General features: G+C 48.6%; 54 protein-coding genes, 2 tRNA genes and 1 riboswitch (2 of these 57 cut by a window edge). Of the genes, 46 read left to right on the forward strand and 10 right to left on the reverse strand.

Translation table 11 applies throughout. From position 1 onward, the window contains the following. The 17 genes from J0X21_RS03515 to J0X21_RS03595 all read left to right on the forward strand — a co-directional run. Positions 1 to 244, forward strand: partial view of a response regulator gene (locus J0X21_RS03515; protein WP_206810784.1) — the 3' portion only. The gene continues 1,001 nt to the left of window position 1, outside the view; 244 of the gene's 1,245 nt are visible here — the last part of the coding sequence; its start codon lies off the left edge, out of view; it ends in the stop codon at positions 242 to 244. A gap of 13 nt (positions 245 to 257) precedes the next feature. Further along, the gene (locus J0X21_RS03520; protein ID WP_206810785.1) at positions 258 to 1,622 is read left to right on the forward strand and encodes a CpaF family protein; all 1,365 of its coding nucleotides are present in this window, start codon (positions 258 to 260) and stop codon (positions 1,620 to 1,622) included. A 14-nt stretch (positions 1,623 to 1,636) separates the two neighbouring features. Continuing rightward, positions 1,637 to 2,596 (forward strand): type II secretion system F family protein, encoded by a 960-nt coding sequence (locus J0X21_RS03525; RefSeq protein ID WP_206810792.1) that lies wholly within the window; start codon positions 1,637 to 1,639, stop codon positions 2,594 to 2,596. 28 nt (positions 2,597 to 2,624) lie between these two features. Beyond that, entirely contained in the window at positions 2,625 to 3,539 is a 915-nt protein-coding gene (locus J0X21_RS03530; RefSeq protein ID WP_236006054.1) for a type II secretion system F family protein, read from the forward strand. Between the two features lie 23 nt (positions 3,540 to 3,562). Next, the gene (locus J0X21_RS03535) at positions 3,563 to 3,934 is read left to right on the forward strand and encodes a DUF192 domain-containing protein (RefSeq protein ID WP_206810794.1); all 372 of its coding nucleotides are present in this window, start codon (positions 3,563 to 3,565) and stop codon (positions 3,932 to 3,934) included. A 182-nt stretch (positions 3,935 to 4,116) separates the two neighbouring features. Further along, positions 4,117 to 4,353: a D-alanine--poly(phosphoribitol) ligase subunit DltC gene (gene dltC, locus J0X21_RS03540; protein WP_206810799.1), complete on the forward strand. Its 237-nt coding sequence runs from the start codon at positions 4,117 to 4,119 to the stop codon at positions 4,351 to 4,353. After that, entirely contained in the window at positions 4,354 to 5,571 is a 1,218-nt protein-coding gene (dltD, locus tag J0X21_RS03545) for a D-alanyl-lipoteichoic acid biosynthesis protein DltD (RefSeq protein WP_206810809.1), read from the forward strand. Next, positions 5,549 to 5,698 carry a teichoic acid D-Ala incorporation-associated protein DltX gene (gene dltX, locus J0X21_RS16165; protein ID WP_407947624.1) on the forward strand — a complete coding sequence of 50 codons (150 nt, stop codon included), beginning with the start codon at positions 5,549 to 5,551 and terminating at the stop codon, positions 5,696 to 5,698. Before dltD ends, dltX begins: the two co-directional genes overlap by 23 nt. A gap of 21 nt (positions 5,699 to 5,719) precedes the next feature. Further along, positions 5,720 to 7,309, forward strand: coding sequence for a D-alanine--poly(phosphoribitol) ligase subunit DltA (gene dltA, locus J0X21_RS03555; protein ID WP_206810812.1), 1,590 nt, complete (start codon positions 5,720 to 5,722; stop codon positions 7,307 to 7,309). Further along, a complete protein-coding gene (gene dltB / locus J0X21_RS03560; RefSeq protein WP_206810815.1) occupies positions 7,309 to 8,481 on the forward strand; it encodes a D-alanyl-lipoteichoic acid biosynthesis protein DltB in 1,173 nt (390 codons plus the stop codon). Before dltA ends, dltB begins: the two co-directional genes overlap by 1 nt. A 15-nt stretch (positions 8,482 to 8,496) precedes the next feature. Continuing rightward, positions 8,497 to 9,300, forward strand: coding sequence for a GNAT family N-acetyltransferase (locus J0X21_RS03565; RefSeq protein WP_206810817.1), 804 nt, complete (start codon positions 8,497 to 8,499; stop codon positions 9,298 to 9,300). Positions 9,301 to 9,361: 61 nt separating this feature from the next. Next, positions 9,362 to 9,943, forward strand: coding sequence for a flavodoxin family protein (locus tag J0X21_RS03570; RefSeq protein ID WP_206810818.1), 582 nt, complete (start codon positions 9,362 to 9,364; stop codon positions 9,941 to 9,943). Between the two features lie 77 nt (positions 9,944 to 10,020). Then, positions 10,021 to 11,751 carry a phospho-sugar mutase gene (locus J0X21_RS03575; RefSeq protein WP_206810820.1) on the forward strand — a complete coding sequence of 577 codons (1,731 nt, stop codon included), beginning with the start codon at positions 10,021 to 10,023 and terminating at the stop codon, positions 11,749 to 11,751. A 34-nt stretch (positions 11,752 to 11,785) separates the two neighbouring features. Continuing rightward, entirely contained in the window at positions 11,786 to 12,763 is a 978-nt protein-coding gene (locus J0X21_RS03580; protein ID WP_328812191.1) for a diacylglycerol/lipid kinase family protein, read from the forward strand. A 101-nt stretch (positions 12,764 to 12,864) separates the two neighbouring features. After that, positions 12,865 to 15,456, forward strand: a complete 2,592-nt coding sequence (gene clpB / locus J0X21_RS03585; protein WP_206810821.1) for an ATP-dependent chaperone ClpB — start codon at positions 12,865 to 12,867, stop codon at positions 15,454 to 15,456. A gap of 249 nt (positions 15,457 to 15,705) precedes the next feature. Next, positions 15,706 to 17,478 carry a UbiD family decarboxylase gene (locus tag J0X21_RS03590; RefSeq protein ID WP_206810825.1) on the forward strand — a complete coding sequence of 591 codons (1,773 nt, stop codon included), beginning with the start codon at positions 15,706 to 15,708 and terminating at the stop codon, positions 17,476 to 17,478. A 54-nt stretch (positions 17,479 to 17,532) separates the two neighbouring features. Next, a complete protein-coding gene (locus tag J0X21_RS03595) occupies positions 17,533 to 17,922 on the forward strand; it encodes a putative signal transducing protein (RefSeq protein WP_206810827.1) in 390 nt (129 codons plus the stop codon). On the opposite strand, the gene J0X21_RS03600 is transcribed toward J0X21_RS03595, so the two are convergent. Further along, on the reverse strand, positions 17,869 to 18,408 hold the full coding sequence (locus J0X21_RS03600; protein WP_206810830.1) for a DivIVA domain-containing protein: 540 nt from the start codon (positions 18,406 to 18,408) through the stop codon (positions 17,869 to 17,871). The genes J0X21_RS03595 and J0X21_RS03600 overlap by 54 nt on opposite strands. A gap of 153 nt (positions 18,409 to 18,561) precedes the next feature. Here J0X21_RS03600 and J0X21_RS03605 point away from each other — a divergent pair, with 153 nt between their 5' ends. Both J0X21_RS03605 and J0X21_RS03610 read left to right on the forward strand, forming a co-directional pair. Then, complete coding sequence (locus tag J0X21_RS03605) at positions 18,562 to 18,771, forward strand: hypothetical protein (RefSeq protein WP_206810832.1); 210 nt, start codon at positions 18,562 to 18,564, stop codon at positions 18,769 to 18,771. An 18-nt stretch (positions 18,772 to 18,789) separates the two neighbouring features. After that, a complete protein-coding gene (locus J0X21_RS03610; RefSeq protein WP_206810837.1) occupies positions 18,790 to 18,987 on the forward strand; it encodes a spore coat protein in 198 nt (65 codons plus the stop codon). A gap of 75 nt (positions 18,988 to 19,062) precedes the next feature. Here J0X21_RS03610 and J0X21_RS03615 read toward each other — a convergent pair whose 3' ends face one another. The 5 genes from J0X21_RS03615 to ribD form a co-directional block, all read right to left on the reverse strand. After that, entirely contained in the window at positions 19,063 to 19,680 is a 618-nt protein-coding gene (locus tag J0X21_RS03615) for a sigma-70 family RNA polymerase sigma factor (protein WP_206810838.1), read from the reverse strand. A gap of 108 nt (positions 19,681 to 19,788) precedes the next feature. Next, positions 19,789 to 20,256: a 6,7-dimethyl-8-ribityllumazine synthase gene (gene ribH, locus J0X21_RS03620; RefSeq protein WP_206810840.1), complete on the reverse strand. Its 468-nt coding sequence runs from the start codon at positions 20,254 to 20,256 to the stop codon at positions 19,789 to 19,791. Positions 20,257 to 20,314: 58 nt separating this feature from the next. Then, positions 20,315 to 21,517, reverse strand: a complete 1,203-nt coding sequence (locus tag J0X21_RS03625) for a bifunctional 3,4-dihydroxy-2-butanone-4-phosphate synthase/GTP cyclohydrolase II (protein ID WP_206810842.1) — start codon at positions 21,515 to 21,517, stop codon at positions 20,315 to 20,317. Between the two features lie 83 nt (positions 21,518 to 21,600). After that, positions 21,601 to 22,257 carry a riboflavin synthase gene (locus tag J0X21_RS03630; RefSeq protein ID WP_206810843.1) on the reverse strand — a complete coding sequence of 219 codons (657 nt, stop codon included), beginning with the start codon at positions 22,255 to 22,257 and terminating at the stop codon, positions 21,601 to 21,603. 86 nt (positions 22,258 to 22,343) lie between these two features. Continuing rightward, on the reverse strand, positions 22,344 to 23,459 hold the full coding sequence (ribD, locus tag J0X21_RS03635) for a bifunctional diaminohydroxyphosphoribosylaminopyrimidine deaminase/5-amino-6-(5-phosphoribosylamino)uracil reductase RibD (RefSeq protein ID WP_206810844.1): 1,116 nt from the start codon (positions 23,457 to 23,459) through the stop codon (positions 22,344 to 22,346). Positions 23,460 to 23,686: 227 nt separating this feature from the next. Next, a riboswitch (FMN riboswitch) is annotated at positions 23,687 to 23,801 on the reverse strand. Positions 23,802 to 24,017: 216 nt separating this feature from the next. Between ribD and glpK the strand changes: the two genes are divergently transcribed. Beyond that, complete coding sequence (glpK, locus tag J0X21_RS03640) at positions 24,018 to 25,517, forward strand: glycerol kinase GlpK (RefSeq protein ID WP_206810849.1); 1,500 nt, start codon at positions 24,018 to 24,020, stop codon at positions 25,515 to 25,517. Positions 25,518 to 25,519: 2 nt separating this feature from the next. Here glpK and J0X21_RS03645 read toward each other — a convergent pair whose 3' ends face one another. From J0X21_RS03645 to J0X21_RS03655, 3 genes are all read right to left on the reverse strand, one after another. Further along, positions 25,520 to 26,044, reverse strand: coding sequence for a GNAT family N-acetyltransferase (locus J0X21_RS03645; RefSeq protein WP_206810851.1), 525 nt, complete (start codon positions 26,042 to 26,044; stop codon positions 25,520 to 25,522). A gap of 247 nt (positions 26,045 to 26,291) precedes the next feature. Continuing rightward, positions 26,292 to 26,367: transfer RNA gene (locus J0X21_RS03650), tRNA-Thr, on the reverse strand. A 14-nt stretch (positions 26,368 to 26,381) separates the two neighbouring features. Beyond that, positions 26,382 to 26,458 (reverse strand) — tRNA-Pro (locus J0X21_RS03655). A gap of 169 nt (positions 26,459 to 26,627) precedes the next feature. Here J0X21_RS03655 and J0X21_RS03660 point away from each other — a divergent pair. The 17 genes from J0X21_RS03660 to J0X21_RS03740 all read left to right on the forward strand — a co-directional run bounded on the left by J0X21_RS03660 (position 26,628) and on the right by J0X21_RS03740 (position 47,856). Then, the gene (locus tag J0X21_RS03660; protein ID WP_206810853.1) at positions 26,628 to 27,479 is read left to right on the forward strand and encodes a DegV family protein; all 852 of its coding nucleotides are present in this window, start codon (positions 26,628 to 26,630) and stop codon (positions 27,477 to 27,479) included. After that, a complete protein-coding gene (gluQRS, locus tag J0X21_RS03665) occupies positions 27,476 to 28,432 on the forward strand; it encodes a tRNA glutamyl-Q(34) synthetase GluQRS (RefSeq protein WP_206810855.1) in 957 nt (318 codons plus the stop codon). The genes J0X21_RS03660 and gluQRS overlap by 4 nt, the downstream gene beginning before the upstream one ends. 85 nt (positions 28,433 to 28,517) lie before the next feature. Then, positions 28,518 to 28,724 (forward strand): hypothetical protein, encoded by a 207-nt coding sequence (locus J0X21_RS03670; protein ID WP_206810856.1) that lies wholly within the window; start codon positions 28,518 to 28,520, stop codon positions 28,722 to 28,724. 603 nt (positions 28,725 to 29,327) lie between these two features. Further along, on the forward strand, positions 29,328 to 30,092 hold the full coding sequence (locus J0X21_RS03675; RefSeq protein WP_206810858.1) for an ATP-binding protein: 765 nt from the start codon (positions 29,328 to 29,330) through the stop codon (positions 30,090 to 30,092). A gap of 72 nt (positions 30,093 to 30,164) precedes the next feature. Next, the gene (gene cooS / locus J0X21_RS03680; RefSeq protein WP_206810859.1) at positions 30,165 to 32,183 is read left to right on the forward strand and encodes an anaerobic carbon-monoxide dehydrogenase catalytic subunit; all 2,019 of its coding nucleotides are present in this window, start codon (positions 30,165 to 30,167) and stop codon (positions 32,181 to 32,183) included. Positions 32,184 to 32,203: 20 nt separating this feature from the next. Further along, positions 32,204 to 34,384: an acetyl-CoA decarbonylase/synthase complex subunit alpha/beta gene (gene acsB, locus J0X21_RS03685; protein ID WP_206810861.1), complete on the forward strand. Its 2,181-nt coding sequence runs from the start codon at positions 32,204 to 32,206 to the stop codon at positions 34,382 to 34,384. Positions 34,385 to 34,471: 87 nt separating this feature from the next. After that, entirely contained in the window at positions 34,472 to 35,794 is a 1,323-nt protein-coding gene (gene acsC, locus J0X21_RS03690; RefSeq protein ID WP_206810863.1) for an acetyl-CoA decarbonylase/synthase complex subunit gamma, read from the forward strand. A gap of 177 nt (positions 35,795 to 35,971) precedes the next feature. Then, positions 35,972 to 37,885, forward strand: a complete 1,914-nt coding sequence (locus tag J0X21_RS03695; protein WP_206810864.1) for an ASKHA domain-containing protein — start codon at positions 35,972 to 35,974, stop codon at positions 37,883 to 37,885. 29 nt (positions 37,886 to 37,914) lie between these two features. Then, complete coding sequence (locus J0X21_RS03700; RefSeq protein ID WP_206810866.1) at positions 37,915 to 38,676, forward strand: ATP-binding protein; 762 nt, start codon at positions 37,915 to 37,917, stop codon at positions 38,674 to 38,676. A gap of 15 nt (positions 38,677 to 38,691) precedes the next feature. Then, positions 38,692 to 39,660 (forward strand): acetyl-CoA decarbonylase/synthase complex subunit delta, encoded by a 969-nt coding sequence (locus J0X21_RS03705; protein ID WP_206810868.1) that lies wholly within the window; start codon positions 38,692 to 38,694, stop codon positions 39,658 to 39,660. Between the two features lie 111 nt (positions 39,661 to 39,771). Further along, positions 39,772 to 40,566 (forward strand): methyltetrahydrofolate cobalamin methyltransferase, encoded by a 795-nt coding sequence (locus J0X21_RS03710; protein WP_206810870.1) that lies wholly within the window; start codon positions 39,772 to 39,774, stop codon positions 40,564 to 40,566. A 133-nt stretch (positions 40,567 to 40,699) separates the two neighbouring features. Beyond that, positions 40,700 to 42,112, forward strand: a complete 1,413-nt coding sequence (locus J0X21_RS03715) for a hydrogenase iron-sulfur subunit (RefSeq protein WP_206810872.1) — start codon at positions 40,700 to 40,702, stop codon at positions 42,110 to 42,112. An 11-nt stretch (positions 42,113 to 42,123) separates the two neighbouring features. After that, complete coding sequence (locus J0X21_RS03720; RefSeq protein WP_206810873.1) at positions 42,124 to 43,158, forward strand: NAD(P)-binding protein; 1,035 nt, start codon at positions 42,124 to 42,126, stop codon at positions 43,156 to 43,158. A gap of 89 nt (positions 43,159 to 43,247) precedes the next feature. After that, complete coding sequence (locus J0X21_RS03725; RefSeq protein ID WP_206810875.1) at positions 43,248 to 44,198, forward strand: hypothetical protein; 951 nt, start codon at positions 43,248 to 43,250, stop codon at positions 44,196 to 44,198. 149 nt (positions 44,199 to 44,347) lie between these two features. Next, complete coding sequence (locus J0X21_RS03730; RefSeq protein ID WP_206810876.1) at positions 44,348 to 45,490, forward strand: sensor histidine kinase; 1,143 nt, start codon at positions 44,348 to 44,350, stop codon at positions 45,488 to 45,490. Further along, entirely contained in the window at positions 45,487 to 46,125 is a 639-nt protein-coding gene (locus J0X21_RS03735; protein WP_206810877.1) for a response regulator, read from the forward strand. Before J0X21_RS03730 ends, J0X21_RS03735 begins: the two co-directional genes overlap by 4 nt. Positions 46,126 to 46,152: 27 nt before the next feature. Continuing rightward, positions 46,153 to 47,856 carry an MBL fold metallo-hydrolase RNA specificity domain-containing protein gene (locus J0X21_RS03740; RefSeq protein ID WP_206810878.1) on the forward strand — a complete coding sequence of 568 codons (1,704 nt, stop codon included), beginning with the start codon at positions 46,153 to 46,155 and terminating at the stop codon, positions 47,854 to 47,856. A 1-nt stretch (position 47,857) separates the two neighbouring features. Here J0X21_RS03740 and J0X21_RS03745 read toward each other — a convergent pair whose 3' ends face one another. Then, entirely contained in the window at positions 47,858 to 48,448 is a 591-nt protein-coding gene (locus J0X21_RS03745; protein ID WP_206810879.1) for an HD domain-containing protein, read from the reverse strand. 280 nt (positions 48,449 to 48,728) lie between these two features. On the opposite strand from J0X21_RS03745, the gene J0X21_RS03750 reads away from it, so the two are divergent. The 9 genes from J0X21_RS03750 to sdhB form a co-directional block, all read left to right on the forward strand. Next, positions 48,729 to 49,469 (forward strand): DnaD domain-containing protein, encoded by a 741-nt coding sequence (locus J0X21_RS03750; RefSeq protein ID WP_206810880.1) that lies wholly within the window; start codon positions 48,729 to 48,731, stop codon positions 49,467 to 49,469. A 17-nt stretch (positions 49,470 to 49,486) separates the two neighbouring features. Next, positions 49,487 to 50,305 (forward strand): ATP-binding protein, encoded by an 819-nt coding sequence (locus J0X21_RS03755; protein ID WP_206810881.1) that lies wholly within the window; start codon positions 49,487 to 49,489, stop codon positions 50,303 to 50,305. An 83-nt stretch (positions 50,306 to 50,388) separates the two neighbouring features. After that, positions 50,389 to 50,961 carry a hypothetical protein gene (locus J0X21_RS03760; protein WP_206810882.1) on the forward strand — a complete coding sequence of 191 codons (573 nt, stop codon included), beginning with the start codon at positions 50,389 to 50,391 and terminating at the stop codon, positions 50,959 to 50,961. A 164-nt stretch (positions 50,962 to 51,125) separates the two neighbouring features. Continuing rightward, positions 51,126 to 51,854, forward strand: a complete 729-nt coding sequence (locus tag J0X21_RS03765) for a phosphatase (protein ID WP_206810883.1) — start codon at positions 51,126 to 51,128, stop codon at positions 51,852 to 51,854. 73 nt (positions 51,855 to 51,927) lie between these two features. Next, the gene (locus J0X21_RS03770; RefSeq protein ID WP_206810884.1) at positions 51,928 to 52,593 is read left to right on the forward strand and encodes a hypothetical protein; all 666 of its coding nucleotides are present in this window, start codon (positions 51,928 to 51,930) and stop codon (positions 52,591 to 52,593) included. A 128-nt stretch (positions 52,594 to 52,721) separates the two neighbouring features. Further along, positions 52,722 to 54,416, forward strand: coding sequence for a sigma-54 interaction domain-containing protein (locus J0X21_RS03775; RefSeq protein WP_206810885.1), 1,695 nt, complete (start codon positions 52,722 to 52,724; stop codon positions 54,414 to 54,416). Between the two features lie 277 nt (positions 54,417 to 54,693). Further along, on the forward strand, positions 54,694 to 55,299 hold the full coding sequence (locus J0X21_RS03780; RefSeq protein WP_206810886.1) for a succinate dehydrogenase cytochrome b558 subunit: 606 nt from the start codon (positions 54,694 to 54,696) through the stop codon (positions 55,297 to 55,299). A 19-nt stretch (positions 55,300 to 55,318) separates the two neighbouring features. Further along, positions 55,319 to 57,055, forward strand: coding sequence for a succinate dehydrogenase flavoprotein subunit (sdhA, locus tag J0X21_RS03785; RefSeq protein WP_206810887.1), 1,737 nt, complete (start codon positions 55,319 to 55,321; stop codon positions 57,053 to 57,055). Positions 57,056 to 57,082: 27 nt separating this feature from the next. Continuing rightward, positions 57,083 to 57,671: the 5' portion of a succinate dehydrogenase iron-sulfur subunit gene (gene sdhB, locus J0X21_RS03790; protein WP_206810888.1), read on the forward strand. 164 nt of this gene lie beyond the right edge of the window; 589 of the gene's 753 nt are visible here — the first part of the coding sequence; it begins with the start codon at positions 57,083 to 57,085; the stop codon falls past the right edge of the window.

The following is a 57,671-nucleotide window of genomic DNA, read 5'->3' on the forward strand; positions in this document are numbered from 1 at the left end:
AAAGGCGCTTAGCTCCCGGATTCGTTATGAAATACCCAGTGACGGCCGCAATCTGGTTGCGGCGGTGAATCAGGGAATGCCGTTTGTTCTCGGTCACCCCGGTTCCAAAGCGGCTGAGGGGATCCGCACTATGGTTGAAGATTTAACCCGGCCTCAGGCTGCAGTGGATACGGCCAAGTTTTCCCCTAAACAATCGAATGGCTGGCAATATTTCCGTGGGATTAAGAAAGTCTTCGGTTTCTAAGGGGGAATAAGTGATGTCCTTGCTTAAGCGTTTGGAGAAAGGGAAAATTCAGGAAGAGAAATCGGTAGAGACGCGGAGCCCCCGCCCCGAGGTGCGGGGCGCAAGGCAGGCCGGGGTGAATGACCCCTGGCGCGATTTTAAAAGCAATATTCATCATGAAGTGATTAAAGCGTTGGAAGCAGCTCCGTTGCCCGCTTTGACAGAAGATAATCTGAGGCCGGTCATCGAGGAAACCTTGGACGCTGAGGCTGAAAGCAAAGGGCTTACCCCTCCCCGAATGGAGCGGCAGCGCTTAGTTCAAGAATTAATTGACGAGATTCTAGGGTTGGGCCCGATTACCCCTCTGCTCAATGATCCCGAAGTCAATGAAGTGATGGTGAACGGACCGCGCCAGGTGTATGTTGAACGCCAGGGCCGGCTGGAAAGAACGGATATTTCATTTTACGATGACGCCCATGTCCTCCATATCATAGAAAAAATTGTAGCTCCGCTGGGCCGGAGAATTGATGAGAGCCAGCCGATGGTTGACGCCCGTCTCCCGGACGGTTCGCGGGTCAATGCCATTATTCCGCCTTTGGCCCTTAATGGCCCTACCCTTACCATCCGGAAGTTTGCCAAAGACCCGTTCAAAGTGGAGGATCTCATTCATTTCGGCACCTTAACCCGGGAGATGGCTCGTTTTTTAGAAGCATGTGTCAAAGCCCGCCTGAATATCATCGTCTCCGGAGGTACCGGCTCAGGCAAGACCACCACCCTGGGGGTGCTCTCGGCCTATATTCCGGAGGATGAGCGAATTATAACCATAGAAGACGCGGCTGAGCTCCAGCTGCGCCAGACTCATGTCGTGACCCTGGAGACCAGACCGGCAAATATTGAAGGGAAAGGTGCCATCACCATCCGGGATTTGGTCCGGAACGCCCTGCGCATGCGCCCGGAGCGGATTATTGTGGGTGAGGTGCGCAGCGGGGAAGCATTGGATATGCTGCAGGCGATGAACACCGGACATGACGGCTCGCTTACCACCGGACACGCCAATGCCCCGCGCGACATGCTGGCCCGCCTGGAAACCATGGTCATGATGGCAGGGATGGAGCTGCCGATGCGGGCTATCCGCGAGCAAATCGCGAGTGCCATCGACCTGATTGTGCAGCAAAGCCGGCTGCGTGACGGAAGCCGCAGAATTACCCATATCACGGAAGTGTTAGGGATGGAAGGGGATGTCATTGTCTTACAGGATATTTTCCGCTTTGAACAGACCGGTCTGGATAAACAGGGAAATGTTCTGGGGTATTACAGGGCTACCGGGATTCGACCGCAATTTATTGACCGCCTGGAGGCGGCGGGGCAAGAACTGCCGGGGGATATATTCATGAATTAAAGGGGGCAGGCCCGATGCCGGAAGAATTTTTGCGTTTAACTTTGTTTTTAACCACGGTATCAATTTTTATCTCCGTTTATGTCGGAGTCAGTTTAATCTTGCGCCGGGAGCCGTCCCTGGATGATAAACTGCGTAAGTTTACCGCTTGGAGAGCTCCGTTGAACCCCGGCCGCACTAACAGAAGCTTGAAGGAGATCTTAAGTGCTTTAGGGCGCTGGGCACCGCGCAGTTGGACGGAACGCCTTGATCATGAACTGGTGCGCGCGGGGATTCCTCTCAAAGGGGGAGAATTGCTTGTCCTGGAAGGGTTTCTGGTATTTGTGGGGGCAGGACTCGGCCTCGCTCTGACATCTAAAGTGTATGCCGGGGTTGTCGCCGGGTCGCTTGGCTTAATCCTGCCCAGGGTTTGGCTCCGCAGTGCCCAGAAACGAAAACGCAAGAGTTTCAGCAATCAATTGGCTGACGCGCTGCTAATATTGGCCAATTCTTTGAAAGCAGGTTTTAGCCTGCTGCAGGCGATGGAGATGGTGAGCCGGGAAATGCCCGACCCGATTGCAGCCGAGTTTCAAGTCACTCTAAGAGAAATGACTTACGGTACCCCGACTGAAGAAGCGTTGCTTCGTTTATCTGAGCGGGTTGGGAGCGATGACCTGGATTTACTGGTAACAGCCATCTTAATCCAGCGTCAGGTGGGGGGCAACCTGGCAGAGGTTTTGCTTAATATTCATGCCACTATTCAAGACCGGATTCGGATTCAGCAAGAAGTTAAAACGCTGACGGCCCAGGGGAGAACGTCAGGATATATCATTGCAGGCCTGCCGTTTGCCATTGCCGGAATTTTGATGGTCATCAATCCCAGTTATCTAAAGCTTCTGGTTACGGAACCCTTGGGCCTGGCCATGCTCGGCGGAGGCCTGGTGTCCCAGATTATCGGTTTCATTGTTATCCGGCGGATCATATCGATCGAGGTGTAACCTTTCAGTGGAGAGGAGCGGATAAGGAATGCTGGAGTGGATGGCGGCTGCTGGGGTATTTGGGAGTGTTACCTTTACTCTTTTGGCCCTGCGTGAAGGGAAAAACGAACAAAACCTCTTCCAGGAAAGGATACTGCGGGCACTCGGGCAGATTGAAAGCCAGCCGGAGGAGATAAAATCTTTAAGGGAGAGAATAGTGCGTCCGCTTTTGCACAAATTAGCCGCGAATTTGGCCCGGGTTGCACCCCGGGGACAAAGAGTGAAAACGGAAGCCAATCTTAGTGCGGCCGGGCTTTCCGGACAATGGGGAAGTGTAGAATGGCAAGGACTGCGTTATGCCTTAGGGGTGGCCTTAGCCTTGATCTTGGTCCTTATCGTCGGCCTGGAGCACAAATCGTTGTTCTGGCGGATAGAAATGGGAGCGGCCGGCTTCTTGCTCGGTTATTTATTTCCGGAATCGTGGTTAAAGGCCAAAGCGAATGAGCGTCAAAAAGCGATAATTAACTGCCTGCCTGATGTGCTTGACCTCTTGACCGTTAGCGTGGAAGCCGGCCTCGGCTTTGATGCCGCGCTCCTTAAAGTGGTGGAAAAGCAAAGGGGAGTGCTGGCGGAGGAATTTTTACGCGTCCTGCAAGAGATAAAAATGGGCAGGCCGCGCCGCGAAGCGTTGCGCGATTTAAGCCGCCGCAACCAGGTGGAGGATTTAAGCAATGTGGTGGCTTCCCTGGTCCAGGCCGACCAGCTGGGAATCTCTATTGGCGGGGTTTTGCGCAACCAGGCTGCGCAAATTAGGCAGAAGCACCGGCAGCGGGCAGAGGAAAAGGCTCAAAAAGCCCCGGTTAAAATGATGATTCCTTTGGTGTTCTTTGTTTTCCCGGGGATTTTTATTATTATTCTCGGGCCGGCTGTGATTCAAATCCTGCAGATGTTTAGGAGCCAGTGAATTCAAGGATGGGTGGGATCAAAGTGCCGAGTAAAAAACAGTTTGTTCAAGTCCGAAATGAACGGACCGGGAAGTGGGTCGGTACGAAAGTCATTAAGGCGGATACGTTCTGGCTCAGACTGAAAGGGCTTTTAGGCAAGTCCGGACTCGAAGAGGGAGAAGGACTATGGTTGTTCCCCTGTCATCAGGTGCATATGCTGGGGATGAGGTTTCCGCTTTCCGTTTGGTTTTTGGACCAAAAAGGGTTTGTATGCGCGATTGCGGATGAACTTGAACCGATGCGTATATCTCCGAATGTTAAGGGTGCATCTTCAGCGATTGAATTCCCGGCGGGTTGGGCCGAGTTAAGCGGAACAATTGTCGGAGACAAATTGATCATGGAGCAGGGGCTTTGAATCAAAGCCTTTTTTCTTTTGGAATATAGTTTGGTTGAAAATGTACAAGAATTTGGATACAATACATGAGTAATAGGCAGGTTTGGTGTAAATTAATGTAAGGATTAAATTCCGGATTTTTAATTTAAGGTTACTCCATGCGTTTAGATAATATTTAAGAGAAAAGGGGTTATTAATTAACCATGATACGGGAAAAAATTCTAGACATCCTGGCAGAAATCACCGGGTCAGATGAGGTCATTCGAAATCCGGAGGTCGAGCTCTTCGACAGCGGACTATTAGACTCTTTTGGAGTTATACAGCTTTTTATGGAAATCAATGAGCAATTGCAGATCGATATTGCACCGACAGAGGTTGAACGGGAAATGTGGGCCACGCCCAATAAAATCATCAGTTACCTGGAGGGGCGAGTCGGTTAAATGGGACTTTTCAGACGCTTAAGCCCCGCTTTGGCTGCCCTTCTGTTATTGGTGCTGACAATCCTTTATGGCGGACCGCTCAGCCGGTGGGCAGTACAGAGGTATTTGTTTGATGAACGGATGGTCCAAGGAATTGCCGCTGCTCAAAACACGGATGTTTTTAAAGGAACTGTTATTCGGGATCTCATCGCCGCGCGGGATGATACCTTCACCGTGTATGGTTCATCGGAATTCTCCGCCTGGTCCGAGTTCCATCCTTCGAGCCTGTTTGCCGGAGAACCGACAGGATTCTACCCGTTTCTGATTGGGAGAGGTGGATGCCAGGATCTTATTCATACAATAAATATTGCTTCCCAAGCCAAGTCCTTACAGGGGAAAAAGGTAGCCATCGTCCTTTCGCTCCAATGGTTTTCGCCTGAAGGGCTTTCCTCTGATTATTTTGCAAGCAATTTTTCTGCTCTTCAAACTTATGACTTACTATTTAACCGAAACCTGCCGGCTGCAACCAAAAAGCAAATCGCCAAGCGCCTGCTGGATTTTCACGATTCTTTGGCAAGTTACCCTTTCCTGACCGGTTTACTTACATCCGTTGGGGCTGATGATGACGCCAATACCCGGTTTACTTATCCAGTGTACCGCTCTCTGGGTCAAATCGAATATGCAGGCTTGCAAATAAAAGACAGTATCAAAAGTGCTATTTATCTATGGAAAGTTAAGCAATCCCTAAAAAACAATCTAACATCCTCCCCCCCTCCAAAGCTGCAGCCATGGAGTACCTATCTTAACGCGGCTTCAGCCAAAGGACAGGCCTCCGTCAGCAATAACCCGTTCGGGGTCAAGGATGATTACTATTTAACTTATGTTAAACCGAATTTAGCTTCCGCAAAGAATGCCTCCAAGAATGCGAGAACCTACCCCTCTCCAGAATATCAGGATTTAAGCCTCCTGCTTACAGTGTTAAAAGAACAAGGGGCCCAAGCCTTATTTGTCATTGTCCCGGTCAACGGGTTTTGGTATGATTATACCGGATTCCCGGCTAAGGAAAGAAATGGGTATTATACCCGGGTCAAGAATATGATCAGCGAGCAAGGGTTTCGGGTGGCAGACTTTTCCAATAAAGAGTATGAGTCCTACTTTTTGCAGGATATCATGCATGTCGGCTGGAAAGGATGGGTTTATATTGATCAGGCACTGGATGAATTCTTTCATTCACAGTAAATGGGGCTCCGTCACTTTCTGGACGGTGAAAGCGGGGTATTACTATCTCATTCTCCTGGCTCTTTTCTTTCTGTACTTTGTACTTAAGCAGCATAATACGGCTCCTTTTATTTACAACAATTTCTAAAAACATAAGGATTGTGATTACATGCTAATCGAAACTATTGATTCATGGTCACGGAAAGGCATGAATCATGTTGCGCATCAATACCGGGATCACATAATCACCTACGGGGCTCTGAAAGAGCATTCGGATGCCCTGGCAGCCTGGATTAGCCAATATTATCGTGAACATGACATTTTACGCCAGACGCCGGTTATTGTATATGGACACAAGGAAAATGAAATGCTGGTTTCTTTTTTGGCTGCGGTAAAATCCGGTAACCCGTATATTCCGGTTGACACTTCAGTACCGGGTGACCGTCTGCAGCAAATCATCCGTTCCTCACAAGCTAAGTTAATCCTCTCTCCCCAGACCGTTCCCGGGGAAATTTTTAACTTTGACCTAAAAATCATTGAGAACATGGAGCTGAACTCTCCTGAAGTTTACGCGGACTTTCTCGGGCAAACGGTTCCTTCAGAGATTTTTGTGCAGTCAGAGGAAGTTTACTATATTATTTATACTTCCGGTAGTACCGGCATCCCTAAAGGAGTGCAAATACCTCTCAAAGCCTTAGAAAGCTTCCTTAAGTGGGTGAATTCAGCCTATGCGCCTCAGGAGCAACAAGAAGTGTTTTTGAATCAGGCCCCTTTCTCGTTTGACCTCTCGGTCATGGATTTGTACATGGCCTTGAGTACGGGCGGAACACTCTGGAGTATAGATAAAACCCAGATCGCCAGCCACAGGGAATTATTTGAGTCCCTCGCAAACTCACGAGTCAGTTTCTGGGTATCCACTCCTTCGTTTGCGGATTTCTGTCTGCTTGACCGCAAATTTGAGCAAAGCCTTCTACCTAACCTCAAACGCTTCCTTTTCTGTGGAGAAGTGTTAACTCATGATTGCGCCTCCAAGCTTAAAAGCCGCTTTCCTCAAGCGGTCGTAGAAAATCTTTACGGTCCGACCGAAGCAACGGTTGCCGCGACTACAATTTCAATTACGTCAGATATCCTGGAGCAGTTCAATCCCCTGCCGGTAGGTGCATGCAAGCCGGATAGCAGACTAATCATCTGCGACTCAGATCGTCTGTCGGAACATATACAAGCGTGCTGCGGGATGCTGACTGCCGCTCCCGATATGCTTGAAGATGGAGAACGGGGAGAAATTGTGATCGCTGGCCCTAATGTAAGCATTGGCTACCTGAATAATCCGGAACAAACAAAAAGAGCCTTTTTCAGTTGGGAAGAAGAGGGTGTATTCTGGCAAGCCTATCGTACCGGAGATGCCGGCGCTTGGAAAGATGGCCTTTTGTTTTTCTATGGGCGTCTCGATTTTCAGGTGAAGCTTCACGGGTACCGCATTGAACTGGGGGATATAGAGGAAAATCTGCGCAAAATTGAATGGGTGGAAAATGCGGTGGTCCTCCCGGTGGTAAAACGGGAGAAAATCGAGTATTTACAGGCCTTTGTGACCACGAAAAAGGCAATTATGGATGAATTTGACGCCGGCCAGGAGATGAGGCAGCAGCTTAAGCAATACCTGCCGGAGTATATGATCCCGCGGCGGCTGCGCTTTCTTGAAAAAATGCCGATGACTGCCAACGGTAAAGTAGACCGGCGCGCCCTGGCGGAGGGTAACTAATGGTCCCATACGAGAGTTTCCAGTTCTTTCTGTACCTTTTAGTGCCGCTGTTTCCCGCCATACTGCTTGGGCTCGGGGGAGCCCCAGCCAGAATTCGTTCAGCTTGGATATTCCTGTCCACCCTAGGCATGCTTCTGCTGATTGCCCGTCCGCTCAGTGTTCTCATGCAAATCGCTGCCTTCTTTGTGGGGGAATGGTTCCTCGTTCGGGTTTACCTTTATTATCGCACGAGGAAAACATGTCACAACCAAAGCTGGGTCTTTTATCTGGCCGTTTGCTTAACCATTTTACCCTTAGCTTTGGTAAAATTAAGCCCGAGCCTGGTCAAGGCTGGCTTCTTGCATACCGGAATCGGTTTTTTGGGTATTTCCTACCTGACCTTCCGGGTCGTCGGCACCATTATAGAGGTTAGGGATGGCCTGATTCAAGAGATTAAGCTCCTGGACTTTATGAGTTTTGTTTTATTCTTTCCGACGGTGGCTTCCGGGCCGATTGACCGGTATCGCCACTTCCTGACTGATTTAAGAAAACCGCTCTCCAGGCAAGAGTATGGAGGCTTTTTAACCCTTGGCATTGATTTTATCTTTAGAGGTTTTCTCTATAAATTTGTGATTGCCTATTTGATCAACCTCAAATGGATGGGGCCGCTGGCCCAAGCCTCCGGCTTCCAAGCTGATCTTAATTATATGTACGCCTATGGTTTGTACCTCTTTTTTGATTTTGCCGGCTATAGTGCGTTTGCGGTTGGGGTCAGCTACATTCTTGGGATTAACACACCGGAAAACTTTAAGTATCCTTTTATCTCCAAGAGTATTAAAGATTTTTGGAATCGCTGGCATATGTCTCTTTCCTATTGGTTTCGGGACTATATCTACATGCGTTTTGTCTTTTGGGCGACCAAACGCAAATTGTTCAAAAACCGCTATACCATTTCCTATCTCGGATATCTATTGTTATTCGGGATCATGGGCATCTGGCACGGAACTCAGCTTCAATACATTGCCTATGGTTTTTATCACGCCTTGCTCATGATTGGGTTTGATTACCTGGAGCGTAAGAACAAAACCCTTAAGTTTTGGGGTACGGGCCGCATCTGGGATGCTTTGGCCTGGCTGGTCACGATGCAGGCGGTGTTCCTGGGTTTTTTAATTTTCTCGGGAAGATTGTTTTAGGAGAAAAAAGGATTCATGAATTACACATTTGAAAGTATAAATAGCACTTCTTTATCCGAGTTGACCCATATCTGGAACCGGTGCTGGCAGGGGTATACTTTCAATTTTAAGTATACACCCGACCAGATGCGCGTATGGTTGGAGTTAGTGGGGGTGTCTTTGCCGGCTTCCTTGCTGCTCAAAGTCGGTGGCAGGGCCGTGGGGTTGGCACTGTTGGCGCTTGAGGGCAGGCAAGGATGGCTGGCCGGCGCGGCGATCGCCCCAGAATATCGCGGGCATGGTCTGTTCGCACCTCTGATCAAAGCAGAGATGGCGGTGGCGCAGCGTTTGGGGCTAAAGCGCATTCAGCTAGAAGTACTCACGGATAATTTTGCACAGCGCGTGTATGCTGCAACTGGGTTTCGCTATCAAAGGCCTCTTCATATCTACCGATTCGAACGCACCAATTCTATAGTAAATCAGAAGTTGGTTCCGGGTTCTTTAAGAAAAGTTCCCCTTGATGATTATTTTGGCGTCCGGATCCAGAGCGGATTCTCCCCTTCGTGGCAGCGCCGGGAAAGCTGTCTCAGGCGGTATCCGGATCTTACTGCTTACCTTGAAGACGCGGGGCGGATGGGAGTGCTGGTTTCAGGTGCGGGCAAAGTTTTGCTCGACACCTGGAGCGTGGATGTCAAGAGCGCGGCCAACCTGAGACAGTTTTTTCCGAGTATCGAAGGACAGATTTTACGCAACCAGCCTGTGGATGCTTTAGCTAATTTCCTAAGTTCTATAAGCCTGGAACCCTTTGCAGCTCAATATGAAATGGCCCTGGACTTCTAATTGCCGTTTGTATAAATACCCTGGAAGCTGGGGATGTTCCTAGCAGAAGGGAGAGATTAAGATGGAATTATCGGTTTTGGGGCTCGCCTGCAGCCCGCGCCGACACGGCAATACAACTATTCTGCTGCATCATGCCATGGAACAGGTGCGAGCGCTTGGACATAGAGGGGAAACAGTTTATGTCACTGAGCTTGATTTTTCCCAGTGCCAAGGGTGCAATGCTTGTTCAGTCAAAGGAATATGCAAGTTCAAAGATGATATCCAGGTGCTGTCGGAACGCCTGGTTGCGGCCGACCGCATCATTCTCGCAGCTCCCATATTTTTTATGGGGGTGAATGCTCAGACTAAGGCGATGGTCGACCGGATGCAGCCCTTCTGGGCCAAGAAATATCTGCTTAAACAGCCAATCATTGAAGATCCGTCCCGCCTGCCGCGGCGGGGACTGTTTTTTTCCGCCGCCGGAACGAATCGGGAAGAAGTTTTTGATTGCGCCAAGAAAACGGTTCAAACATTTTTCAATATGTTTGACATAAAATATGCCGGGGACTGCCTGTATAAGGGAGTGGATGACGCAGGGGAGATTAGGCGCCATGCTACGGCTTTTGCAGAAGTGAAACAGGCAGTTACTGAACTGTTAACTTAATTGTGGTATAATACCTTTATGCCCCTCAGCTGAGAGCTGAGGGTTTTTCCTAATCTTAATCAGAAAGGAGAAATTACATGATCCAAGAAAGGTATAAGCTTTGGGCGGAGAATCCCTATTTTGACGAGGAAACAAGGGCTGAGCTTTCCCGGTTGCAAGACCCGAAAGAAATCGAAGACCGGTTTTATACTGATCTGGAGTTCGGTACAGGAGGATTAAGAGGAATTCTGGCTGCCGGCAGAAACCGCATGAATAAATATGTAGTGCGCAAAGTGACACAGGGGTTGGCTGATCTGATCGCGGAATATGGACAGCGGGGCAGGGAAAGAGGAGTTGTAATTGCTTATGATTCACGCCGCTTCTCCCCGGAATTTGCGCGGGAGGCCGCCCTGGTACTGGCCCGCAACGGAATTAAAGCCTATCTATTTGAATCCCTGCGCCCAACCCCGGAGTTGTCTTTTGCCGTCCGGCATTTACATACCTTGGCAGGAATTGTGATCACGGCCAGCCATAACCCCAAAGAATATAACGGGTATAAAGTATACTGGGAAGACGGGGGGCAAGTCCCGCCCGAGCAGGCTAACCGCATCCTGGCTAAGATTCAGGAACGGGAAGATTGGTTGGGGATTGAACCCCTGGCGGAAGACGAGGCTCGCCGGCAGAAGCTTCTGGTCATGATCGGAGAGGAAATAGACCGGGCTTACTTAAAGAAAGTACAGACGTTATCCATTCATCCGGAACTGAATCTAAAATCCGGGAATAAACTTAAAATCATTTACACCCCTCTGCACGGTGCAGGAACGATGCTGGTGCGCAAGGCTTTGGCCCAGGCCGGTTTTCATTCTGTTTTTGTAGTACCTGAGCAAGAGAAGCCTGACTCGGAATTTACCACAGTTCCTTTTCCTAATCCAGAGATCCCTTCTACTTTTGATTTAGCCCGTTCCTATGCCCTGGAGCAAGGGGCGGATCTTATCTTAGCCACGGACCCGGATGCGGACAGGCTGGGAGTTGCGGTCCGGGCCGGAGACGGTTCCTATGTTCAGCTGACCGGGAATCAGGCCGGAGTCATTCTTATGCATTATATTCTTGGGCAGAAGCAAGCGTTGGGAACGCTCCCTGCGAAGGCCGCCGTGATTAAAACCATTGCTTCAACCGACTTAGCGGATGAGGTGGCCCGTTCGTTCAAGGTCAAAGTGGAAAATGTGCTGACCGGTTTTAAGTTTATCGCCGAAAAAGTCCATGAAATGGAAGAAGAGGGCTGGGGACAGTTCCAGTTCGGCTTTGAAGAAAGCTACGGCTACTTGGCGGGGACGTTTGTACGGGATAAAGACGGAATTATCGCAGCGGTTCTCTTGGCTGAAGCAGCGCTTTATTACAAAATAAACGGGGGACGCACCCTCCTGGACGTAATTGAAGACATCTACACCCGGTTCGGGTATTATATCGAAGATCAGAAGTCCTTTACCCTGGAGGGAATCGAAGGAAAAGAGCAAATGGCTAAGATTATGCACCACTTGCGTTCGCTCGAGTTTAGGGAGATCGGTGGGATTCCGGTTGAACGGATTGATGACTATGAGCAGCGCTTCGGCAAAAGATGGGAGACCGGAGAAGTATCCATTCTTACCCTGCCGCGCTCGGATGTCCTGCGCTTTTCCTTTCGCGGCGGCGGTTTTGTGATGGCGCGCCCTTCCGGAACGGAACCAAAGATCAAATTTTACTTTTCAATCAAAGAGGAAAAGCGGGAAGGTTTAGAGGAAACCCTGCAGCGGGTAAAAGAGGACATCCTGGCCCGTGTGCAAGAAGTTTAGCAGATAGTAAAATTAAAGAGAAGAGATAGTTCAAGTGAAAGAAAATGACTATGATAGAAAACAAAATCCTGATCAAGCTAGAATAATGGAAAAAAAGAGATGGTTCGCCGTTGTGAATCCCGCCTCGGCCAGCGGACGTACAGGGAAGTTGTGGTTAACTTTTCGGGAAAAGCTTGAGGCTGCCGGTTGGGTTGTGGAATATGTCCTGACTTCGGGTCCGTGGGAGGCGGTGTCCATAACCCAAGCGGCCTTAGAGCGCGGGGAACGCAGAATCATGGCTGTGGGCGGGGATGGGACGCTCAATGAGGTCGTGAACGGGTTCTTTTCTGTAGATGAAGCTCTGAGACAGGAGGCTGAACTGGCCGTTCTGACTTATGGTACCGGAAGTGATTTCATCCGGACCTTGCGGATTGAACGGGGACTTGATTCTTTTCTGAAGGTATTAAACAGGGCCGAAATCATGCCGGTTGATGTAGGCCGAGTCGAATACGAAAATATACAAGGGGAAGTTCTCACCCGCTATTTCCTGAACGTAGCGGATGTGGGCCTGGGTGCCGCCATCGCCGGTAAGGTAAATCAGACCGGTAAGGTACTGGGCGGAAAGATTTCTTTCTTATACGCCAGCATAAAAGTGATTCTCTCTTATCGCAATAAGATCTTCAAATGCCTGATTGATGGGGAAACAGTCATCGAGGGCAGGCTAAACAGCGTCATGGTTGCGAATGGCCGCTATTTTGGCGGGGGGATGATGATCGCGCCCGAGGCTGACCTGGCAGACGGCCAATTCGATGTCATAATCTTAGGGGATTTCTCTACCCTGCAATTGTTAAGGCACTTGCCTAAAATCTACCGCGGCAGCCACCTTAAGGTTCCGGGGGTTCTCGTTTATCGCGGGCGCACGGTTGCTGTCCAGAGCCGGGATAAACTAATGCTCGAACTTGACGGAGAGCAGCCCGGTTTCGCTCCGGTAAAATTTTCAATTATCCCTCAGGCTTTAAAGCTTTGGAGGTAATTTTTTTAACTTCAAAGGTCAGTCTTGGTCAAAAACTGTCTGACCAATATTGACCTTCATACTTAAAAGGAATATAATTACAGCAGAAGGAGGGCTGAATTATGTCATTTGATACCAATCGGTTTACGCAAAAATCTCAAGAAGCGATTATCAATGCCCAAGGTCTGACGGAGCGCAACGGGAATTCCCAAGTAGAGCCTGAACACCTTTTGCTTGCATTATTGGAACAAGGGGAAGGGGTAGTTCCCCAGGTTTTAAATAAGATGAACATTCCGCCAGGGTCCTTGATCCAAAAGGTTAGGCAGGAAATCCAGCGCCTGCCCCGAATCAGCGGCTCAGGTGTACAGCTCGGTATTTCTTCCCGCCTGCGCACGGTTTTAGTCGCTGCCCATGATGAGATGGATACCTTTGGGGATGAATATGTCAGTACAGAGCATCTCTTGCTGGCGCTTTTAGAAAAAGCCGGAGGTGCGGCCGCCCAGATTCTTAAGCAAGCAGGCATTACCCGGGAGCGGCTTTTGCAGGCCTTGCGCGAAGTCCGCGGAACCCAGCGCGTAACCGGGCAGAATCCGGAAAACACCTACAATGCCTTGGAACACTTCGGGCGTAACTTGGTCGAGCACGCCCGCCGCGGTAAATTAGACCCGGTGATCGGCAGGGATGAGGAGATCAGGCGGGTGATTCAGATTCTCTCGCGCCGCACCAAGAATAATCCGGTCCTGATCGGGGAACCGGGTGTTGGGAAAACGGCGATTGTTGAAGGTTTGGCCCAGCGGATTGTGCGGGGAGATGTGCCGCAGGCCCTCGAAAATAAGGAAGTGTTTTCCCTCGATATGGGTGCTTTGATTGCAGGGGCCAAATACCGGGGGGAATTTGAGGAGCGCTTAAAGGCCGTGCTCAAAGAGGTTCAAGAGCGCGAAGATGTCATTTTATTTATCGATGAGCTCCATAACGTCGTCGGAGCCGGGGCGGCCGAAGGGGCGATGGATGCAGGAAATATTATGAAGCCCATGCTGGCGCGCGGGGAACTGCATATGGTGGGGGCCACCACCCTGGATGAATACCGCAAGCACATTGAAAAAGATGCAGCTCTGGAACGGCGTTTTCAGCCGGTGGTTGTGGGAGCGCCCACGGTGGAAGACACGATTTCGATTCTTAGGGGTCTAAAAGAACGCTATGAATCGCATCACGGGGTGCGGATCACAGACGCGGCGATTATTGCAGCGGCTGTGCTCTCTGACCGCTATATCAGCGACCGATTTCTCCCGGATAAAGCGATTGACCTTATTGATGAGGCAGCGGCGCGCATGCGCATGGAGATTACGAGCGACCCCTTTGAGTTGGACCAGATCAAGCGCCGCAGCATGCAGCTGGAAATCGAGCGGGAGGCTTTAAAGAAAGAAAAGGATGAATCGAGCAAGGAACGCCTGGAAAGGATTGAACAAGAGCTGGCACAGCTCAAGCAAGAACGGGAGATACTGGAAACCCAGCTTAAGAGAGAGCGTGAGATCTTGGCCAACATTCAGGCCCTTAAGGAAAAGATTGAACGCGCACGGGTCCAGATGGAGCAAGCCCAGCAGCAGCTGGATTATAATAAGGCTGCTGAATTGCAGTATGGGATATTGCCAAGTTTGGAAAAAGAATTAGCCCAGGCGGAAGAGCAGCTGCAGAGTAAGAACAATTCTCTCTTAAAGCAGGAAGTGGATGAGCAGGATGTCGCTGAAGTTGTGGCCAAGTGGACCAATGTTCCGGTCACCAAGCTGATGGAAAGTGAAATGGATAAGCTTGTGCACATGGAAGAGCGCATCCACGGGCGTGTGGTAGGGCAGGAAGAAGCAGTACGGGCAGTTGCCGATGCCGTCCGGCGGGCGCGGGCCGGCTTGCAGGATCCGAACCGGCCGCTGGGTTCGTTTCTTTTCCTTGGCCCTACCGGAGTCGGGAAAACGGAACTGGCCAGAGCCTTGGCCGAATTTCTCTTTGATGATGAGCAAGCCTTAGTGCGCATCGATATGTCCGAATATATGGAGAAGCACACCGTAGCCCGCTTGCTGGGAGCCCCCCCGGGCTATGTCGGATATGAGGAAGGCGGCCAGTTGACTGAGGCCGTGCGCCGCCGCCCGTATTCGGTTATACTGTTCGATGAGGTGGAAAAAGCCCATGGGGATGTGTTTAATGTCCTCCTGCAGCTGTTGGATGATGGGCGCTTGACCGATGGACAGGGGCGGATGGTTAACTTTAAGAATACAGTCGTTATTCTCACCAGTAATATCGCCAGCCCCGTGATTCAAGAACTGACGCACCGGGGAACTGACCAGGAAGAGCTACGTTCCCGGGTGCAGGAAGAACTGCGCCATTTTTTCCGGCCGGAATTTCTGAACCGTCTCGATGAAATAATTGTTTTCCATCCGCTTGCCAAAGAACACATCGGGCGCATTGTGGATATTCAGCTTGCGCTTTTGCGCCGGCGCTTGGCGGAGCGCAAGCTCACGCTTGAACTGACGGAAGCTGCCAAAATGCGCTTAGCTGAAGAAGGATATGATCCGGTCTACGGAGCCCGTCCTCTGAAGCGGGTAATCCAGCAGCGCCTGCAAAACCCACTCGCTTTCAAACTTTTGCAGGGTGAATTTAAAGAAGGAGAGCATATCCTGGTAGACATTGGGTCAAGCGGGGAATATTCGTTCGGTAGGCAGTAATAAGTTGAAGGAGTCAGAATTCAGTAGTCAGTAGTCAGTAGTCAGTAGTTAAAAGGAACAGATGTTAAAGGGAACTGTTAATTTAGTCCGGCTCCAGATATAATAAGTAGGAGCCGGACGTTTCTGTAGCTTATAGATTATTACTAATAGGTTCTCACATGTTTTCTCCGTCTTTTATTCTGACTCCTGTCTTCTGAATCCTGTCTACTCACTAGTCATTGTTTACTTATAAGTGATCGAGGTGGCCGTATGTATCAAAACTTGCGCCAGTTTCTGGCTTATCTGCGCCAGGAGAAGATGCTGGCAGAAATAGAGGCTGAAGTTGACCCTTATCTCGAATTGCCGGAAATTCACCGGCGGGTGATTGATGCCGAAGGGCCGGCGCTCTTATTCACCAAGGTGAAGGGGAGCAGTTTTCCGGTAGTAACGAATATGTTCGGGACCAGCCGGCGCGTTGATTTGGCAGTCGGCCCCAAGCCGGAACGGATTGTCCAACAGGCGGTCAAGGCTTTGCCAAGCCTTGTACCTCCTCGTCTTAAGACCCTGTGGCAGGAAAGAGAATGGCTGACATCCTTAACTAAAATCGGACTGCGCACGGTGAAAGAGGGACAAGCTCCGGTACTGGAAGTACGGGAGCAAACCGTTGATTTGAGGAAACTACCGGCGCTTACGAGCTGGCCGGAAGACGGAGGGCCTTTCATCACCCTGCCTTTGGTCTATACCGAGCACCCTGCCACCGGGGAGCATAATTTAGGGATGTACCGGATTCACATTCAAGAGGCCGCGCAAACCGGAATTCACTGGCAGATACATAAAGGCGGGGGTTTCCACCATTATGAGGCGGAGCGCCTGGGTCAAGATCTCCCGGTCACTCTTTTCATGGGGGGTCCGCCTGCTCTTATCCTTGCAGCCATTGCCCCTCTGCCGGAGATGCTTCCGGAGCTGATATTCACCTCCTTTTTAATGGGGGAAAAGCTCTCCCGGGTCCAGACAGAAGCGCACCCGCATCCGCTCATTGCCGAGGCGGAATTTGCGTTCTGCGGTATGGTCCCGGCTAAAGTCCGGCGGCCGGAAGGCCCGTTTGGGGATCATTACGGGTACTATTCCTTAGAACACGATTTTCCGGTCTTCAAAATACATACTGTTTTTCGGCGGCGGGATGCCATTTACCCGGCGACCGTAGTGGGCAAACCCCGCCAGGAAGATTATTTTATTGGGGAGTATTTGCAGGCCTTGCTGGCTCCGCTGTTCCCGGTAGTAATGCCGGGAGTTAAGTCTTTGTGGACGTATGCGGAAACCGGGTTTCATGCGTTGGCTGCCGCAGTGGTTAGGGAAAGCTATCACCGGGAAGCGGTTGCCCATGCCTGGCGCATTCTCGGGGAAGGGCAGCTTACCCTGACCAAGTTCCTTTTAATAACGGATATACCGACTGATTTCAGCCATTTCAAAGGGTTGCTGGAAACGGTTCTCGAGCGTTTTGAACCGGAAGCGGATCTTATCATTATTCCGGAAACCTCGATGGATACCCTGGACTATACCGGGCGCCGCCTGAATCATGGCAGTAAAGCGGTAATGCTCGGTCTAGGTTCACCTAAGAAAAAGCTTCCTGAAGAGTATACCGGCGGCAAGCTGCCGCAGATTCCGGAAGCCAGGCCGTTCTGTCCCGGGTGTTTGGTCCTTCAGGCTCCGGCCTTCAGCGGACAGGAGCATCTGGCCCAAGATTTGCTTGACTTGGTGCAGGAAGAGGGCAGAAAGGAGTGGCCGCTTTATATCCTAGTGGATGATCTGGAGCATGCTTTAGACCAAACCGGCTTTTTATGGCAGGTATTTACCCGCTTTGATCCGGCCCATGATATTTACGTTAAGACTGAGGTAAAGCACAACCGCTTGGTTTACCAGGGACCCATGATTATTGATGCGCGCATGAAGCCCGGGTATCCCAAGGAACTGGTTCCTGATCCGGAAACGGTGAAGCTTGTGGACCGGCGCTGGCAGGAGTACGGGCTTAAGCTGCCAAACTAGCTGCGGCACATCAGGGAATCGTCTGTTTTAGTAGGTGGGGGGAGATGGGTACCGATGGAAGAATGGTCCTTCTTATGCGCAACCAAAGGGGATTTGGAAGCGGATATCATTCAAGGCTTTCTGGAAGAACAGGGAATTCCGACCGTGAGACGCTATCCGGATTTTGCTCAGGTGATGAAAGTTTACAGCGGCAGCGGGGCGGTGGATCTATATGTGCGTTCAGCGGATAAAGAGGTTGCTGCGCAGCTTTTAAGTGCCCAAAATACAGAACCCGCCGTAAAAGATTATTCTCATGCGGCAGGTCTTTCGGCAGACAATCATTCAGATGTAGGATACCCTCGTATAGACAATGCGGGATTTTTAGCCGTCGCTGTCATTGGTGTTGTAGTTTTAGTCTTGGTTCTCAGTATCTTCTTTAAGAATGACTTCTTCTTTGGTAAGTAATGCCGCGGCAACTTCCAGGTGAGCCATTGCTTGCTCCAACATTTGTTCAAGGGAATCTTTTGCGCTTTGAAGCGCATCTTTTTCTTGTTCCAAACTCGCAAGTTCAGCGCGCTGACCGGCAATTAAAGATTCCAGTTCAGCGGCTTTTCTTTCGGCTTCGGATATAGCTTCTTCAATCGTCATTTCCGCTTCGGCGCGGGCGGATTCCAAGAGCTTTTCGGCCTTAGACTCTGCTTCTTCCCGAACCTGATTGGCTATTTTTTGGGCGTTAAGCAAGGCATCACGCAGTTCTTTTTCCATTTCTACATAGGACTTTAAGCGGTGTTCGAACTCCTGAGTCTGTTCGCGCAGGCTATTGACCTGTAAACGCAATTCTTTGTTCGCGGCATTGAGATCGGCCAGTTGTTGCTGCATTTCGGCCCAAGCCTGATCCACGCTTTCCGGCTCGTACCCGCGCATGACCCGCTTAAAATTCGGAAGTTTCATAGACATCCCCCTCAGTTTGCATACGATTAATTGTAGTCTAACATGCTATCCGTTTTTAGGGAAGATTACCTTAGCTGAATGAATAATTTATGCCTAAACTGCGCAACCTGAGAATGTATTTTTTAACAGAACGTTCCAAAAGGGGGTCAGTTAATGCAGTACAATGATACGGAGAAAAAGAAGATTTTTGATGAAGGCATGTTAACCCGGAGTATGGTCGAGACTGAAGTGGCTTTGAAGAAGTGCCAGCTTTATGCCGACATGGCCAGTGATCCTTCTGTCAAATCCTTTTTTAAGGATCAAGCCAAAGGGCTGGAGGATGCGCTTGATTTTATCCGCAAAGGGTTAAGTGATCTTGTCTAAAGGAAGGGGAGTATAATCTTGAGCAATTTTACAGATCTCGACATGTTATATGACTATGAAAAAGATGTGGCCGGAGCAGCCATGGGCTACATGACCTTGGCAACGCGTGCTCACCACAATATCTTAAGAGACCGTTACATCCGGTTGGCGAATGAAGCAACCGATGCCCACTCTAAAGTAAGCAAGCTGATCAGTAAAATGGGTGGTATCGCCTAAGTTTAATTAAACTATGTAAAGCAGAAGGCTGTCCTAAGCGTAATCATTAAGGACAGCCTTAATTATTTAGGAAAATTAGCCCGCCTGACGGGAACGGTATTGCATGGTCTTTCGGCGAATCCGCTGGATGGCATTATCCAATGATTTAGGAGTGAGGCCGAAACGCTCAGTCACTTCGCGCTGCCGGTATCCGGCAATAAAATGATAATGAAATACTAAACGTTCCAGCTGTGACAGTTCCTGAGTCAGCTCTTGAACTAAGTTGCGTGCTTCATCGAGGGCAATGATAGTCGTTTCAGGGTCATCCATATTGGACATGGCATTAAGGAAAGTCTCATCTTGGTCCTCGGACAGAGAATTGTTCAAAGAAAAGGCTGCATTAAAGTAAAGGTGTTTTTGCCTGTTATGAGCGCGCAGACTGTCAATCAGCTTGCGTTTAATCACCATCCGCAGGAAATGCCGGAAAGGGATATTGGAATCTAATTTATAAGATTGTACTGCTTTGTAAATGGCAATCCGCCCGTCTTGAACCAGATCGTCATAGTCTGCCCTTTGTAAAAAGTATTTACAGGCAATTTTCCGGATCTCCGGCTCATAATAAGAAATAAGGCGGTTAAAAGCTTCATCATCTCCTGAGTGAGCGGCATAGAGCATGTCTTTTTCTTCTTCTGAGGATAAAGTTGGTGTGGTCATTGCGCTCAGCTCCTTGTCAAAAGTTAGACTTGTTCTACCATATGAGTCTAATGGAGAATGAATGCTTTGACAAGGAAAATTTTGTGGACATATAACCATAATCTGGTATTACATTGATATTTGTTTGAGTAAATTGGCTGTCTCCATTGCGGTGACCGCCGCATCAAAGCCTTTATTCCCGGCTTTCGTTCCGGCCCGCTCAATGGCTTGTTCAATATTATCCGTGGTGAGCACACCGAAAATGATGGGTAAACCGGTCTGTAAGGAGGCATTGGCGACTCCTTTACTGACTTCAGCGCTGACGTAGTCAAAGTGGGGCGTGGCTCCCCGAATTACAGCACCCAGGCAAATCACGGCATCATAGCGGTTGGATTCAGCCAGTTTTTTGGCCAGGAGGGGAATCTCAAAGGCTCCCGGGACCCAGGCGATCTCTATGTCTTCTTCCTCAACCCCGTGGCGTTTTAAGGCATCCAGTGCGCCGGCTAGGAGCTTGCTAGTGATAAATTCATTAAAACGGGCTGCAACAATTCCAAATTTAAGCCCGTTACCCATTAATTTTCCTTCATAAGTTTTCAATGTGTTCATCCTCCTAAAACTTCATGTGTCTAAAGACTTTACCCGGATTTTTATAAAATTAACGGACACCGGTAAGAAAATGTCCCATTCTGATTTTTTTGGTGTTGAGATAGCGGGCATTTTCCGGTTTGGGGGAGACTTCCAGCGGAACCCTTTCAACCACTTCGAGTCCGTAACCTTCCAAGCCAACGATTTTGCGGGGATTATTCGTCATTAGCCGAACTTTGGTGATGCCGAGGTCTGCCAGAATCTGGGCCCCGACACCATAGTCACGGAGGTCGGGCGGGAAACCTAAGGCGATATTGGCTTCTACTGTGTCTTTGCCTTCCTCCTGGAGCTTATAAGCTTTAAGCTTGTTCAGAAGCCCGATCCCGCGGCCTTCCTGGCGCATATAGAGCAAAACTCCCCGGCCTTCACGTTCGATCTGGGCCAGGGCTGCGCTTAACTGCTCGCCGCAGTCACAGCGTCTCGAGTGAAAGACATCTCCTGTAAGGCATTCGGAATGCACTCGGACTAGGACCGGTTTCCCATCATCCACCGTTCCTTTCACCAAGGCCAAATGATCCTGGTCATCCAAAAGGGAACGGTAGCCAACGGCCCGGAACTCCCCAAAATCTGTGGGCAAGTGGATGCTTTCTACCATCTCGACTAATTTCTCCGTTTGGCGGCGGTAGCGGATAAGATCCTTAATGGTAATCAGTTTCAGCCCGTGTTTTTCCACAAACTTCAAAAGATCAGGTACCCGGGCCATGCTTCCGTCTTCATTCATGATCTCGCAAATCACGCCGGCGGGTTGAAGCCCGGCCAGACGGGCCAAGTCAACGGCTCCCTCGGTATGTCCGGCGCGCACCAAGACTCCCCCTTCGCGGGCCCGCAGTGGGAAGATGTGTCCGGGACGGCGCAAGTCTTCCGGTTTACTGTCCGGATCCATTAAAATTTTAACGGTAGCAGCCCTTTCAAAAGCAGATATTCCGGTCGTGCTGTCCGCACCGTCCACACTAACCGTGAAAGCAGTCCCATGCGGGTCGGTATTGTGCTGGACCATGGGATCTAACTTGAGAGCTTCGATTCGCTCTCCGGTGAGGGGGACACAGATAAGCCCTCGGGCATGAGTAGCCATGAAATTAATCGCTTCAGGGGTAGCCTTTTCAGCAGCCATCAAAAGGTCTCCCTCATTTTCGCGGTCCTCATCATCTACCACTACAATCATGCGGCCTTCCCGAATATCTTCGAGAGCCTGTTCAATGGTATTAAACGGCATTTGGATTCACTCCTTGTCTTTAGAAATTTTGGATATATTCTATAAGGCATCTTACCTAGTTTTTTAGCGATGATGGGGCATGGTTATAAGAATCCGTTCTGGGCCAGGAAATCTAGGGTCAGGTCACTTTTCTTGGACTCATTTCGTTCGTGAGAATGGGTAAGAAAACGGGCGACATATTTACCGATGAGGTCAGTTTCTAGATTCACTTTGTCTCCGATTCCTTTGCCGCCTAAGGTTGTTTCCTTTGACGTATGGGGGATGAGGGAGACTGAAAACAATTCCTCCGTGACTTCGACCACGGTTAAAGAGATCCCATCAATTGCCACCGAGCCTTTAGGGAGGATATACGGGAGCAAAAGGGGTGGGGCACTGATTTCATATACGCGGGCAATCCCTACGGGCTCAATCCGGGAGATGCATCCGACTCCGTCCACATGCCCGCTCACTAAATGCCCGCCTAGCCTGGTCTGGAGTTGCAAAGCCCGTTCCAAGTTGACCGGGCTTCCGCGTTTGAGTTCAGCGAGATTGGTTTTATGCAGGGTTTCAGCCATCACATCGACTGTGAATTCGCGGGAACCGAGTCGGACCACAGTGAGGCAGACACCATTAACCGCAATGCTGTCCCCAATGACTGTGCCCTCTAAAACTTTATTGGCCCTGACAGTTAGTTCAGCAGAATCCAGCAGCAGCCGGATATTGTCAACTGTCCCCAGTTCTTCGATAATGCCGGTAAACAAGAAACCACCTCTATCCAGTATTCAGGGCAGGTATTCAGTATTAAGAAGTAAGGTAAGAAGCACTACATAATGATAATAATCTGATCTCATTTAGAAGTATCCCGCTTAAGATAACCGGAGACGTGCACATCCCCTGTTTCCGTCCTGACTTCCAGCTGTGTAATTTCCGGAGCATCAGCCAGTTGTGCGAGCTGAAGCCCAGTGAGAGGAGAGGGGCCGTTCCCGATTAATTTCGGAGCCAAAAAAAACTCTATCTTATCAACGAGCCCGGCTTGAATGAGATTCCCGGCTAACCCCCCTCCGCCTTCCAGGAGGACACTGTTCCAGCCTCTCTTAGTGAGGTCGCGTAAAACGGTGGATAATGGAACGTAGCGCTTCTCTGGGTATTGCCAGACCTCCACTCCCGGTTGGCTTTGCAAGCCGGCGATTTTTGTAGCGGGGGCCGCCAAGGTAGTCGCAATAATACAGGGAGCTGAGCCGGAGCTGGAGAGAACTTGAGCAGTGTCCGGCAGGCGCAGGGTTCCGTCTACGATCAGGCGAACGGGGTCGCGCCCGCCTTCGATTCGGCAAGTGAGCGCGGGGTTGTCCTTGAGGACAGTTTCGCTTCCTACCATAATCACATCATAGGAGTTGCGCAAATAATGGACGTAGGCCCGGGACTGCTCATTGCTGATCCAGCGTGATTCCCCGCCGGCCGTGGCTATTTTCCCATCGAGGGAAAAGGCGGCTTTATACAGGACGAATGGAAGCCCTGAAGTCATAGCCTTGATAAAGGCTTCGTTAAGTTTTTGGGCCTCTGTCTGCAGGAGGCCTACCTCAACTTTAATCCCGGCTTCCTGCAGGCGTCTGATCCCATTTCCGGCAACTAAAGGATTTGGATCAACCATAGCCACCACGACCCGGTCGACCTTGGCCCGTACCAAGGCATCGGCGCAGGGAGGGGTACGTCCGAAATGGGAACAGGGTTCGAGCGAGACGTAAACGGTGGCGTGCTCAGCCAGGTTCCCGGCAGCCGCCAGGGCATGAACCTCGGCATGAGGTGTTCCGGCCCGGTGATGGTAACCTTCCCCTACAACATCTCCGTCCCGGACGATCACGCAGCCGACCATGGGATTGGGGCTTGTTCTCCCTTTGGCCAACGCAGCCAGCTCCAAGGCTCTTATCATATAAAATTCATCTTGAGGGGTAAATTTATGATTCATGCTTATTTCGTCACTCTCTGATCATTTGCTTTTAGTTTTAGCAGCTAAACACAGAAAAACACCTGGATTCCTCCAGGTGTCCTTTTTTAGCACGGGTTTATGTTGGGAAGGATACTTACTAAGAAATAGGCATACAAAAAATTTGCTCATGTCAAGCTTTTTTTAGAAAAGCTTTTATTTATTAGAAAAGCTTTTTATAGAAAAGCAATTTCTTAGAGATCCTTTACAACATCCTCTTCCCATCCAGACTATACTGTCGGCCCCGGAATCACACCGGGTCAACCAAGAAGGTTCGCGGGCTTTACCGCCGGTAAGGATTTTCACCTATCCCCAGAGGAATATTATTCGATTGTGAATTTATCTTAACCCATTTAACCGGATTTGACAAGATGCAAGAGCACATTTTTTCAACGGCTGAGTATTCTTCTTCGGCAGGATTAGTCTTCGCTTTAACGAATATTTTTTAGTATGGTCTAAAATTTGTTCTCAAGGGTAAAAAGATTTTCCCGCAGGTACATATGAAGGGGGGCGAAAAGCCCGGTTTTACCGGGTGGTGCTATGGCCAAATCCTATATCTTGGCTTTGGATCAGGGAACCACGAGTTCGCGCGCTATTCTTTTTGACCGGCAGAGCAGAATGGTAGCAGTGGCGCAAAAAGAAATCACGCAATACTATCCTCACCCCGGCTGGGTCGAGCATGATGCGGCGGAAATATGGCAGACCCAGTATCAAGTGATTGAACAGGTATTGGAGCAAAGCGGGGTAAAAGCGGCAGAGCTTGCCGCCATCGGAATAACCAATCAGCGGGAGACGGCTGTGCTTTGGGATAAAAATACCGGGGAGCCGGTCCACCGGGCGCTGGTGTGGCAATGCCGCCGCACCACCGAGATGGTGGAAGCGTTAAAGGCGGAAGGCTGGTCCGACAAAATCCGGGCCAAGACCGGGCTTATCCCTGATGCTTATTTTTCCGCAACCAAAATCAAATGGCTGCTTGAGCAGGTTGAGGGGGCAAGAGCCAAAGCGGCACGCGGAGAATTGCTCTTTGGCACAGTCGATACCTGGCTTCTGTGGCGGCTAACCGGAGGCAAGGTGCATGCCACAGATTATTCCAATGCTTCCCGCACTATGCTCTTTAATATTCATACGCTCAACTGGGATGAAGACATTCTGCAGGCCTTGGATATTCCCCTTTCCATCCTGCCGCTAGTAAAGCCCTCAAGCATCGTCTTCGGGGAAGCGGAATCCGGACTGTTCAAAGGATGGTCCGTTCCGGTGGCCGGGATTGCCGGAGACCAGCAGGCGGCTTTGTTCGGACAGATGTGCTTTACTCCGGGTATGGCCAAAAACACGTATGGCACCGGCTGTTTTATGCTCATGAACACCGGAACCAAGGCGGTTCAGTCCGGGAACGGCCTGCTCACGACCATTGCCTGGGGCCTGAACGGGCAGGTGGAATACGCGCTTGAGGGCAGTGTGTTTATTGCGGGTGCAGCGGTGCAGTGGCTGCGTGACGGCTTGAAAATCCTCGAAACTTCCGCCGATTCCGAGAAGCTGGCGCTTGAGGCTGCTGATTCCGCCGGGGTCTACGTGATTCCTGCCTTTACGGGGCTGGGAGCTCCTCACTGGAACATGAGAGCACGCGGCAGCATTTTTGGCTTAACCAGGGGAGTTGGCCGGGCCCACCTGGTGCGCGCGACCCTGGAAGCTCTTGCCTACCAGACCAAGGACGTGCTGGGGGCGATGCAGGCTGATGCCGCACTTGAGCTTCAGGCATTAAAGGTGGACGGCGGAGCGGCGGCCAACAACTTCTTAATGCAGTTTCAGGCGGATATTTTAGGGGTACCGGTGGAGCGCCCGCAGGTTTTGGAAACGACCGCCCTGGGAGCCGCTTACTTGGCGGGGCTTGCTGTCGGTTTCTGGCGGGATCTGGCCGAAGTGGCCCGGGCCTGGCAGTTAGATCAAAAATTCCTGCCGCAAATGACTGATCCGCATAGGGAAAAACTTTACCGGGGCTGGCAAAAGGCGGTGGCCCGCAGTTTGGATTGGGATGAGGATTAAGACTATTCAAAATCCTTTTTAAGTAAGCCCATCAGAATAGCATCATGGTACTTGCCGAGGATATAGCGCGCCTCTCTTTGCCTCCCTTCCACTTGAAAGCCCGCTTTTTCATAAGCTTTGATGGCCCTGGTATTGCCATCCCATGTATCCAGGGAAAGACGGTGCAGGTTCCATTGGCTGAAGAGAAAGCGGACGAAGGTGATGAGAGCGTCCGTGCCATAGCCTTTACCCCAGAAGTTTTTATCCCCGATGCTGATAAAGAGAGAAGCGGAGCGGGCGGGAATGTTAAAATCCCTAAAACCGATGGTACCGATCAAGACATTTTTTTCATTTAAGACGGCAAAGCGCTGCCCATCCGCAGACTCCTGTAAATACCTGTCCCTAAGCAGCTCACGGTTTAACAAAGTACTCAAAGGCCAAGAGCCGCTTGCCCATAAATTCACTTCTTGGTCATTTACCCATTCATAAAGGCGATCGATATCTTCCTCTTCCAAGGGACGGATTAAGGTCTTTTTACCTTTAAGCATGCTTATCTTTCCTTCCAGGAGACTATTTGTGCTACTCAGTTCATCCAAAGATAAATAATGTCTGACTATAATTATAGGAAAAAAGTTCGCATTGTAAAATCTTAGGATAGAAAATGCTCACCCCCTGAAATAATTAAGGGTGAGCGTATTTGCTAGTACAGGATAAAAATTATAGAGAAAGAATATGACAATGCGCAATGTTATGACAAAATCCCCGGACGCGGGGATTTTTCTTTTCAAAATAAAATGGAGCCGACGATGGGACTCGAACCCGCAACCTGCTGATTACAAATCAGCTGCTCTGCCAATTGAGCTACGTCGGCATATGAATTATCAGTGGTCGGGGCGACAGGATTCGAACCTGCGGCCTCTTGGTCCCGAACCAAGCGCGCTACCAAACTGCGCTACGCCCCGTTTCTTTCAGAACGTGTATTATCATAGCAAACTCAATCTGGCCTGTCAAGTCAATTATTCTTAATTCATTGCTCGGACCTTAAAGATAGGATATACTAAAATTAATTTAAAATATATTAGATGCTCAAAAAAGATTAGATCCCTAAAAAACGATTGGAGGATATTGATCGTGAGCAAGACTGCGATCGTTATGGATTCTACCGGATACCTGACATCCGATATCCTTAACCAATTTCCAATTAAAATCGTTCCGCTTACCGTAACTATCGGAACTGAAACTTTTGCCGAAACGGAATTAAGCAATGAACTGCTGTTGTTAAAAATTAAGGAAACCGGGAACTTTCCGACGACCTCTCAACCTCCAGTCGGAGCCTTTTTAGACACTTATGAACAATTATTGGCCGAAGGGTATGAGGAGATTGTGAGCATTCACATTTCTCAAGAAATTAGCGGTACATATCGCTCCGCCCAAATGGCCCGGGAAATGATGTCAAGTCCAAGAATACATGTGCTTGATTCCGGTTCGGCCGCTTTAAGCTTTGGCCTCTTAGGCTGGGCTGCCGGGGAAATGGCCCAAGCCGGAGCCGGTGCTGAAGAAATTGTACATAAAATAACCCAGTTAAAACAGCAAACTGAATTATACTTTATTGTCGATAGTTTGGAAAATCTCAAACGCGGGGGCAGAATCGGGGGGGCTTCCGCACTTCTGGGTACTTTGCTCCAGATTAAACCCATTCTCTATATCAATCCGCAGGGGGAGATTGATGTTTTTGACAAGGTGCGTTCGCGCGCCCGGGCTTGGCAGAGGGCTTTACAGGAATTAGTGAGAGCTGTGGCGGATGGCCGGCCTTACCGTATCTGTCTCCAGCATGTGGCTATACCAGATGAAGCGTTAACCCTTCTGGATGAGCTGAAACAGAAATTCCCCGGTCATGACATCCGGTTGTTCGAAGCGGGAGCCGTGATTGCATCTCATGTTGGCCGGGGAGCCTTCGGGATTTCATTTCAACCGGTTCTATGAAGGTAAGAGGACGATTTGCTCCCAGTCCCAGCGGAGAAATGCATCTAGGGAATGCGTTTACCGCATTGCTGGCTTGGCTTCAAGTGCGCTCAAGCAATGGAACCATGGTTCTGCGTATTGAAGACCTTGACCCGCAGCGCAGCCGCTCCGAGTATGTGAGTTTACTGATGCAAGATCTCCGTTGGCTCGGCTTAGATTGGGATGAAGGCCCGGATATCAGCGGACCATTCGGGCCGTATGAGCAAAGCCAGCGCTGGGATTTATATGAAGATACTCTGAACTGGCTTAAGATAAAAGGGCTGGTTTACCCCTGCTTCTGTTCGCGCTCCGAGGTGCAGAATGTAGTGTCCGCTCCCCATGATACCGGGAGCGGACGGGAGTACCCGGGCACCTGCCGGCATCTGCCTCCTGCTCTCAGAGAACGATATTTAGAAGAAGGCAGGAGATATTGCCTGCGTTTCCGGGTTCCGGACCGAGAACTGCGCTTCACGGATCTTAATTTTGGCTCTCAAATCATAAATCTCGAGCAGGAGCAGGGAGATTTCATTGTCCGCCGCAGTGATGGAGTCCACGCTTATCAATTGGCTGTCGTAGTGGACGATGCTTTAATGGATATCACCCATGTGGTGCGGGGTGCGGACCTTCTTTGGTCTACTCCCAAACAAATTGCACTCTATGAGGCATTGAAGCGACCGGTGCCGGCTTTTGTTCATATCCCGCTTGTCTATGGCGAGGATGGCCGGCGCTTGTCCAAACGCCACCAAGTACCCGGGATCAAAACCCTGCGCGAGCAGGGGATTAAGCCTGAACAAGTGGTCGGACTGCTCGGGTATTGGGCCGGATTGCTCCCCAAACCGCTGGCAATCCTTGCCCGGGATTTAATTCAAGAGTTTGACTTAAACAAATTAGCTGTTCAACCTGTTAGACTGGACAGTTCGATGAAAATTGGGTAGGGTATAGTGCGGTCGTTTATCAGGTATGCTAAAAAAGTAAACTCGTTGGTACTAATAATACCTCAAAAGACGGGAGTGAAGCATAATGTCTGAGATGCCGCCGCGAAAATACCTCTGGCAGTTAGCCGACTTCAATAATATCGATTCCAGCTTGTTGTGGGAAGACACGGATGAAATCACGGATGATCAAGGGAAAGACACGCCTCCAATCAATTCTTCTTTAATCGAAGAAGCGGCATTAACAAACGGATTTGAACAAAGCGGTCCCTCGGAAACGGAATACGAGATTTAAGTTAGAAATTAACTTTTATGGCTTTCTAAAAACTAAAATAAATTTAATTCATGACGGATATGGATTTGATTTTTATCATTAAACCGCAAGGAGAGTTGCCTAGTATTAGCAAGCTTGATTGCGGTTTTTTATTATTAACGAGGATTCAGAAGCTTGTAAACAGGCTTTTTTATGATATAAATGAAAAGAAATCCAAACAAGTTGAAAGAAATTATTAAATTTTTTCAATTGTTGTTTATTTGTTCTAATAATAGACATTTTGTGGCTGAATTAAAAGATTCAAGTAGTAGATCGGCACGTCTTTTTAAAAATAAAAGTAGATAATAAAATTAAATTATTTTAAGAAATAACTTAAAAAATAGAATCTTTTTTCACAAAGAAGGAATGATAGACTTTGATCGCGAACATTCAATCAAGAAAAAATACTATTCACCCCTAAAAAAATGCCGCTCAACCGGATTAAGAAATTTTCTGAATGTTTGATTGATTTATTGTATTAATTTAGAAATGTGGTAAAATAGGCTTTGTGAAGCCTGCAAAATTATTCGAACTTAAATAAGTGATTTATTAGAACTAAACTACGTACTAAAGGGGTTAATGACAATGAAAATTGCTGTCTCAGGCAAGGGAGGAGTGGGTAAGACCACATTTGCCGCAAATCTGGCGCATTGGTTAGCGGCCAAAGGCACCAATGTCCTGGCTGTAGACGCTGATCCTGATGCCAGCCTTGGAACCGTGCTCGGGATTGAGGAAGATGTTTTAGCTGACTTAAAACCGATTGTGGATATGAAAGAATTAATTGAAGAGAGAATGGGCGGAAGCGGGGCTTTTTATCCGCTGAATCCGCAAGTAGACGATATTCTTGATGATTATTCCATCCCTCTGGGGCCTATCCGTTTCTTCCGGATGGGTAATATCAAAGGGGGCGGTTCGTCATGTTATTGTAAGGAAAACAGTTTCCTGCATGCCTTAGTTAATTCCCTGATTTTGGGTGAAGAGGACACGGTCATTCTCGATATGGGGGCAGGGATTGAACAATTGACCCGGGGCACGGCCCAAGGGGTTGATGTCTTGGTTATCGTGACAGAGCCCAGTAAAGTCAGTTTCCAGACTGTGGTAATCATTCAAAAGCTGGCCCGGGAACTTGGAATACCTAGAGTTGTAGTCGTAGGAAATAAAGTTCGAACCGCTCAAGAAGAGAGTTTTCTTAGAGACCGCTTTTCCGAAGCTGAGCTGGTGGGAATTGTACCTTACAGCGAAGAATTATTGGAAATGTCCATCAACACAGGAAACAGTCAGTTGCCTGCGGGGTCTCTAGGTTTACATCTAGATAAAATTTACCAGAAAATTGTGAGGGAAGGGAGATGAAGCGTTAGGATATCGTTCTCTGTCTGCATCGATCGTGATGTAATTCATCTTTAGAAAGAGGAGGTTTGTATTATGCCAAGATATCGGGATTTGACACATAGTGCCCGTCCTTCCGATGCACCGCGCGTTGTTGAACCTAAAAATCCAATGCGCACAACGGATCCTGGTGCCGCAGAAATGCTCAAATTAGCGCAAGAACAAAAGATCGAAACGGTGTTTGACCGCGTTGTTGCGCAACAACCCCAATGTCAATTTGGTTACAAAGGTGTTTGCTGCCGTATCTGTATCGCCGGCCCCTGCCGGGTTAAAGCGGATGACGGCCCGGCCAGCAAAGGAATATGCGGGGCTACCGCCTACACGATTGTGTCACGGAATCTGGTGCGCTTAATAGCCGGTGGGGCCGCATCCCACTCGGAACACTCCCGTCATGTTTTGCATACGGCACATGCAATGACCGAGGGTCACGCTCCGGATTATAAAATTAAATCTCCGGAGAAACTCCGTAAATTAGCTGAAAAACTCGGTATTTCGGCCCTTGACCGGGGTGATATGGAAATCCTTTCGGATGTTGTTGAATTAGGTTATGCTGATTTTGGCCGTTATCAAGAACGTCCATTGGCATTTTTAGATAGTTTCCTGACTGAAGGACGGCGCAGGAAGTTTAATCATACTAACATTATGCCGAAAGCCATTGATGGCACGGTTACGGAATTGATCGCGCAAACCGCAATGGGCGTTGACGCCGATCCTGTTAACATTATCTTTGGTGGCTTAAAAGCATCGCTTGCAGATTTAGCCGGTGAATATATCGGTACCACTTTAAGTGATGTGCTTTTTGGCGTGCCGGAACCGATTGTTTCTGAATCCAATTTGGGTGTGATCAATCCCAAGATGGTCAACATTGCGGTCCACGGCCATAACCCGGTGTTAAGCGAAATGGTTGTGGCTGCGGCCAGAATGATGACGGACGAAGCCAAAAAGGTTGGAGCTGAAGGCGTCAATATTGTGGGTATCTGTTGTACTGGTAATGAATTATTAATGCGTCAAGGAGTGTATTTGGCTACATCATCGGCTTCCCAGGAAATGGCGATTATGACCGGTGCCCTGGATGCCATGGTGGTTGACATCCAATGTATTTATCCTGCGGTCCAGCAAGTTGCCGAATGCTTCCATACAAAGATCGTCACAACGGAAAGCATTATGAAAATTCCCGGATCACAGTTTTTAGCCTTTAATGCGTCCACAGCGCTGGAAGACGCGAAGAAACTCGTTAAGATCGCGATTGAATCGTATAAGAACAGGGATCCTAAGAAAGTCTCAATTCCCAGCGAAAGGCACAAACTGGTAGCCGGGTTTAGTATTGAGGCTTTGACGGATATTTTCTCCAAGGTTAACCCCGAAAGACCGATTTCTGTTCTCACCGATGCCATTTTGAACGGACAAATAAAAGGGGTTGCTCTCATGGCCGGGTGCAACAACCTGAAACGTCCGCAGGACGAAGGACACGTTGCGGTGTTGAAGGAATTGGTTAAAAACGATGTGTTTGTGATCGCAACCGGGTGTTCGGCGGGTGCGTATGCCAAATTCGGACTCATGTCGCCGTTGGCGGTGGATGCTTACGCCGGGCCCGGACTCAAGAGCTTCCTGAAGATGCTCGAAGATGCGAATCCCCAACTCACCACGGGACTGCCCTTGGTATTCCACGTGGGTGCCTGCGTGGACAACAGCCGAGGTATGGATTTAGCGATTGCCATGGCCAATGAGCTGGGAGTTGATGTGCCCAAGGTTCCCTTTGTGGCCTCTGCGCCGGAAGCGATGCATGAAAAAGCCGTGGCGATTGGTACTTGGTGTGTGACGATGGGCTTACCGACGCATGTCGGTTCGATGCCGCCAGTTGAAGGTAGCGACCTTATCTATGGAATTACCACTCAAATTGCCCATGATGTATTCGGAGGTAGCTTTATCTTCGAGATGGATCCTGTGATCGGGGCGCGGAAGCTGCTCGATGCCTTGGAATATCGAACCTGGAAGCTGGGCATTCATAAACAGGCAGCTGAGAAATTCAATACTTCACTCGCTCAAGGGTGGTAAGAAAGGAGGAGGAATGGTTTATGTCCATGGAACAAATATATGAAGGAGCAATCACTGACCCGAGTAAGCAAGGAACTAAACTGATTAGGCGAGCTTATGACGGCACCTTGATTGCCTTAACTTATGCGGAAATCCTGCTTAACCGGGCCATTAAAACGTATGGTGCGGAACAAGAGATCGGTTATCCGGACACGGCCTACCACCTTCCGGTTGTCACATGTCTCTCTGGTGAAAAAGTTACCAAATTAGGGGAATTGGTTCCCATTCTGAACCGGCTGCGCAACCAAGTCAGATCAGAGCGCACTTTTGAGAATGCCCGGCTGTGGGGGGAATCCGTCCTCTATGCTGCGGAAATCATCGAAGCCATTCACTACTTGGAGAACGATGAGCCGAAAGTTGAGCCTTGGACCGGTTTCCTCGGCGACCCGGTTGTCCGGAAATTCGGGATTAAGATGGTTGACTGGACGATTCCTGGCGTGGCGGTTATTTTGGGTCGCGCCAAAGATTCCAAAGCAGCGAAAAAATTGCTGGATGACCTCATGGGCAAGGGCTTTATGATCTTCCTTTGCGACGAAATCATTGAACAACTACTGGAAGAGAATGCCAAGATCGGGATTGACTATGCGGTTTTTGCTTTGGGCAACTTTACACAAATCATCCATGCAGTTAACTACGCTTTCCGTGCAGGTCTGGCCTTCGGGGGTATTCCTGCAGGCAGGCGCGAAGAACACCGTGATTATCAGAGACGCCGTGTCCGGGCATTCGTTTTGAATCTCGGCGAATTGGATGATGTTAAGTTGGCTGCCAGCATGGGTGCAATCTTCATGGGCTTCCCGGTCTTAACCGACCAAGAGCTGGGCGAAGATATGCAGATTCCCGACTGGTATATCTCTGAACCAGACTATGATAAGATTGTTCCGCTGGCTCTTGAAGTGCGTGGCATTAAAATCACCAGCATGGATCTTCCTATTCCGGTCAACTTCGGCCCCGCTTTCGAAGGTGAGACGGTACGTAAAGGCGACACCTATGTGGAGTGTGGCGGCGGTCGTACAACAGCCTTTGAGTTGGTGCGTATGGTCGGACAGGACGAGGTAACAGACGGTCAAGTGACCGTGATTGGTCCGGAGTTGGACCAAGTGCCGGAAGGGACAAAGTTGCCTCTGGGTATCATGGTTGATATCTATGGCCGTAAAATGCAGGCCGACTTTGAAGGGGTTTTGGAGCGCCGCATTCACTACTTCGCTAACTATGGTGAAGGGGTATGGCACACCGCGCAGCGCGACCTGGCCTGGGTGCGGATTTCCAAGGATGCGCGCAGCAAAGGTTTCCTGTGGAAGCACCTTGGAGAAATTCTCATGTATAAGTTCCGGACAGAGTTCCCGGCGATCGTGGACCGGATCCAGGTCACGATCGTTACGGACCAGGCCTTGGTCGAAGAAAATATCGTCAAAGCCCGCGAACGTTACCGGTCCCGCGATGCCCGCATGAAGGCCTTAACGGACGAGTCGGTTGAGGAGTTTTACTCTTGTCTGCTGTGTCAATCCTTTGCGCCGAACCACGTTTGTATCGTCACTCCGGAACGGGTGGGACTCTGTGGTGCGGTGAGCTGGCTCGATGCCAAAGCAGCTTTTGAAATTACCCCAACCGGACCGAACCAGCCGATTCCCAAAGGACCAGCCATTGATGAGGTCAAAGGAATGTGGCAAAGCTGCAATGACTACCTGAGGCCGGCTTCCAACAATACTTTGGAAGAAGTGAACCTGTACACCCTGATGGACAGGCCAATGACTTCCTGCGGCTGCTTCGAGGCTATTATGGCAATTGTACCTGAAGCGAACGGGCTAATGATCACGACCCGTGAGCACAGCGGCATGACTCCTTGCGGCATGACCTTCTCGACTTTGGCCGGAACGGTCGGCGGCGGTCTCCAAACCCCTGGCTTCATGGGAATTGGACGGACCTATATTGTAAGTAAGAAGTTCATTCCTGCAGACGGCGGCATTGCCCGTATTGTCTGGATGCCAAAAGAGTTAAAAGAATTCTTGCGCGAAGATTTCGTGCAGCGTGCGATTGATGAAGGACTCGGAGAAGACTTCATCGACAAAATTGCGGATGAAACCATCGGCACCACGGTCGAAGAAATTCTGCCCTTCCTCGAAGAGAAAGGACATCCCTGCTTCAATCTTGATCCACTGATGTAATTACATTGTTTTTGCGGTCCGTCAGAGACATAAATGGTCTCTGGCGGACCCATGCCGATATCATTTCAATAAGAAAGGGGTCAGAGTATGGGTTTAACAGGTTTAGAAATCTACAAACAGCTGCCGAAGAAAAACTGCGGAGAATGCGGAACACCGACATGTCTGGCTTTTGCAATGGCTTTGGCTGCCGGGAAAGGTTCTTTGGACGCTTGCCCGCATGTTACAGACGCTGCGCGTGAAGCCTTGGATTCAGCATCGGCGCCGCCCATTAAAGCCATTAAATTCGGAAGTGGTTCCATCCTAGGTGATGAGACCGTACTGTTCCGTCATGACAAAACGTTCTATCATCCTACCACTATTTTGATTCAAGTCTCTGATACCATGAGTGACGATGAGATCGCAGCCAAGGTTGCTGAGATTAATGATCTGGAGTATGACCGCGTTGGTCTGCATTATTCTTTAGATGGCGTAGCCGTTGTCAATGAATCCGGAGACGCTGCCCGCTTTGCCGCAGTGGTCGCTGCTGTAGCCAAAGCCACTGAGAAGTCTATGGTTATTTTGAGCAACAGCGCTGAAGCTTTGAAAGCAGCGGTGCCCCAAGTAGCAGAGCGCAAGCCTTTAATCGGCAGTGCTACCGCGGATAACTATGAAGCCATCGTTAATTTGGCAAAAGAGCAAGCCGTGCCGGTTATCCTAAAAGCTGACGGACTCGATGCTTTAAATGACCTGGTTGAGAAAGCTCAAGCTCTGGGTTACAAAGAGTTTGTGCTCGATCCCGGTTCCAGAACTCCGAGCCAAAGCTTGGCCAACTTCACCCACTTGCGCCGTCTGGCGATCAAGAAAAAATTCCGTCCGTTTGGCTATCCGGTCATTGCTTTCACGAGCAAGAGCGAACCGCTGGACGAAATCCTGGAAGCATCGGTATATGTAACTAAGTATGCCAGTGCGATCGTCATAAAGACCAGTATCAAGGCTCATTTGCTGCCGCTGCTTACTTTGAGGCAGAATATCTACACGGATCCGCAGAAACCGATTCAGGTTGAGCCGACGCTGCACGTGGTGGGCGATGTCAATGAGGACTCTCCGTTCTATATCACCACCAACTTCTCTCTCACCTATTACAGTGTGGAAGGGGAAGTGGAAGCCAGCAAGATTCCGAGTTATATCCTTCCGATTGATACCGACGGGACGTCCGTGCTGACCGCGTATGCAGCCGGTAAATATGAGCCGGATAAGATCGCGGCTGCCATGGAAGCCAGTGGAATCGCTGATAAAGTGAAACACCGCAATGTCATTATCCCCGGCTATGTCGCCGTAATTTCCGGGAAATTGCAAGAACTGACCGGGTGGAAAGTCATTGTCGGACCGCGGGAGTCCAGCGGCATCGTATCCTTTGCCCGGACCCTGTAGTTCAGGTATTCAGAAGTCAGAATTCAGAATTCAGTAGTTCCTTGCATACTTTTCTCTTGATCCTTGCTCAAGTTTATTCTGACTCCTGGCTCCTGTCTCCTGAGTACTGACCACAAAGTAATACTAGAAAGATAATTATCTCAGAGGGTTTTGAGTGAGAGCGAGGGAAGTGACGAAATGCCCCAATGCCAAGTTAAATTTATGCCGGAAAACAGAATCATAGAAGTGGAGAGCGGAACCTCCCTGCTTAAGGCGGCTTCAAAAGCCGGGATTTATATTAAGTCGAGTTGTGGGGGCAAAGGTAGTTGCGGCGCTTGTAAAGTTCTGGTCATATCCGGAGAGCCCCAGGTAGAGGGTACCGGCAACCTGTCTCCCGAGCAGCTGTCCCAGGGAGTTCGGTTAGCCTGTAAAACCTTCGTCCAAAGTGATGTAACAGTTGAAGTTCCTCCCGAATCCAGGCTGCAAGAGCATCAAGTGCTGATGGGGGATGTCCAGAAAGGTCTGCTTAAGGAAACTGAAGAAGACATGATGGAAAAGTTCGGACACGACCCTCTGGCTGTCAAAGTTAGGGTTCAGCTTTCTGAACCGACTTTGACGGAAAACGCGAGTGACTGGTCCCGTCTGAGTATGGAGTTAAAAAAGGTTTTACATGCAGGGGCTAAGCCCATTCAGATTCCCCTGACTGTGCTCCAGACACTGCCCGAGACCTTGCGCCAAGCTAACTGGGATGTTTCGGTAACGCTTACCGTCATGGAATCCGGGTATACGGTAACTCATGTAGCGAAGGGCAATGATATTCCTCCTTATGGTCTGGCGATTGACATTGGCACAACCACAGTTGTGGTTTACTTGGTGAACTTATTAACCGGGGAAATTGTAGATAAGCAGGGGACTTACAATAAGCAGGCTAAATTTGGGGATGACGTCATTTCCCGGATAGTGTATGCGGTTGAAAGCCCGGAAAATTTGCAGGAGATTCATCAAGCGGTCATTGATACTGTGAATGATCTCACGGACAAAATTATCTCCCGGCAAAACCTTAATTTCAATGACCTGGCAGTCGCCATGACGGCCGGCAATACGACCATGACTCAATTACTGCTGGGTGTGGATCCAAGATATGTGCGGCTGGAGCCATACATTCCGACTATGAATGATGTTCCGTCCGTGCCGGCCCGGCAGATTGGACTTCATATCTTGCCGGAAGGCTTAGTCCACTCCTTTCCTTCAGTAGCCAGTTATGTCGGCGGAGATATTGTTTCCGGTACACTGGTTACTGATATGGCGAACGGAGAAGATATCGTCCTCTTCATTGATATCGGCACCAATGGGGAAATTGTACTGGGCAACCAGGATTGGCTGGTATCTTGTGCCTGTTCAGCAGGGCCTTGCTTTGAAGGCGGCGGCATTACCTTTGGCATGAGAGCAATGCCGGGGGCTATTGAGAGGGTTAAAATTGATCCGGAAACGTTAGATGTCAATCTTAAAGTGGTTGGAAGAATACCGCCGGTAGGAATTTGTGGTTCCGGTTTGGTTGACTGCCTGGCTAAACTTAGAGAGGCAGGTATCATTGACCGGGCCGGTAATTTCCAGCTTGAACACCCGTCCCAATCTGCTCGCTTGCGGGCAACCGCTGATGATAAAGAATTTGTCCTGGCTTGGGCCCATCAATCCGGCGGCGAGAAGGATGTTGTCATTACCGAAAATGACGTTAAAAACTTAATCCGGGCCAAAGGGGCCATTTATGCCGGGATCCGTTCTTTGCTGACGATGGTGGCTGTCGATATCGAGATGATCAGCCGGATTGTGATTGCCGGTGGGTTCGGGAATTACCTGAATGTCCATGACTCCGTTCAAATCGGGTTGCTCCCGGATTTGCCGGAGGATAAATTCCAGTTTATCGGGAACTCTTCCGTTAAAGGTGCCAGGCTGGCGCTGCTTTCTCAAAATGCTTGGAAAGAAGCGGCGGACCTGGGACATAAAATGACCTATATTGAGCTATCCGTGGGTACCACATTTATGGACGAGTTCGTGTCAGCGCTGTTCTTACCGCATACGGACTTATCCCTGTTCCCGTCCGTGCAAGGTTGATAACCTGTGACAAGAAGGTGGAGAGTAAAATGACAAAATATGTAGCAGTAGCCGGCAAGGGCGGGGTGGGCAAGACAACGTTTACCGCTTTAATGCTCAGGCACTTGAGTAAACAGAAAAAAGGAATCTCCATACTGGCTGTTGATGCGGATCCTAACGCCAACTTAAATGAGGCTCTGGGACTTACGGTGACTGCGACCATTTCCGATCTTTTGGAACAGGCCAAAAATCCCAAAGCCATTCCCGACGGAATGCCCAAAGATATCTTTATTGAGTATAAACTGCAGCAGTCTTTAGTCGAATCGAAGGATATTGATCTATTGGTCATGGGCGGTCCTCAGGGGCCTGGGTGCTATTGCTATCCCAATGATCTATTGCGTAAATATCTGGAGAATTTGGGCAGTAACTATGATTTTGTGGCAGTGGATACGGAAGCCGGTCTCGAACACATCAGCCGCAGGACCATTCCGCATATTGATACGATGTTTGTCATCAGTGACTCTTCCGCTCGCGGGATTCGATCCGCCGGCCGGGTTCATGATTTGATCCGGGGAATGAGAGCCGAAGTCGGGGAAGTTTACTTAGTCGTTACCAAGACTGCGGACAACAGTTTGGAATCATTGGCCGATGAAATTGCCCAAACCGGGTTAAAAGTGATTGGAGATATTCCGTTAGACCCGCTGGTGGTGACACAGGATTTGGCAGGCAAAGCCTTATATGACTTGCCTGACGATGCGGTGTCCGTTCAAGCTGTCAAGAAAATTATCAGTCGTGTAGGGATCTTGAAGTAGAAAGGAGAGAGGTCAATGCCCGTAACTTTAGTAAAAGAAAAGTATCCAAGTAAAGTCGGTGAGGTTGTTCTCGGCGCTACCGCTGCAGAGGGCGGTACCCGTACCTCTGTAATCAGAGTGGGTGGTGACGGAACCCTGCCGTTTCTACAGTTCGAAGGCAGTGTTGAGAACCGTCCGATTATTGCAATGGAAGTCACTGATATTGTTCCGCCGTGGAACGACACCATTAAAGAGCAATTCGGGGATGTACTGGGAAACCCGGTAGCAATGGCCAAAAAATGTGTCGAAGAATTCGGTGCAGATGCAATTTATCTTAAATTAATCGGTGCTGACCCGGAAGGAGAAAACCGCAGTCCTGAACAATGCGCGCAAGTGGTGAAAGATGTCTTAGCAGCTGTTGGCGTTCCTTTAATTGTAGTGGGCTGCGAAGATCCGGAAAAAGATAATGAAGTGATGGCTGCTGTGGCGGAAGCGGCTGCCGGAGAAAACCTGTTAATCGGTTTGGCGGAGCAGGATAACTATAAGTCCATTACGGCTGCTGCCATGGTGCACAAGCATAATGTCATTGCCCGTTCTCCGCTTGATATTAACATTTGTAAACAGCTCAACATTTTGATCAATGAAATGGGCTTGCCTTTGAACAAAATTGTGATTGACCCCATGATCGGCGGTTTGGGCTTCGGAATTGAATATGCCTATTCCATTATGGAGCGGGCCCGTCTGGGTGCTTTGGCCGGAGATAAAATGCTTTCTATGCCCATGATTTGTACGGTGGGCTATGAGGCCAACCGGGCCAAAGAAGCTAATGTCGGGGCAGGTGAATTCCCGGGGTGGGGTGAACTGCAAGACCGCGGCATTTTGTGGGAGGCAGTTACTGCTGCTGCTCTGCTCCAAGTGGGTGCCAGCATTTTGTTAATGCGCAACCCAGCCTCCGTTCGGTTAGTGCAAAGAAATATTGCCGATATGATGGAGCAAAACGCTTAAATACTGCAAAACCAAAACAATAATCTGGCCCGCAGCGCCAGCTGGATAGTTTGCGCTGCGGCTGCCTCCGACTTAAAAATATATTTAATTTTTTGAAAGGACGTGAGCGGATTGATTATTATTGGCGAACGTATTAACGGGATGTTTAAGGATATTGGAGAAGCTCTCCGCAATAAGGATCCTAAGCCTTTTCAACATTGGGCTTTGAAACAACAAGAAGGTGGAGCGCATTATCTGGATGTAAACTCTGGACCGGCTGTTCCGACCGAAGAGCGGCCGGAAGCATACAAATGGATGGTTAACGTCATTCAAGAAGTTTCTGATTTGCCTCTGTGTTTAGACTCAACCAACTATGATGCCATCGAAGAGGGTTTAAAATTATGTAAACGCCCGGCTATGATCAACTCCTGCCCGGCGGAGCGTGCTAAAATCGAACGCGTCTTTCCCATGGCTGTCCAATACAATGCATCTTTGATCGGCCTGACCATGGATAAAAAGGGTATTCCCAAAGACGCTGAAAACCGCGTGGCCTTTGCCATGGAATTAGTCGCTGCCGCCGACGAGTTTGGTTTGCCGATGGAAGAGCTCTACATTGACCCGCTCATTCTGCCGGTCAATGTGGCTCAAGAACATGCTCCGGAAGTTTTGGAATCCCTGCGTCAAATAAAGACTTTGGCTAATCCGGCTCCCCGGACAGTCTTAGGACTTTCCAATGTTTCTCAGAAATCTCCGGACCGTCACTTAATCAACAGAACATATTTAGCGATGGCCATGGCTGTAGGCCTTGACGCTGCAATCGTTGACGCGAATGATGATGCCCTCGTTGATGCTGCGGCTACTGCTCAAATCTTGCTTAACAAGAGTATCTATGCCGATTCTTATCTGAAAGTGTTCCGCACTCGCTAAGCTTGTCCAGGGTAGGTCCCCGGGGAATTCCCTGGGGACCTTGTTTTAGCATCCATGAATTAACCCCTCGCCATATTCAGAGTAATGCCAATATTTGGCCTAAAGATATGGGTGGAAAATGGGAGTGGTTAAAATGAACATCTCTGTCCATTCGTCAGTGCTTGTGATCGGAAATGGGGAAGCGGCACAGGTTGTAGTTGAGACCCTTTCCGTTCACCCGGTGACTTGGATAAAGGAGAGTGCTCGAGTTGTAGAAGTATCCGGGCAAAGGGGCAATTTTAGGGTAAAAGTGGTTCAAAGAGAGACTGGAAATGTTGAATGGATCGATGCCGGGGCGATTGTCTTAGCCTTGGAACCGAAGGCCGGACTTGATCCGGGATTTCCCAGGACAGAGTGGATCCAACCAATTGCTAAAGCGAAACATTGGTTTAGTGCCGGCCCACAGGATTATGCTTTTTATCTTAGGGATTTAGATAATGAACATACTTTCAGCCGCGCCCTGGATCAGGCACTGCGCTTGAGAAGCCAAGGCGCCGGTGTTTATGTGTTTTATACAAATCTAAAACTTGGAACTTTAGAGCATGAAGAATCGTACCAACGGTGCCTGCATGCAGGTGTTAAATTTTGGCGAGTAAATAATCCCTTAACAATTCGGACAGAGGAAAAGGGGTTGCGTCTGGGTTATTATGACCCTTTTCTGAATTTAGAGTTTGAACAAACGGTTAGCACTCTGTTTGTAGGAGAAATATTTACACCTAGTTCAGAATTGGTACGTCTGCAAAACAAGTTTAAACTTAAATCCTCTTCAATATTCAATTACCCTCCGGGTGCCAACCGTCCGGGCATTTTCGTGATTCATGAGGCCGTGGTATCAGGAGTGGCGGTTGAAGAAGCGGCTGTTGCCGTAGCCGGGGAAATCGCCCCTCTCCGGGAAGGAGAACTAAGCATTACAGATACCTTCCCTATCATCGACCCTGAACGCTGTTCCTTGTGTTCCACCTGCTCTCAAGTGTGTCCGGCAGGGGCGGTTGAGCTTGACCGGAATCATTCCCGGGTGATGTTAGATCCTTTGGCCTGCCAGGCTTGTGGAATTTGTGTGAGTGCTTGTCCCAAGGGAGCAGTTTCCTTTCCTTTGTTTAACCGCGCCTTGGTTTACGAGCATCTACGCAAAAATTCAAAGAATAAGGTTTTAGTATTTGCCTGCCAGAATTCAGGTGCAGTGGCCTTAAGAAAAACAACTCTACCCTCAAAGATGGCGGCCAAGGTTGAATTAATGATTGTTCCTTGTGCGTGTGCACTCGATCATTCCTACCTGGTAGAAGGGTGGCTTCACGGTGCGGAGCGTTTGATCCTTGCTACCTGTCCCCCTGGAAGCTGTGCCAGTCATAAAGAACACAGAACGGGGGATATACAGAGAATACTACAAGAGATGGGGGCTAAGCCTCAACTTGTTCACATAATAGCGGTAGCCGCCAACTCTCCGGCACTGTGGCAGCAAGAGTTAAACCAAGTGTTGCGGACATATACCAATCAAGAAGTGAGTTAATGGAGAGAGGCATGAGCGATAGGATTTTAGTTGTAGGTGCTGGAATTGCGGGGATTACGGTAAGCCTGGGTATAGCGCAGGCAGGCCATGAAGTCTTTTTATTGGAACAAGATAAGGAAATGGGGGGCAAAGGCAGACTGTATGCCTGTAAAGCGACGGAACATTGTCAGGAATGTTCGGCCTGCCTGATCGCAAAATCTAAGACAAAGCTTGTTCATTATCCCAACATTCACCCATTGCCTTATAGCATGCTCACCGGCTTGCAGGGTAATCCCCCGCATTTAAGAGCCAGTATAAGATTACTGAATGAAATCCGCTCAGACCTAGGAGCCGAGACATCACTAGAAGTTCAGGCCTTCGTGGTTGCAACCGGGTTTCAAATCCATCATCCGGAGATTCCGGAAGAGTTGGGCTATCCCGTGCTCAAACAAGTGGTTTTGGCCTCTGAACTGGAACCGGTTCTAGCAGATCCGCAAAAGCTTAATGCCAGGTTTGGCCGCTTGCGTCGAATCGGAATTGCCTTGTGTATAGGGAGCAGGGATGAACGCCCTCATCATGCCAACTATTGTTCACGCTATTGCTGTGCTTATGCTCAGCACTTGGTGCGGCGTTTAAGCTACTTCTATCCTCACATAAAAATTGACGTTTTTTATCGGGACTTATTCAATATCAGGTCTGAAGACATCGTGTCGAATAAAGTTAAACTCATCCGGGCAACACCGTCCAAAGTATTCAGCTATCCGGCAAAAACTTTAACTCTGCGCCTTGCTGATTCGTATACCGGTTCTCTCATGGAAGAAACGTATGATCTTCTAATTCTGGTGCCGGCTCAAAAACCTAATAATCATTTAGCCTTGGACTTTCCGCAGCTTGGCCTTGGATTAGATGCCCGCGGATTTTACCTCGATAACGGTCAAAATAAGGATCAGGTTCCTGGAGTGTTTGCAGCAGGTTCATGTACCGGAGCCAAAGATATTCCGGAAACCATTACCCACGCCAAAGGGACAGTGGCACAAGTTTTATATTATTTGGATAAAATCCGTTAACAAATAAAGAAAAAGTCTTTCTCCATACATATCTAATCCTTTTGCTGCATAGCTATCGAACAGGATTATTTTCATGGAGGTGGACAAACTTGGAAGCGTACTTTTTCCAAGATCCTGGGATTCAAGAACATATAGACCATATCATCGAAAAACTTTTTGCAGTATGCTTACTCACCGGCCCAGATGCAGATGCAGAATTTCAGCGCGGCTTAAAAAGCGCCCAGAAGCTGGTGGCAGCTTTAGCCAGCGTATCTTCTCTTTCGGAGGGAGAAATTTATAATGGGGTCAGACAAATAATCGAACAGCGGCTTCCGGACCCCCGTGTCATAGAAAATTTTCCTGTGTTTAACACGATACTGGAAAGAATGATCATGGAATCCGCGTCCATCGCCCCGCCTCCTCCAACCATAGCCGGAGCCCGAGTCAATATCATTGACGGCCGTTCGACGTCTAAGACTGACCTTAGTCAAGTAAAGATAAGAGCCTATGAGAACAGAATTGATACAATGCCAGCGCTTCCATCAGAAGCACCCATAGAAGAGCCTAAAGAAGAGCCTAAAGAAGCACCCATAGAAGAGCCTAAAGAAGAGTCTAAAGAAGAGTCTAAAGAAGAGTCTAAAGCTGAATCTAAAACCGATCCAGAAACAGAGCCTGTACAAGAGCCGGATGCAGAACGAGTCATAGAACCAGAAGTAGAACTGCATACATCCGCAAGGAAGCTATCCAAGGGGGCTGTGAAACGGCCATTATCCGTACCGACAGAGGCAGAGCATTTGGCTTTAGTGCTCAGTTATCTCTTCCCCAAAGCGTCAGTGCGCTGGAATATGAATTTGGCGGGATATCAGTTTCTGGCCCAAGTGGAAGATGTATTAATTTATCTTGATCAAGTTGCCAATGGAACTGAAGTCGAACATAAAATGCGGGCCGAAGGCTGGAAAACAATCGTTTTAAACTATGAAGATTTAAAATATTGGCGGCGGCTGGAACGTCAAATTCGAAAAACGGTCGAACGGAAAAACAGAAAAGTTAAAACATTATAATTAAAAAAAGCACTCTGCAGTTTTTAGTGCAGAGTGTTTTTTTTCGAGAATCTCATTTGCATTTTTAGCGGTCAAGTAGGAAAAAAGAATTTCCGTGTCGAATACAACTAAATACTTAAAAATCGTCAAGCAAGAGTGAGGGGCAGACAGTGGCAGACCGCTTAGGAGAAATTCTTAAAAAAACTCTTAGTTCAATAGAGTCCGGCAAAGAAGAAATTTTTTTAATCGCTGAGTCTACTCGCTCTGAAATTCAGCGTTTAACGCAGGAACTCGGGCAATTGCGGGTCGATATCGTTCAGACGATTAAAGATGTTGACCAGCACCAAAAACTGGAGCGCCGTCTCAGGCAAAAACTAATGGAAGTCAGCCGCGATTATAAAAAACATACTGAACAAGAGATGATGGAGACCTATTCACAAGCCACAGAAGCCCAGATGAAGCTGCAACTGTTACAGGCTAAGGAAGTGCAGCAGCGTTCACGCCGTGACGAGATTGAACGGGCTCTGCGCCAAATGCAGGCGACCATTGAACGTGCTGAAAACCTAATGTCGAAGGTGAGCGTGGCCATCAACCTCTTGCAAGGAAGCATTGCCGATATATATCACGGACGGGGAACTGACCAACGTCAGGAAACCGGTCTGCGGGTGATCAAAGCCCAGGAAGATGAACGGCGCCGGGTGGCGCGCGAAATGCACGATGGCCCTGCTCAAACCCTGGCCAATATCGTGCTGCGTCTGGAAATCGCAGAAAAGCTCTTGGACCTTGACCCGAGCCGGGTGAAAGGGGAACTTAAAGATTTAAAGAACCTGGTGCGCTCCAATCTCCAAGATATTCGGCGCATAATTTTTGACCTCAGGCCGATGGCCTTGGATGATCTCGGCGTGATCCCGGCCCTTAAGAAATATCTCGATAATTTTCAGGAGACCTATCATATTCAATGCGAACTCCGGGTTGAAGGGCGGGAAAGACGTCTTCTGCCCATCATGGAGGTCGCTCTGTTTCGTCTGATTCAAGAGGGAATGACTAATGTTGCCAAACATTCCGCGTCTGACCGGGTAAAGGTCTGTGTGGAATTCCAGGACGAGTGGACCAGTGCCAGTGTCCAGGATTTCGGAAAAGGATTCGAAGTCGATAAAATCTTGGAAGACGCTACCGAACACTTTGGTTTAGTAGGAATGCGCGAAAGAGTAGAGATGTTCAATGGACATTTCACTGTTCAATCCTCCCAAGGGAAAGGAACAACGGTGGAATTTTCGATTCCATTTGTACAAGAGGAGGGAACAGCCGGGTGATACGCGTCGTTATAGCGGATGATCATCCCTTGCTGCGCGAGGGTCTAAGAAGAATTCTGTCCTTTGAAGAAGGAATCGAGGTCGTAGAAGAAGTCGGGGACGGGCAGGGTGCGATCAATATAACCCGTAAAATCCCATTCGATGTCCTGCTCATGGATTTAAACATGCCCGGAGTTAACGGACTAGACGCATGCCGCGTGATCCGGCGTGAAAAACCCAATATCGGAATATTAGTCCTGACCGTCGATGACTCAGATGAGAAAGTTTTTGAGGTCTTGCAGCTCGGTGTGGCAGGATACCTGCTCAAAGATGTCGATCCGAAAACATTAATTGAGTCGATTCACAAGGTATATATAGGAGAACCAATTCTTTCTCCGGCAGTCACGGGGAAACTTTTGGGACAGCTTGCCCATCCTATTCCCCCTAAAGAAAACTATGGTTTAAGTGCCCGTGAACTGGATATCTTAAACTATGTTGTGCGGGGAGCTTCCAATAAAGAAATTGGCGGCGCTCTCTATATTAGTGAGAAGACAGTAAAAAATCACCTCTCGAGTATTTTCCGAAAATTAGATGTTGAGGACCGTACCCAAGCTGCGCTGAAAGCGGTTAAGTTAAAACTGGTTGACCTCAATTAGAAATGAATATGTGGAAGGAGCACTGGCATGAAAATTAGCTTTTTGGGGGCAGCACAGGTTGTCACCGGTTCATGCTATTTAGTGGAAACAGCTGATTTTCGCCTCTTGATCGACTGCGGTATGTTTCAAGGATCGAAAACGCTGAAAGAATTAAACTACGGTGAGTTTCCGTTTGAGCCGTCTTCAATTGATGGGGTCATCTTAACGCACGCTCACATTGACCACTCAGGATTACTGCCGAAGCTCGTAAAAAAAGGGTACAAGGGCAAGATTTGGGCTACTCCCGAAACGGTAAAACTTTGCTCGATTATGCTCCCGGATAGCGGGCATATTCAAGAGATGGAGGTTGAGCGCAAAAACCGAAAACGGGGACGGGCGGGGCTGCCGGTTTTGGAACCGATTTACACAGCAGAAGATGGGATGCTTGCCTTGCCGCTGTTTCAAAGCGTTAATTATAAGGACAGGGTGAAGTTAAGTCCCTCCCTTAGTTTTGAATTAAGAGATGCAGGGCATATTTTAGGGTCCGCCCATGTCCGGCTTGAAGTTAAGGAAGAGCAGGCCACTAAAAATGTCGTATTTTCAGGGGATATCGGTAACCCTAATCAACCGTATATTGAAGATCCCAGCATTTTATGCGGGGAAGATGTTATTATTATGGAAACTACCTATGGCAATAGGCTCCATCAAGAAAGCGGCAACCGTCTGAACGAATTGGCGGAAATTATCCGTTCAGCCTATGAAGCCAAAGGCAATATCATTATCCCTGCGTTTGCCATCGAACGCACCCAGGATTTACTGTTTTATATCAGCCAGCTCCAGGCGACTAATGAAATCCCAATTCTTCCGATCTATATAGACAGTCCTTTGGCTATTTCAGCTACCAAGATATTCCAAGAGAATACGGCCAATTTTGATGCGGAAACCCGTAACTTAATCAGCCGGGGAGAAAACCCCCTGACCATGAGTAATGTGCACTTTAGTCTTACCGCTCAGGATTCCATGGCCTTGAATAATATGCCGGGACCTGCGATCATCATTGCAGCCAGCGGCATGGCCGATGCGGGAAGGATTAAGCATCATCTCAAGCATAACCTCTGGCGGGAAAATGCCACAGTCATTTTCGTGGGGTATCAAGCCCAAGGAACGCTGGGGCGGCAGTTAATTGACGGAGCTAAAGAAGTTAGAATCCATGGGGAAACCGTTGCTGTGAAAGCGCAGATCCAAATGATTGAAGGCATGTCCGCCCATGCGGATCAAGATGAGCTTTTGAACTGGATTTCCTGTGCGGAAACGGAAAATATTATTTTGGTTCACGGAGAAGCGGAGGCTCAAGCTGAATTTGCCCAAAAAGTATTCCAAAAGTACAACAAGAATCCAATCATTCCCCAGCTAGGAGAAGTCATTGAATTCTTGCCCAACCAAATCGTTCGCTATGCACCGGCCAAGCCTTGGCTTGAGCGGGTGTCTGAAGCATTAGCCCGGGCAGCAGATGCAGCTTCCGCTCAAAGCACGCGCCCGGTTATGCCCCAAGAACTGTCCGGATTACCTCCAATCAAACCCAAAAAAGAGACGGACCGCCGGGTTTCACGCTCCCAAGTCAACCGGGCCTATGTCCGTTTGCGCCACCGCTTGAAGCAATTCATTGATCAGGGACAGCGCGACCGTAACTTGGATTATGTGGTTCAGGTGATTGAAAGAATGACCCGTTGGCTCGAGGAGCAAAAGAAATAACTTAAATCCAGGCATATTCCGCTGTTTGCCGTTTTATTCCGGCCAAGAAACGAAGAATTTCCTCGCGGCGTTTCACAGCCAAGCGGCGTCCGGCCCGGGTATACACTTTATTCGGAAGTGCTTCTGCAAAGGTTCGTGCTCTTTCAATGGCATCTTGAGGGGTTCGGGTTAATTCATCATGCCCGATGAGACTGAATAAGCGCATGAGTCCGATGTTCCCTAAATTATCTAGGATATTGGCATCTCTTAAATAAACGGCTTCGTCACTTTTGCCGGGTTCGGAATAATACATGTGGGATTCAATTGCATCTAACACTTTCGGAAGTTTATTCGGGGAAAAGGTTTGACGCTGTAGGATATTGGTGGCGACACCCTTGGAACGTAAAGGGTGGTCAACATTAGGGAGTGCATACACCGGATATTTACCGGTATCATGAAGCATAGCTGCAACGAACAGAACGTCGTCATCAAGGGTTAAGTGCTGGGACAGTTCTTTCGCCAAATGGTAAACCCTTAGACAATGTTTTACACCCAAAGCGGGATGGGTACAAGCTCGCTCGACCAGGGCAATTAGTTCCTGGTGGTCATTCATAGCAAATCCTCCTTTGAAGTCTTTTCTAGCTTACGATATGAGTAATACGACACAAGAACAGGTAATTCCTTCCATACTATGGTAAATTATTCTAAGAGATATCGTGCTCAAGTTTTGTCTTTGAGCTTAATTCGACACCTTAGTGAGATAATCGGCCTAATCCGGCTAATATTTGTCAGGTTCTATAACCTGAGGATCAAGAGGATTTTTAGAGCAAATGGAGAATATATCTTAAACATTCTCAGGTGATCAATAAGCAAAGTTTTTTGGAGTGGGGATTGTGAACAAAGTGAATGTTTATGGGAGCTTTACACAAGCTCTTTTCTTTTCGGGAATGACTGCTGTTCCCAAGCTACTATTAACACATTATAAAGACCTAGGCTTAAGTGATCAGGAACTTATTTTGATCATACAAATCTTAAGTGAAATGAACGTAACCCCGTATCCTGCCCCAGAAGTAATGGCCGCCAGGATGGGAACGACGACGGAGCATATTGAAGAGATTATTGCCGGGTTGACCCGGCGCAAGTTAATCGCGCTTGAAAAAAAGTGGAATGGAGAAGAAAAAACATGGGTCAACGCTTTTAACTTGGTTGGTTTAATCGAAGAATTGGCTGACCGGTGGGCGATTGAGCGCATGCTTGAATTAGAAACGACACAGCAGCCGCAGGTAAGCGCTAAAGCAGTATCTACAGAACGGTTGGTAGCCATTTTCGAACAGGAAATAGGCCGTCCGCTCACCGGATTGGAGTGTGAACATATTACCCACTGGCTAACGTCCTGCTTTACGGAAGAATTAATCATAGAGGCTTTGCGGAGGGGAGTCAGTGCCGGAATCCGCAACTTTCGCTATATTGATTCTATCCTGCGTGAATGGGAGAAAAAAGGTTTTCGGACACGGGCTGAAGTAGAAGCCGATGATATTCATTTCCAAGCCCGTCAGGAGAAAAAATACCAAAGCAAAAGCGGATCCAGAAAGAACGCTGCTAATCCGGATAAATATGAAAACTTTTATCTGTAAAGAAAGGATTTCTTCTCATGAAAAAGGTACGGGAAATTTTGAGGGAGGGCTTAGATCCCAGCTTGTTTGCCCAGACGGGAAGTGGAAAAGAAATTAAGACTGAAAGTGTCAAACACGCAGTTTGTCCGCTTTGTGAAGACCGGGGAATCATCTTAGAAGGCGATATTGCCAAACCTTGCCGCTGTATGCAGCAAAAAAAAGTGGAAAACCGCTTTCGTCATGCCCGCATGGCCCGCAGCCTCATGAACAGCCGTTTTGAGCACTTCCATTTAGATTATTACGATTCCGGCTCCAACCCGGCCCATCGCCTCAATGCTCAGAAAGCCCGTTCAGCAGCGCTTGAATTTGTGGAAGGCTGTTTAGAAGGGGAAGATACGGGTTTAGGACTGCTGTTTACCGGTCCGGTCGGGTCGGGTAAGACTTTTCTTGCTGCCTGTATTGCCAATGCCTTAATCGAAAAGGATTTTAGAGTGCTTTTCTTGGTCGTTCCGGATTTGCTTGACGAATTGAGAGCAACCTTTAGCAACAAAGGAGAGCATAATGAAATGGATCTCCTGGATACAGCCCGTGAAATCCCTATTTTAGTGCTGGATGATTTAGGTGCCCATAATTATACGGAATGGACTCGAAACCGCTTGTATTCGATTATCAATTACCGTTTGAATGAACAGCTGCCAACAGTGATCACGACCAATCTTAGTCTGGAGGAAATGGAAACCTATCTCGGAGACCGAACAACATCCAGACTGCTCCAAATGTCGAGAGTTTTTCGTCTGACATGCGACCAAGATATCCGCTTACGTAAATATCAAGAAAGGGAAGGACTGAATAAATAAAAATTTACGCTAGTATGCATGTCCTTGGTGGGACGTGCATATTGTTTTTTAGAATTAAATACCAAGGATATGGAGGTGTTAATTTGGCTAAAGTGATTGCGATTAAACGCAAGTATTTCACAATTTTCTTAAGTGTTTTGGTCATCTTTGTCCTGAGCTTTGCCGCTGTTACGTTCTGGCAGACCATCCAAGCCAGTGCCGCTAAAAACAGTGTGGTCCCTGAGCTTAAGATGTTAAGCTTAACGGTTGAACCCTCATCCGTAGTTAAAGATATGACCTACGGAACGGTAACCTTAAAAGGATCACAAGTCATTCCGGCAAAAACATTTGATTTAATCGCTACCATTCAGAACACTACGGCGCAAAAGATGACGAATATCCCGATTGAGCTGGAAATTTCATTGATTGGGGATAATAAACAAAAGATCACGAAACCGGGAAACCTTGATGCCCTGGAACCCGGTGCCACGGCCCGTATCGCTTTCCGTCAAATCAAAGCACTGGGTGACGCGGCAGGCAATAGTGCAACGGCAGGTCAACATATGATTGTGCTCCGTGTAAAACCGAACCCGGCCGGAGGAGTTACTCAGACATCGGAGGCTAGTTTTCGCTTTAATGTAGATTCAACAGTTAAACCCGCACCTAAAAAACAATAAATTAGAGATCCTTAATACTTTTAGTGCTGCAATTTGTAGCACTTTTTTATTTTATCCGATGGCTTAGCGCCCCTGGATAAGTTCAACTAAACTTCAGATGGGGTTAAAACCCCATCTGAAGTAAGTTTCCTTTACCGGGTTATACTATGGGGCGAGGTGATTTTATGGAAATACTGGTAGACTTGCATACGCATACGGTCGCCAGCGGACATGCCTATAGTACGATTAGCGAAAATGCACTGGCCGCCGCGCGCAGGGGACTTAAGCTTTTAGGTATGACTGATCACGGGCCGAGCATGCCAGGGGCTCCCAACCTATATCATTTCGGGAATTTAGCAATACTCCCGGATGAGCTTTCCGGGGTTAAAATTTTAAAGGGTGTGGAGGCTAATATAACCAGCCATGAAGGGGAACTGGATCTTCCTTTGCGTTATTTGGCCCTGATGCAGCTCGTGCTCGTAGGAATGCATGTCATTTGTTATCCGGGAGGAACAGTTGAGGAAAATACCGAGGCTTATCTAAAAGCCATGAACAACCCTTTTTCTGATATGATGGTCCATCCGGGCCGGCCGGATTTTGAATTGGATTTGGAACGGATCGCTCATGCTTCAGCTTCGCTTGGGGTTCCGGTGGAAATAAACAATAGCTCTCTGGCACCACACAAAAAGGGGGCTTGGGATAATTGCACCCGCTTCGCGCGCTTTATGGCCCGCTATGGCGGTCCGGTCATCCTAGGCAGCGATGCCCATTTTTGGGATAGAGTCGGAGAATTTGCCTTGGCTTTAGAGTTAGTACACGAGGCGGGGATACCGGAGGGACAGATATTGAATACCTCCCCGGAGAGAGTTTTTGAATATTTAAAACGAAGGCACCAACAACGGCCGGAAGTCTGATTTGTTTACCGGGATTACTTAAGAACACCACAGCCGTCTAAACCCATATATTACCATAAAGAGGTGATGCTTTATGGTGAGTCAGATTAATGCAGATACTGACCTTACCGCACTTAATCTGGCTCTTGGTATTTCCGCTCCGGTTAGTTCCGTACCCGGAAGTGCATCATTTTTCATGCTGCAGCCTCTTCTCACAGGAAAACTTTTCGGTGCGGCAGGGGTATTGATCGGGGCCCAGATTTTCTTAATCTTAGCTAAGTATATTTTTGGTTTAAAAACAGTTCCGCTGGCTGATCCGGCCAATCCCGACCGCCGAATCACGATGCCGTTAGGAGAGCTTCAAGCACTGCTTGGAACGATCGCAGCGAATACCTCAGATCCCCTGCAAACGCCGGCCTATTCCCAAGCCTTCGCTGGAGGAGGGGAGTTCATAATTCATCAAACCGCTGAGAACCCTGTCGTTGTAAGCATCATACTTTTTGCCCATTACTCTTCGGAACCGTACGCTCCGACGACCTGGTTCATCATCCCTATATTAACCTTTCCCGGATTGCGTGGTACCCTCCCCATCTTAATTCTTGAAATTTTAAGTACAATTGCGGTACGGGCAGTCGTTCCGCCGCAAACCACCGGAGCCAAACCTTTAACTAAAGAGACCCCGCCTATACTTCCCAGGCTAAACCTAGCTCCAAGTGAACTTTTAAAGTTATTAGAAAGGCTCAGCCCCTATTTTAAATAATTTTTCCAAAACTTATTAAATAGAGCAGGAAATCTAAACACCAATGACGAATATTCTAATAATTAGTAAGAAGACTGATTGTGCTGCCTGATATCCGAAAAGTTTTTTGAGGTTAGGAGGTGTTAGAGTTGGCGCGCAAAGTAAAAGTTGGAATTATTGGGGCTGGAAGAGGGGGCTCCTCAATTTATAAGACCTTGCGCGGTATTGAACATGTTGAGATTGCCGTAGTTTGTGATAAATCTTTGGACGCCCCCGGCATAAAAATGGCTCAAGCGGATGGCATCTACACTTGCCAAACGATTGCGGAGTTTTGTCAAACGGACGGATTGGATTTAATGATTGAAGCGACAGGGGTAAAAGAGGTACAAGCGGAAATTGAGCAGCTGAAGCTCCCGTCTACTTCAGTTATGGAAGCAAAAAGTGCCAACCTCATGATGCATGTGATCGAGGAAAAAGAGAAGTTGTCTGAGATGAAGCGCCTCAAAGGAGAGCTGGATGCCATTTTAAATTCCGTGCAAGAAGCGATTGAGGTAGCTGGAAATGATGGTACGATTAAATACGTTAACCCGTCTTTTACCCGGGTTACCGGATTGTCCGCAACCCAGCGTATTGGACAAAACATTTTTGAGGTCTCTCCTAACGGAGCTCTGGCCCGGGCCTTGCGTACCCATGATCAAATTTTTGCCCACCGGTCCCGGGTCGGCGGGAGCGAAGCCGAGGTGATTTCCAATGCTTCCCCGATAGCGGTTGAAGGCAGAATGGAGGGGGCGGTGGTAGTCTTCCAACCTTTAACTGATATTTATAAGTTGATGGAACAATTGCAAGCTTCGAATCAGGTGATCGATGACTTGCAAACGCGGATTAATCAAATTTCTACCAGTGCTTATACCTTTGACGATATTATCGGCAGTCATCCTGAGTTTGAAAAAGCTTTAGATCTGGCACGCAAAGCTTCCAGGAGTAATTCCACCGTGTTAATCACCGGAGAGAGCGGTACGGGTAAAGAACTTTTTGCGCATGCAATCCACAGTGCCAGCCAGCGCTGGGACAAGCCGTTCATAAAAGTCAATTGTGCTGCCATTCCGGAAACCCTATTGGAAAGTGAATTTTTTGGTTATGAAAAAGGAGCGTTTACAGGGGCAGGTAAAACTAAGCTGGGAAAAATGGAACTGGCCCATGGGGGAACTATTTTTTTAGATGAGATTGGGGATATGAACCTGTACCTGCAAGCCAAGTTATTACGGGTCGTTCAGGATATGGAGTTTGAGCGGGTGGGTGGTACCCAAACCATCAAAGTGAATGTGCGGGTGATTGCCGCCACCAATCGCAACCTCAGGGAAATGGTGAAAAAAGGGGACTTCCGGGAAGACCTCTATTACCGCCTGAATGTGGTTGAGCTTCATTTACCACCCTTACGCAAGCACAAAGAAGATATTCCAGCCTATGCCCAATCCTTAATCGTAAAGTTTAACCGTAAATTCGGCAAGAAAGTGGCCGGGCTTTCAGCTCAGGCTGAGCAGCTTCTAATGAACTATACTTGGCCGGGAAATGTTCGTGAGTTGCAAAATGTGATGGAACGGGCCATGGTTACCGTTGAAGAAGATATGATAACCAACCGGCATATTCTGAATCTAGTAGATACCCCGATTTCTAAACTGGGACGCGAATTTGAAGAATTGATTCCTTTGGATGAGATGGAGAAACGGATGATCCGCATTGCTTTGAACCGCTATGGAGAGTCTGTGGAAGGGAAAAAGAAAGCAGCCCAGGCTCTAAATATTTCTCTAGCAACACTCTATAATAAATTAAAGACACTCAGATAGACCGGTTCCTTAGATTACTTATAAATAATAGAAATCCAAAATCTAAAAATTATAAGCATTATCTTGACTGTTGTTCAAGACGATTCCCACAAAATATAAAGATTCAGTCGCGGAAGTTCGCTTATTATAATACCTTTAATCAGCTTTATACCCTTAGGTTGGCTGCTTTCAACCCTGAGCAGTTAAATATTCTCAGAATAATTTCTGCAAACCAAAAAACTGGCACTAAAGTTGCATATTAACCAAATTAGGAAAAGATAAGAGAGGAGAGATTAGTTTGAGTACCAGACAAAGTCCTTATCATTTTTTAATTCGCCGCGTCCATTCTTTGCTTGGACTGCTGCCGATTGGAGTTTTTCTTGCGTTTCACATGGTTCTTAACCTTTCGGCGCGGGCGGGGGCTGAAACTTATAACAAAGTGATTGAAACGATGCGTAATTTCCCCGGGATCTTTGTTATTGAACTTATTGTTATCTTTATTCCGATTGCTTTTCACGCAATTTACGGCTCCTGGGTCGTGTATACCGGCCAGAGCAATGTATTGCGTTATCGCTATGCCCGTAACTGGTTTTACATCATTCAAAGAATATCCGGAATTTACACCGTAATTTTCGTCGTGACTCATGTTTATCTTCTAAGATTTGGAGAAGCAACGTTTGCTGCCTTGCAGCATTTTGTGAGTAATCCTGCCGGTCTCATCTTTTATGCGTTGGGCGTCGTTCTGGCAATATTTCATTTTGCCAACGGCTTATGGGCCTTTGCCATCACTTGGGGCTTAACCATCGGCCCCCGTTCTCAGCAAATATGGTCTTATGTGTGTGGGGGAATTTTTATTGTATTGTCTGTGGTCGGCTTGAGCGATTTAACGGCGTTTCTTAAATAAGGAGAGGAGGAGAGAAGCAATGAGTAAAGTGATAATTGTCGGGGGCGGGCTGGCCGGTTTAATGGCTGCGATTAAAATTGCGGAAGCCGGTACCTCGGTTGATTTATTTTCCCTTGTCCCCGTGAAACGCTCGCATTCCGTCTGTGCGCAAGGAGGTATTAACGGCGCTGTTAATACCAAGGGAGAAGGAGATTCGACTTGGGAACATTTTGATGACAGTGTGTATGGCGGAGATTTTCTGGCCAATCAGCCTCCGGTGAAGGATATGTGTGATGCTGCTCCTGGAATTATTCATTTAATGGACCGCATGGGAGTGATGTTTAACCGGACGCCAGAAGGGTTGCTGGATTTTCGGCGCTTTGGAGGCACCAAACGTCATCGCACGGCCTTTGCCGGAGCAACGACCGGGCAGCAGCTGCTTTACGCTCTAGATGAGCAAGTGCGGCGTTTTGAAGTTGAAGGATTGGTTACAAAGTATGAAAGCTGGGAGTTCTTGTCCGCGGTCATTGAGGATGGGGTATGCCGGGGTATCGTCGCTCAGAATCTAAGGGATATGAGCATCCGTTCCTTCCCGGCAGACGCCGTCATTGTTGCCACCGGAGGACCGGGCATGATCTTTGGCAAGAGCACGAACTCAACCATTAATACCGGCTCTGCCGCATCTGCTCTCTATCAGCAAGGTGTCAAATATGCCAACGGGGAATTCATTCAGATTCATCCCACCGCAATTCCCGGCGAAGATAAGCTCAGGCTCATGTCTGAATCGGCCCGCGGGGAAGGTGGACGCGTCTGGACATATAAGGAAGGAAAACCTTGGTACTTCCTGGAGGAGATGTATCCAGCCTATGGTAATCTCGTACCGCGGGATATTGCGACCCGTGCGATTTACCATGTGGTATTTGACCTCGGCTTAGGGATAAACGGGGAAAACATGGTTTATTTGGACCTTTCCCATAAAGACCCGGAAGAATTGCAAATTAAATTAGGCGGTATTCTTGAGATCTATGAGAAGTTTGTCGGAGATGATCCCAAGAAAGTTCCCATGCGCATTTTCCCTGCGGTTCACTATTCAATGGGCGGGCTGTGGGTAGATTATGATCAAATGACTAATATCCCAGGACTCTTTGCTGCCGGAGAATGTGAATACCAGTATCATGGAGGCAACCGCCTGGGAGCCAATTCCCTGCTGTCAGCGATCTACGGGGGAATGGTGGCAGGACCGAAATCCCTTGAATACATTCAAAAGAATAAGTTAAAAACTCCATCCGGTACTGAACCGGCCTTTACCCTCGAGCAAAAACTGCAAGAAGAAAAGTGGGCGCGCATCCTTAACATGAAAGGAACGGAGAACGCTTACCTCTTGCATCAAGAGCTCGGGGAGATCATGACAGAAAATGTCACCGTCATCCGTTATAACGACAAGTTAGAGGCAACTGACAAGAAAATTCAAGAGTTGATGCAGCGTTGGCAAAATATCGGGCTCGATGACCAAGTGACCTGGAGTTCGCAAAACGCCACCTTCATCCGGCACTTATGGAACATGATGGAACTGGCGCGCGTGATTACACTCGGCGCTTTGCGCCGCAACGAAAGCCGCGGTGCTCACTATAAACCGGAATTTCCGGAGCGTGATGATGAGAATTGGCTCAAAACCACTTTGGCGACTTGGACACCAGGCGGGCCGGAATTCAGCTATGAGCCGGTCGACGTTTCTTTGATACCGCCGCGGCCCCGCCGCTATGACATCGATAAGTAAAAGATAGATAGCAAGGAGGGAGAAGAAATGGCCGATCAAAAAATGATTCGCTTAAAAATACGCCGTCAAGATGGTCCGGATAAGGCGGCACGCTGGGAAGAATTTGAGGTGCCCTACCGGGCCAAGATGAATATTATTTCCTGCTTAATGGATATTCAGAAAAACCCGGTCAATGCTCAAGGTGAGCGTACCTCTCCGGTCGTCTGGGAGTGCAACTGCCTGGAGGAGGTGTGCGGTGCCTGCACGATGAATATTAACGGTCAGTCACGCCAGGCTTGCTCCGCTTTGGTCGATCAGTTGGAGCAGCCGATCGTGCTCGAACCTTTAACTAAGTTTCCCTTGGTTCGGGATCTGATGGTAGACCGGCAGATTATGTTTGACAACCTTAAAAAAGTGAGAGCCTGGATTCCGATTGACGGGACGTATAACTTAGGCCCCGGTCCGCGTATGGCTGAGGTGAAGAGACAGTGGGCTTATGAACTTTCAAAGTGCATGACCTGCGGGTGCTGCATGGAAGCTTGCCCCCAGGTGAATTCCCGTTCCAAATTCATCGGACCGGCCGCCATTTCGCAAGTGCGCTTGTTTAATACGCATCCCACCGGGGAAATGAACAAAC

The sequence above is a fragment of the Paradesulfitobacterium ferrireducens genome, from assembly GCF_017310645.1.
GTDB lineage: Bacteria > Bacillota > Desulfitobacteriia > Desulfitobacteriales > Desulfitobacteriaceae > Paradesulfitobacterium > Paradesulfitobacterium ferrireducens.

Coding starts and splice junctions, on each gene's coding strand:
- J0X21_RS03565 (WP_206810817.1), top strand. CDS start 8,497: ATGAATTACACATTTGAAAGTATAAATAGCACTTCTTTATCCGAGTTG.
- J0X21_RS03595 (WP_206810827.1), top strand. CDS start 17,533: ATGGAAGAATGGTCCTTCTTATGCGCAACCAAAGGGGATTTGGAAGCG.
- J0X21_RS03705 (WP_206810868.1), top strand. CDS start 38,692: ATGCCCGTAACTTTAGTAAAAGAAAAGTATCCAAGTAAAGTCGGTGAG.
- J0X21_RS03745 (WP_206810879.1), bottom strand. CDS start 48,448: ATGAATGACCACCAGGAACTAATTGCCCTGGTCGAGCGAGCTTGTACC.
- J0X21_RS03715 (WP_206810872.1), top strand. CDS start 40,700: ATGAACATCTCTGTCCATTCGTCAGTGCTTGTGATCGGAAATGGGGAA.
- J0X21_RS03625 (WP_206810842.1), bottom strand. CDS start 21,517: ATGCCGTTTAATACCATTGAACAGGCTCTCGAAGATATTCGGGAAGGC.
- J0X21_RS03530 (WP_236006054.1), top strand. CDS start 2,625: ATGCTGGAGTGGATGGCGGCTGCTGGGGTATTTGGGAGTGTTACCTTT.
- gluQRS (WP_206810855.1), top strand. CDS start 27,476: ATGAAGGTAAGAGGACGATTTGCTCCCAGTCCCAGCGGAGAAATGCAT.
- dltC (WP_206810799.1), top strand. CDS start 4,117: ATGATACGGGAAAAAATTCTAGACATCCTGGCAGAAATCACCGGGTCA.
- dltX (WP_407947624.1), top strand. CDS start 5,549: ATGAATTCTTTCATTCACAGTAAATGGGGCTCCGTCACTTTCTGGACG.
- J0X21_RS03600 (WP_206810830.1), bottom strand. CDS start 18,408: ATGAAACTTCCGAATTTTAAGCGGGTCATGCGCGGGTACGAGCCGGAA.
- J0X21_RS03755 (WP_206810881.1), top strand. CDS start 49,487: ATGAAAAAGGTACGGGAAATTTTGAGGGAGGGCTTAGATCCCAGCTTG.
- J0X21_RS03590 (WP_206810825.1), top strand. CDS start 15,706: ATGTATCAAAACTTGCGCCAGTTTCTGGCTTATCTGCGCCAGGAGAAG.
- cooS (WP_206810859.1), top strand. CDS start 30,165: ATGCCAAGATATCGGGATTTGACACATAGTGCCCGTCCTTCCGATGCA.
- acsB (WP_206810861.1), top strand. CDS start 32,204: ATGTCCATGGAACAAATATATGAAGGAGCAATCACTGACCCGAGTAAG.
- dltA (WP_206810812.1), top strand. CDS start 5,720: ATGCTAATCGAAACTATTGATTCATGGTCACGGAAAGGCATGAATCAT.
- acsC (WP_206810863.1), top strand. CDS start 34,472: ATGGGTTTAACAGGTTTAGAAATCTACAAACAGCTGCCGAAGAAAAAC.
- J0X21_RS03720 (WP_206810873.1), top strand. CDS start 42,124: ATGAGCGATAGGATTTTAGTTGTAGGTGCTGGAATTGCGGGGATTACG.
- J0X21_RS03615 (WP_206810838.1), bottom strand. CDS start 19,680: ATGACCACACCAACTTTATCCTCAGAAGAAGAAAAAGACATGCTCTAT.
- J0X21_RS03645 (WP_206810851.1), bottom strand. CDS start 26,044: ATGCTTAAAGGTAAAAAGACCTTAATCCGTCCCTTGGAAGAGGAAGAT.
- dltB (WP_206810815.1), top strand. CDS start 7,309: ATGGTCCCATACGAGAGTTTCCAGTTCTTTCTGTACCTTTTAGTGCCG.
- J0X21_RS03605 (WP_206810832.1), top strand. CDS start 18,562: ATGCAGTACAATGATACGGAGAAAAAGAAGATTTTTGATGAAGGCATG.
- J0X21_RS03675 (WP_206810858.1), top strand. CDS start 29,328: ATGAAAATTGCTGTCTCAGGCAAGGGAGGAGTGGGTAAGACCACATTT.
- J0X21_RS03770 (WP_206810884.1), top strand. CDS start 51,928: ATGGTGAGTCAGATTAATGCAGATACTGACCTTACCGCACTTAATCTG.
- J0X21_RS03525 (WP_206810792.1), top strand. CDS start 1,637: ATGCCGGAAGAATTTTTGCGTTTAACTTTGTTTTTAACCACGGTATCA.
- J0X21_RS03700 (WP_206810866.1), top strand. CDS start 37,915: ATGACAAAATATGTAGCAGTAGCCGGCAAGGGCGGGGTGGGCAAGACA.
- J0X21_RS03765 (WP_206810883.1), top strand. CDS start 51,126: ATGGAAATACTGGTAGACTTGCATACGCATACGGTCGCCAGCGGACAT.
- dltD (WP_206810809.1), top strand. CDS start 4,354: ATGGGACTTTTCAGACGCTTAAGCCCCGCTTTGGCTGCCCTTCTGTTA.
- clpB (WP_206810821.1), top strand. CDS start 12,865: ATGTCATTTGATACCAATCGGTTTACGCAAAAATCTCAAGAAGCGATT.
- J0X21_RS03695 (WP_206810864.1), top strand. CDS start 35,972: ATGCCCCAATGCCAAGTTAAATTTATGCCGGAAAACAGAATCATAGAA.
- ribD (WP_206810844.1), bottom strand. CDS start 23,459: ATGAATCATAAATTTACCCCTCAAGATGAATTTTATATGATAAGAGCC.
- J0X21_RS03670 (WP_206810856.1), top strand. CDS start 28,518: ATGTCTGAGATGCCGCCGCGAAAATACCTCTGGCAGTTAGCCGACTTC.
- J0X21_RS03520 (WP_206810785.1), top strand. CDS start 258: ATGTCCTTGCTTAAGCGTTTGGAGAAAGGGAAAATTCAGGAAGAGAAA.
- J0X21_RS03575 (WP_206810820.1), top strand. CDS start 10,021: ATGATCCAAGAAAGGTATAAGCTTTGGGCGGAGAATCCCTATTTTGAC.
- glpK (WP_206810849.1), top strand. CDS start 24,018: ATGGCCAAATCCTATATCTTGGCTTTGGATCAGGGAACCACGAGTTCG.
- J0X21_RS03740 (WP_206810878.1), top strand. CDS start 46,153: ATGAAAATTAGCTTTTTGGGGGCAGCACAGGTTGTCACCGGTTCATGC.
- J0X21_RS03570 (WP_206810818.1), top strand. CDS start 9,362: ATGGAATTATCGGTTTTGGGGCTCGCCTGCAGCCCGCGCCGACACGGC.
- sdhA (WP_206810887.1), top strand. CDS start 55,319: ATGAGTAAAGTGATAATTGTCGGGGGCGGGCTGGCCGGTTTAATGGCT.